General features: G+C 41.2%; 47 protein-coding genes (1 of these 47 running past the window's edge). 18 read left to right on the top strand and 29 right to left on the bottom strand.

The annotated features are described in order from the left end of the window. From BLT94_RS17785 to BLT94_RS17775, 3 genes are all read right to left on the bottom strand, one after another. On the bottom strand, nucleotides 1-1,896 hold the 5' portion of the coding sequence (locus BLT94_RS17785) for a PAS domain S-box protein (RefSeq protein WP_092237057.1). Its footprint begins 681 nt before the window's first position; 1,896 of the gene's 2,577 nt are visible here — the first part of the coding sequence; it begins with the start codon at nucleotides 1,894-1,896; the stop codon falls past the left edge of the window. Then, complete coding sequence (locus BLT94_RS17780; RefSeq protein WP_175530403.1) at nucleotides 1,893-2,633, bottom strand: substrate-binding periplasmic protein; 741 nt, start codon at nucleotides 2,631-2,633, stop codon at nucleotides 1,893-1,895. The genes BLT94_RS17785 and BLT94_RS17780 overlap by 4 nt, the downstream gene beginning before the upstream one ends. A gap of 70 nt (nucleotides 2,634-2,703) precedes the next feature. Beyond that, nucleotides 2,704-3,672 (bottom strand): sulfite exporter TauE/SafE family protein, encoded by a 969-nt coding sequence (locus tag BLT94_RS17775; RefSeq protein WP_245743173.1) that lies wholly within the window; start codon nucleotides 3,670-3,672, stop codon nucleotides 2,704-2,706. Between the two features lie 375 nt (nucleotides 3,673-4,047). Here BLT94_RS17775 and BLT94_RS17770 point away from each other — a divergent pair, with 375 nt between their 5' ends. Both BLT94_RS17770 and BLT94_RS17765 read left to right on the top strand, forming a co-directional pair. After that, complete coding sequence (locus BLT94_RS17770; protein WP_092237048.1) at nucleotides 4,048-4,884, top strand: M15 family metallopeptidase; 837 nt, start codon at nucleotides 4,048-4,050, stop codon at nucleotides 4,882-4,884. A 31-nt stretch (nucleotides 4,885-4,915) separates the two neighbouring features. Then, nucleotides 4,916-6,277, top strand: a complete 1,362-nt coding sequence (locus BLT94_RS17765) for a M14 family metallopeptidase (RefSeq protein WP_217641248.1) — start codon at nucleotides 4,916-4,918, stop codon at nucleotides 6,275-6,277. Nucleotides 6,278-6,335: 58 nt separating this feature from the next. On the opposite strand, the gene BLT94_RS17760 is transcribed toward BLT94_RS17765, so the two are convergent. The 10 genes from BLT94_RS17760 to BLT94_RS17710 all read right to left on the bottom strand — a co-directional run bounded on the left by BLT94_RS17760 (nucleotide 6,336) and on the right by BLT94_RS17710 (nucleotide 21,718). Continuing rightward, complete coding sequence (locus BLT94_RS17760) at nucleotides 6,336-7,232, bottom strand: thiamine pyrophosphate-dependent enzyme (RefSeq protein WP_092237044.1); 897 nt, start codon at nucleotides 7,230-7,232, stop codon at nucleotides 6,336-6,338. Further along, on the bottom strand, nucleotides 7,229-8,383 hold the full coding sequence (gene porA, locus BLT94_RS17755) for a pyruvate ferredoxin oxidoreductase (RefSeq protein ID WP_175530402.1): 1,155 nt from the start codon (nucleotides 8,381-8,383) through the stop codon (nucleotides 7,229-7,231). Before porA ends, BLT94_RS17760 begins: the two co-directional genes overlap by 4 nt. After that, entirely contained in the window at nucleotides 8,380-10,167 is a 1,788-nt protein-coding gene (locus tag BLT94_RS17750) for an FAD-dependent oxidoreductase (protein ID WP_139169062.1), read from the bottom strand. Before BLT94_RS17750 ends, porA begins: the two co-directional genes overlap by 4 nt. A 106-nt stretch (nucleotides 10,168-10,273) precedes the next feature. Continuing rightward, nucleotides 10,274-11,821: a class I adenylate-forming enzyme family protein gene (locus BLT94_RS17745; RefSeq protein WP_092237036.1), complete on the bottom strand. Its 1,548-nt coding sequence runs from the start codon at nucleotides 11,819-11,821 to the stop codon at nucleotides 10,274-10,276. Nucleotides 11,822-12,020: 199 nt separating this feature from the next. Then, entirely contained in the window at nucleotides 12,021-13,250 is a 1,230-nt protein-coding gene (locus tag BLT94_RS17740; protein ID WP_092237034.1) for a M23 family metallopeptidase, read from the bottom strand. A gap of 418 nt (nucleotides 13,251-13,668) precedes the next feature. Then, nucleotides 13,669-17,190, bottom strand: coding sequence for a pyruvate:ferredoxin (flavodoxin) oxidoreductase (gene nifJ, locus BLT94_RS17735; protein WP_092237031.1), 3,522 nt, complete (start codon nucleotides 17,188-17,190; stop codon nucleotides 13,669-13,671). A 206-nt stretch (nucleotides 17,191-17,396) separates the two neighbouring features. Next, a complete protein-coding gene (locus BLT94_RS17730) occupies nucleotides 17,397-19,157 on the bottom strand; it encodes a VTT domain-containing protein (RefSeq protein WP_092237028.1) in 1,761 nt (586 codons plus the stop codon). A gap of 160 nt (nucleotides 19,158-19,317) precedes the next feature. Next, nucleotides 19,318-20,166 carry a sulfurtransferase gene (locus BLT94_RS17725; protein WP_092237025.1) on the bottom strand — a complete coding sequence of 283 codons (849 nt, stop codon included), beginning with the start codon at nucleotides 20,164-20,166 and terminating at the stop codon, nucleotides 19,318-19,320. Beyond that, on the bottom strand, nucleotides 20,160-20,876 hold the full coding sequence (locus tag BLT94_RS17720; RefSeq protein WP_245743172.1) for a TVP38/TMEM64 family protein: 717 nt from the start codon (nucleotides 20,874-20,876) through the stop codon (nucleotides 20,160-20,162). Before BLT94_RS17720 ends, BLT94_RS17725 begins: the two co-directional genes overlap by 7 nt. Nucleotides 20,877-21,517: 641 nt before the next feature. Next, nucleotides 21,518-21,718: a cold-shock protein gene (locus tag BLT94_RS17710; protein ID WP_014959413.1), complete on the bottom strand. Its 201-nt coding sequence runs from the start codon at nucleotides 21,716-21,718 to the stop codon at nucleotides 21,518-21,520. A 250-nt stretch (nucleotides 21,719-21,968) separates the two neighbouring features. On the opposite strand from BLT94_RS17710, the gene BLT94_RS17705 reads away from it, so the two are divergent. Continuing rightward, nucleotides 21,969-22,157, top strand: coding sequence for a hypothetical protein (locus BLT94_RS17705; RefSeq protein WP_092237020.1), 189 nt, complete (start codon nucleotides 21,969-21,971; stop codon nucleotides 22,155-22,157). 8 nt (nucleotides 22,158-22,165) lie between these two features. Here the strand turns inward: BLT94_RS17705 and BLT94_RS17700 are convergent, their stop codons facing one another. The 4 genes from BLT94_RS17700 to BLT94_RS17685 all read right to left on the bottom strand — a co-directional run bounded on the left by BLT94_RS17700 (nucleotide 22,166) and on the right by BLT94_RS17685 (nucleotide 24,987). Beyond that, complete coding sequence (locus tag BLT94_RS17700) at nucleotides 22,166-23,551, bottom strand: sigma-54 interaction domain-containing protein (RefSeq protein WP_092237017.1); 1,386 nt, start codon at nucleotides 23,549-23,551, stop codon at nucleotides 22,166-22,168. A gap of 241 nt (nucleotides 23,552-23,792) precedes the next feature. Next, the gene (locus BLT94_RS17695; RefSeq protein ID WP_092237014.1) at nucleotides 23,793-23,978 is read right to left on the bottom strand and encodes a ferredoxin; all 186 of its coding nucleotides are present in this window, start codon (nucleotides 23,976-23,978) and stop codon (nucleotides 23,793-23,795) included. After that, nucleotides 23,975-24,235, bottom strand: coding sequence for a hypothetical protein (locus tag BLT94_RS17690; RefSeq protein ID WP_092237011.1), 261 nt, complete (start codon nucleotides 24,233-24,235; stop codon nucleotides 23,975-23,977). Before BLT94_RS17690 ends, BLT94_RS17695 begins: the two co-directional genes overlap by 4 nt. A gap of 59 nt (nucleotides 24,236-24,294) precedes the next feature. Continuing rightward, nucleotides 24,295-24,987: a DVU0298 family protein gene (locus tag BLT94_RS17685; protein ID WP_092237009.1), complete on the bottom strand. Its 693-nt coding sequence runs from the start codon at nucleotides 24,985-24,987 to the stop codon at nucleotides 24,295-24,297. Between the two features lie 492 nt (nucleotides 24,988-25,479). Here BLT94_RS17685 and BLT94_RS17680 point away from each other — a divergent pair, with 492 nt between their 5' ends. Beyond that, nucleotides 25,480-25,866 carry a hypothetical protein gene (locus tag BLT94_RS17680; RefSeq protein ID WP_092237006.1) on the top strand — a complete coding sequence of 129 codons (387 nt, stop codon included), beginning with the start codon at nucleotides 25,480-25,482 and terminating at the stop codon, nucleotides 25,864-25,866. A 63-nt stretch (nucleotides 25,867-25,929) separates the two neighbouring features. After that, nucleotides 25,930-26,592, top strand: coding sequence for a transglutaminase-like domain-containing protein (locus BLT94_RS17675; protein ID WP_092237004.1), 663 nt, complete (start codon nucleotides 25,930-25,932; stop codon nucleotides 26,590-26,592). Between the two features lie 11 nt (nucleotides 26,593-26,603). On the opposite strand, the gene BLT94_RS17670 is transcribed toward BLT94_RS17675, so the two are convergent. Next, a complete protein-coding gene (locus BLT94_RS17670; protein WP_092237000.1) occupies nucleotides 26,604-27,671 on the bottom strand; it encodes a uroporphyrinogen decarboxylase/cobalamine-independent methonine synthase family protein in 1,068 nt (355 codons plus the stop codon). 192 nt (nucleotides 27,672-27,863) lie between these two features. Next, nucleotides 27,864-29,678 (bottom strand): acyl-CoA dehydrogenase, encoded by a 1,815-nt coding sequence (locus BLT94_RS17665; RefSeq protein ID WP_092236997.1) that lies wholly within the window; start codon nucleotides 29,676-29,678, stop codon nucleotides 27,864-27,866. Between the two features lie 157 nt (nucleotides 29,679-29,835). On the opposite strand from BLT94_RS17665, the gene BLT94_RS17660 reads away from it, so the two are divergent. The 5 genes from BLT94_RS17660 (at nucleotide 29,836) to BLT94_RS17640 (ending at nucleotide 37,085) form a co-directional block, all read left to right on the top strand. Further along, nucleotides 29,836-30,336: a DUF523 domain-containing protein gene (locus tag BLT94_RS17660; protein WP_092236994.1), complete on the top strand. Its 501-nt coding sequence runs from the start codon at nucleotides 29,836-29,838 to the stop codon at nucleotides 30,334-30,336. 89 nt (nucleotides 30,337-30,425) lie between these two features. Further along, a complete protein-coding gene (locus BLT94_RS17655; RefSeq protein WP_092236992.1) occupies nucleotides 30,426-32,297 on the top strand; it encodes a hypothetical protein in 1,872 nt (623 codons plus the stop codon). 32 nt (nucleotides 32,298-32,329) lie between these two features. Then, nucleotides 32,330-33,832, top strand: a complete 1,503-nt coding sequence (locus tag BLT94_RS17650; RefSeq protein ID WP_092236989.1) for a hypothetical protein — start codon at nucleotides 32,330-32,332, stop codon at nucleotides 33,830-33,832. Next, the gene (locus BLT94_RS17645; RefSeq protein ID WP_092236986.1) at nucleotides 33,822-35,573 is read left to right on the top strand and encodes a hypothetical protein; all 1,752 of its coding nucleotides are present in this window, start codon (nucleotides 33,822-33,824) and stop codon (nucleotides 35,571-35,573) included. The genes BLT94_RS17650 and BLT94_RS17645 overlap by 11 nt, the downstream gene beginning before the upstream one ends. A gap of 225 nt (nucleotides 35,574-35,798) precedes the next feature. Then, a complete protein-coding gene (locus tag BLT94_RS17640) occupies nucleotides 35,799-37,085 on the top strand; it encodes an Hsp70 family protein (RefSeq protein WP_092236981.1) in 1,287 nt (428 codons plus the stop codon). Here the strand turns inward: BLT94_RS17640 and BLT94_RS17635 are convergent. Together BLT94_RS17635 and BLT94_RS17630 are read right to left on the bottom strand one after the other, a co-directional pair. Next, entirely contained in the window at nucleotides 37,074-38,387 is a 1,314-nt protein-coding gene (locus tag BLT94_RS17635; protein ID WP_092236978.1) for a bacteriohemerythrin, read from the bottom strand. The two genes, BLT94_RS17640 and BLT94_RS17635, sit on opposite strands and share 12 nt — an antisense overlap. A gap of 64 nt (nucleotides 38,388-38,451) precedes the next feature. Then, nucleotides 38,452-38,916 (bottom strand): ferritin family protein, encoded by a 465-nt coding sequence (locus tag BLT94_RS17630; protein ID WP_175530401.1) that lies wholly within the window; start codon nucleotides 38,914-38,916, stop codon nucleotides 38,452-38,454. 474 nt (nucleotides 38,917-39,390) lie between these two features. On the opposite strand from BLT94_RS17630, the gene BLT94_RS17625 reads away from it, so the two are divergent. The 3 genes from BLT94_RS17625 to BLT94_RS17615 all read left to right on the top strand — a co-directional run bounded on the left by BLT94_RS17625 (nucleotide 39,391) and on the right by BLT94_RS17615 (nucleotide 40,989). Beyond that, a complete protein-coding gene (locus tag BLT94_RS17625; protein ID WP_092236972.1) occupies nucleotides 39,391-40,089 on the top strand; it encodes an AzlC family ABC transporter permease in 699 nt (232 codons plus the stop codon). Next, nucleotides 40,082-40,390, top strand: a complete 309-nt coding sequence (locus BLT94_RS17620; RefSeq protein ID WP_014959396.1) for an AzlD domain-containing protein — start codon at nucleotides 40,082-40,084, stop codon at nucleotides 40,388-40,390. Before BLT94_RS17625 ends, BLT94_RS17620 begins: the two co-directional genes overlap by 8 nt. 122 nt (nucleotides 40,391-40,512) lie before the next feature. Next, the gene (locus tag BLT94_RS17615) at nucleotides 40,513-40,989 is read left to right on the top strand and encodes a YchJ family protein (protein WP_092236969.1); all 477 of its coding nucleotides are present in this window, start codon (nucleotides 40,513-40,515) and stop codon (nucleotides 40,987-40,989) included. Between the two features lie 4 nt (nucleotides 40,990-40,993). Here BLT94_RS17615 and BLT94_RS17610 read toward each other — a convergent pair whose 3' ends face one another. After that, nucleotides 40,994-41,806 (bottom strand): alpha/beta fold hydrolase, encoded by an 813-nt coding sequence (locus BLT94_RS17610; RefSeq protein ID WP_092236966.1) that lies wholly within the window; start codon nucleotides 41,804-41,806, stop codon nucleotides 40,994-40,996. 254 nt (nucleotides 41,807-42,060) lie between these two features. On the opposite strand from BLT94_RS17610, the gene BLT94_RS17605 reads away from it, so the two are divergent. Continuing rightward, nucleotides 42,061-42,810 (top strand): LysE family translocator, encoded by a 750-nt coding sequence (locus tag BLT94_RS17605; RefSeq protein ID WP_245743171.1) that lies wholly within the window; start codon nucleotides 42,061-42,063, stop codon nucleotides 42,808-42,810. Here the strand turns inward: BLT94_RS17605 and pspC are convergent. From pspC to BLT94_RS17590, 3 genes are read right to left on the bottom strand one after another with little or no spacing between them, the layout of a single operon-like run. Beyond that, nucleotides 42,782-43,222: an envelope stress response membrane protein PspC gene (gene pspC, locus BLT94_RS17600; protein WP_092236963.1), complete on the bottom strand. Its 441-nt coding sequence runs from the start codon at nucleotides 43,220-43,222 to the stop codon at nucleotides 42,782-42,784. The genes BLT94_RS17605 and pspC overlap by 29 nt on opposite strands. Further along, entirely contained in the window at nucleotides 43,219-43,479 is a 261-nt protein-coding gene (locus BLT94_RS17595) for a phage-shock protein (RefSeq protein WP_014959391.1), read from the bottom strand. Before BLT94_RS17595 ends, pspC begins: the two co-directional genes overlap by 4 nt. A gap of 50 nt (nucleotides 43,480-43,529) precedes the next feature. Further along, complete coding sequence (locus tag BLT94_RS17590) at nucleotides 43,530-44,213, bottom strand: PspA/IM30 family protein (RefSeq protein WP_014959390.1); 684 nt, start codon at nucleotides 44,211-44,213, stop codon at nucleotides 43,530-43,532. Between the two features lie 250 nt (nucleotides 44,214-44,463). On the opposite strand from BLT94_RS17590, the gene pspF reads away from it, so the two are divergent. Beyond that, on the top strand, nucleotides 44,464-45,555 hold the full coding sequence (pspF, locus tag BLT94_RS17585; RefSeq protein WP_014959389.1) for a phage shock protein operon transcriptional activator: 1,092 nt from the start codon (nucleotides 44,464-44,466) through the stop codon (nucleotides 45,553-45,555). 32 nt (nucleotides 45,556-45,587) lie between these two features. Here pspF and BLT94_RS22675 read toward each other — a convergent pair whose 3' ends face one another. Together BLT94_RS22675 and BLT94_RS17575 are read right to left on the bottom strand one after the other, a co-directional pair. Then, nucleotides 45,588-45,701: a dual CXXC motif small (seleno)protein gene (locus tag BLT94_RS22675; RefSeq protein ID WP_407641565.1), complete on the bottom strand. Its 114-nt coding sequence runs from the start codon at nucleotides 45,699-45,701 to the stop codon at nucleotides 45,588-45,590. 157 nt (nucleotides 45,702-45,858) lie between these two features. After that, nucleotides 45,859-47,088 (bottom strand): argininosuccinate synthase, encoded by a 1,230-nt coding sequence (locus BLT94_RS17575; RefSeq protein WP_014959388.1) that lies wholly within the window; start codon nucleotides 47,086-47,088, stop codon nucleotides 45,859-45,861. Between the two features lie 397 nt (nucleotides 47,089-47,485). On the opposite strand from BLT94_RS17575, the gene BLT94_RS17570 reads away from it, so the two are divergent. Together BLT94_RS17570 and BLT94_RS17565 are read left to right on the top strand one after the other, a co-directional pair. Continuing rightward, nucleotides 47,486-50,866 (top strand): hybrid sensor histidine kinase/response regulator, encoded by a 3,381-nt coding sequence (locus BLT94_RS17570; protein WP_175530400.1) that lies wholly within the window; start codon nucleotides 47,486-47,488, stop codon nucleotides 50,864-50,866. A gap of 212 nt (nucleotides 50,867-51,078) precedes the next feature. Then, on the top strand, nucleotides 51,079-55,638 hold the full coding sequence (locus BLT94_RS17565) for a VCBS domain-containing protein (RefSeq protein ID WP_092236957.1): 4,560 nt from the start codon (nucleotides 51,079-51,081) through the stop codon (nucleotides 55,636-55,638). A gap of 159 nt (nucleotides 55,639-55,797) precedes the next feature. Here BLT94_RS17565 and BLT94_RS17560 read toward each other — a convergent pair whose 3' ends face one another. Further along, nucleotides 55,798-56,343: a hypothetical protein gene (locus BLT94_RS17560; protein ID WP_092236954.1), complete on the bottom strand. Its 546-nt coding sequence runs from the start codon at nucleotides 56,341-56,343 to the stop codon at nucleotides 55,798-55,800. 323 nt (nucleotides 56,344-56,666) lie between these two features. On the opposite strand from BLT94_RS17560, the gene BLT94_RS17555 reads away from it, so the two are divergent. Next, nucleotides 56,667-57,242: a cytochrome P460 family protein gene (locus BLT94_RS17555; protein WP_092237182.1), complete on the top strand. Its 576-nt coding sequence runs from the start codon at nucleotides 56,667-56,669 to the stop codon at nucleotides 57,240-57,242. Here BLT94_RS17555 and BLT94_RS22075 read toward each other — a convergent pair. After that, the coding region (locus BLT94_RS22075) for a hypothetical protein (protein WP_175530399.1) at nucleotides 57,228-57,671 on the bottom strand (444 nt) is incomplete at its 5' end. The genes BLT94_RS17555 and BLT94_RS22075 overlap by 15 nt on opposite strands.

Here is a 57,671-nt window from a genome sequence, read left to right as displayed (position 1 = left end):
AATTTTCCGGTTTTTCAGAGAGATAAAAATACAGCCGCCTGTCTGTTCCATGGCATGAAAAGCATTGGTAGACAGATTCATTACGATTTGATGAACCTGGGCCGGGCTTGCCATAATCAAATCACAGTTCGGATCAATATCCTCTTGAATGTCTATGGTGGTCGGGATGGAATGACGAATCATTTTAAATGCTTCTTTTACTATGACGGCAGGTTGAAAGGGGATACACTCCAAATCGGATTGACGACTGAACGCAAGAATTTGTTTTACCATATCTTTTGCCCTGTGTCCTGCTGTCAGAATATTTTCCGTATTTTTTTTGATTATTGATCCTTTGGGGGCATCATCCAGGATCATTTCGGCATATCCTAAAACCAGGCTGAGGATATTATTAAAATCATGTGCAATCCCTCCGGCCAAAGTCCCAATGGCTTCCATTTTCTGAGCCTGGCGAAGTTGAGTTTCAATTTTTTTAATTTCAGTGACATCATGGGCCATGCCTTCAATAGAAACGACTTTTCCATGAGTATCAAAAACAGGGGCTTCAGTCACCTGGAGCTGACGGATGGTGCCGTTGTTGTGGAAGAGTTCGATTTCATAGGGCAATTGTTTTAAGCCTTTAACCGCCATTTCAGACAACCGAATAGCTTCTTTGTTTATTGTATTATCCGTTAAATACCGGGTATAATGTGTTAAAAAATTTTCTTCACTATATCCCAGAACATCTTTGATGGATGGACTCAGGTATGTAAAATTACCCTGGGTATCCTGGCTGAAAAAAAAATGGGTTTTCTGCAAACCTTCCATTAACCTAATGAATCTTTCCTCGCTTTTTTTAAGGTCGGTTTTGGCCTTTTCCAGCTCCGTTAAATCAATCAACGCACCAATCAAACCAATGACTTTATTGTCTTCATCCCGAACAGGCGCTTTTATTGACTGGACAATAATTTTATTACCGCCCGGATAAATATATTGATCTTCAAAGGACTCAATCTTTTCTGACTTGATTATGCGTTTATCATCGGACAGATATTTTTTTGCCAGCTCTTTTGAAAAAAAATCAAAATCTGTTTTTCCGGCTATCTGATCCGGTTGAATGTTCAAATCCACGGCATAATTTATATTGCATGCAACATAAACAGATTCTATGTCTTTATGAAAGACCTTGATTGGTATATTTTCAATGAGTATCTTATATTTTTTTTCACTTTTAATTAAATCACCAAAATAATTTTTCAAATTGTCCTGCATCTGGTTTATTGATAGAACAAGTTCATCCAATTCATCGTTTTGGCCTGACTTGTCAGGTTTTCGGTTCAGTTGGAATTTTTCAAAGGATTTACCGATATCAAGATGCCTCATCCACCTGGAAAGAGAATAAAGGTGACGGGTAAGCAAATATTGAAATATCAACAATATGAATCCTGATACAAGAAATGTTTTGACCGCATTACTTATCAAAATGGTAATGGCTTTTTTGATCAGGCGTGCGTAAATATTATCAAGACTTACAACCGCATGCAGGGTTCCGATTTTTACATCTTCACCTTTGTACGAATACAACAAGGGGAACTCATAATTTAAATTATTTTTTGATGCTCTGTGTCCCACACCCCAGCCCGCACCCGTATCCGAAAGGATCTCAAGATGCTCCATATCCGGCAGTTGAAGGATGCCGTTGAGTTGTGTTTGAATCTGCTGGTCATCATACACCCAGACACTTGTGACAATGCTTTTCAGATAACTTTTCCTGATCATGGTTTCGTAGTTGTTGACCCTGTCTATTTCAACACGATAGTCCATGAAAATCTGCAAGCCTGTTGCAATAAGCGTAATCACTGAACTGAACAAGACAATTGATACTACAAGCTTATACCCCATCTTGCTCTTGATCAAAACAATACCTCCTGCAGTACTTTTTTTCTAATTAAATCAATCTGTCCGCTCTTCAGCATATCCCGAAGTGCTGATTCAAACCTGGGAACAAGACCTTTGTTTTTTTTGTGAATAAAATGAAATAATGGCGCTGAGTCAAGCGGGCGACCAATAGTATGAATTTTTGATTCTGGAAAATTTTTCTTTATTTCAATTTGTCCGGAATCAAGATCTGCTATTGCAACCTCAAGGCGGTCCAGGAAAAGCAGGGTCATAAGATGGGTCATATCTTTTGCCTGAATGCGGTCCAATCCCTTTGTGCCGATATCAGAATAGCGAATCCCGGCAATGATGCCGACACTCAACCCTTTCAAGTCATTCCAGGACTGAATGTTTGTCTTTATTTTTTTAGTAAAGACAACGCCTTTAAAGGTTGTGACCGGAGTTAAAATTTTAATCAAATTCGTAAATTTTTTTTCAGTTCCATCAATTCGAGCCAGGTCACCGTCTGTTTTTCCGGCATTGGCCCATTCCAAAGCCCGTCTGGCAGGCAACTCACAAAATATAACCTCAATACCTATTTTTTCATAAACGGCACGAACGGTTTTTCTTGCCATATTATGGATATGTTCGTTTTCAATGACAGATATTTTAACCGTTTTTATATCCCTGAAAAACTGCTGCCCGAAACAAGGTGGATTCAATAAAAATAAAAACAAACCCATGGGCAATAATACTTTTTTAAGATTCTTCATCATGATTTTTTCCATTTTGATACGGCAATGTTTTTCATTAAACAGCAAATCAAACCTGTTATTCGGATCAAATTCAACCTTGATCAGACTTGAATTTTCCTATTTCCGGATTGATTTTTTTATAACTTTGTTTAAATATTTTCACATGTATCACAAGCAAATAAAGAACAAGAATATAAGTAAAAATCAGTTTAAATGTCTGGTTCATTGGTATGGTTTGCTGGGTCCAGAAAGCCATAAAAAAATCCACGCTCAAAAGAAAAGCAAACAATATAAGAATATTTCTCGCACCGATTTTAACGGCAAAATAGGAGGCAAAAAACAATCCTGCGATTGTAACTCCCGGTACGGCCGAATACCACAAAGACAGGGGAACCTGGTTAAAAATAATATTGAGTACCGTGCCTGCAACAGATACGGCGGCCATAATGGAAATACTTGTGACAATGGCTATGGCGGGATTAATTTTAAAAATAAAAGTTAAAAGGAAATAAAACATTGTGTCAATGCCGAATCCGATCCAACCGGAAACAAGTCCGCCCACCAATGAGAAGGTAAACAAAACAATCATATTAAGAAGATTTAAATTAATGGTAAAATTAGGGTAAGTGCGTCTGAAAAGAATTGAAAAAAATATAACCTGGGTCACTATAAAACTGATGGTGTTAAATGTCAGACTCAACAATTCAGGATTTTTCATTGGAATGAAAACAATGCTGATTATGATACCAAGAACACCGCCTGACAGGCATAACGGCATAACATTGGCCATGAACAGTCTTTTATTGACAAGATACCATTTAAAGGTTCCAAGCCCCATGCCGTATGCCTGAATAATCAGGCTGAACTGAACGGCTGTTACAGGACTTATCTGTAAGCGGGTCAACACGGGAAAATAAACGATTCCCGCTGCAGCAGGTGTTGTGTTGGCTATGGTAGCTGCAATAACCCCAAGAAACGGCATATAATAAAATTGTCCTAAAAAATCTTCCCGGAAATGAGAAAACGATATCAGCCAGATACCGCAAACTACCGCGAACATTATATATAGCAGAAGTTTGTTTTTTTTCATCACATGTTTTTATTATTCTTTGAATTGTTCATATATTGCCTTTTGACATAAGGTATAATACTCAAAAAAAATGTTAAAAATTAGTCAATATGATAAACGTGAGAGGGTTATTATGCAAGGAAATTTGACAGGTACAATCTTTAATCTTTATAAATTCTTATGATGTGATAATTATTTACCCATGTATTACTAATCATGAGTCTTGATAACGACATCGGCCATTGTGATTTTGCAGCCCTATTGGATTTCACCTTGAAGCTTATGAGAAATTATATTACTTTATCCAAATGGCATATTTTATAATACAGAAGTATTAATCTTGGATTGCCGTTAAGATATGGACGAATGCATAGAAGAACATTTTTAAAACAGGCTGCTTTTTTTTTGACAATGACAGCCAGACCCATTGTGTTTGCAAGTACATCCGGGGCTGTTGAAGATCATTCCAATCAGTTTGATTCCCATATTAAAGATCAATTGTTAAAGAAACGGCTTTTTAACAAAGTCTATGATGAAGATATTTTTCTTGATAAAAAACTTTTCCCTGTTTTAGATGCTTCTCTGGCCCGCCTGATAAAGATGCAGAAAATAGTTGGTTATGCAAATTTCTGCCTTTTGAATTTTGACGATGCCATACGGATTGGAAAATCTTATTCAGCCATTGGCAGTTTTTCAAAAAAAGAACTGGAGTTTTTTGAAATGATTTTTTATTCCCGGGTAAATGAGTATGGATTTATGGGTGAAAAACCCATCAAAACCATTACTGAAAAAATCATTAAAAAGAAAGTCAAGAAAATCCCGGCAACTGGAAATTATCTTTACCGAGGTAAGCCCATTGAGCTTTACAACCAGATCAAAAAAAAAGTCGGTGATGACGTTATTCTGACATCAGGCGTCCGCAGCGTTATGAAACAGTTTTTGCTGTTTTTAAACAAGGCTTCGGCAAGCTGCGGAAACCTTTCCATGGCTTCCAGATCTCTTGCTCCACCTGGATATTCCTTTCATGGTATCGGGGATTTTGACGTGGGAAAAAAAGGATACGGCATCCATAATTTTACGGAACGGTTTATACAGACCAAGGTGTATAAAAAATTGATAAATCTTGGTTATTTAAAATTCAGATACGAACGCGATAACAACATTGGTGTAAGATTTGAACCCTGGCATATCAAAGTTGTATAAAATTAAAAGATATTGGTGCGTCCTGTTTTTTTTGAGCGTATTCGGCTGTTTGACAGGCAACAGCAGTTTTGCATCATCAATTCCTGACTTGGGGTTTTCCGTTCACAAACTGGAATCCGGGGTTGACGGCCATACCCTTTTGATTATCGGCGGCATCCAGGGAGACGAACCCGGAGGGTTTAATGCAGCCTCCCTTATTGTTACACATTATGATATTTTATCCGGTAATGTCTGGGTAGTACCCAATTTGAATTTTTTGAGTATTATCAAACGCTCCCGAGGGGTTTACGGCGATCTGAACAGAAAATTTGACAAGCTTCATCCCAAAGATCCCGAATATCATACCATTGAGAAAATAAAAAAGTTGATTATTGATCCCAAAGTGGATCTTGTTTTAAACCTTCACGATGGCTCGGGGTTTTATAGGAACACCTATCATGACATTCTTCACAATCAGAACCGGTGGGGCCAGTGCATCATCATTGACCAGGAACGTGTGAACTCCGGTACATTTTCAAATCTCACACTTATTGCAAAAAAAACAGTGGCCCATGTCAACAACCATCTGTTAAATCAAAATGAACACTTTAATTTAAACAATACAAAAACTCAAAAAGGCAATGAAGAAATGGCAAAAACCCTGACTTATTTTGCCATCAAAAACCACAAGTCCGCCTTTGGTGTGGAAGCCAGCAAATCTTTTCCCACAGCCAAACGGGCCTATTACCATCTATTGGCCATTGAATCGTTTTTTAACCAGGCCGGCATTAAATTTAAACGAAATTTTAAGTTGTCTGAACGCCATATTAAAACCGCCATTGATGACAATATTCAAGTGGCTTTGAACAACCGGAAAATTCTCTTGAAAATCGAAAATGTCAGAAACCGCTTAAACTATATTCCTTTGAAAAAAAACAGTGTTCTTGAGTTCCAGGTCAATAATCCGCTCATGACCATTGTGACTTCGGGGAATGAATACCGTGTATTTCACGGAAACCGTCAGCTCACGCATTTATATCCCCAATATTTTGATTATGATTTCAGCCTTGATGCCATTGATATGATTGTTGACGGAGTCCATAAAACCGTGCCCTTTGGAAATAGTGTGACCGTGAAGGATGAATTTATGGTCAAAAGTTTAAAAGGCCATAGGGTCAATGTTATCGGGTTTACAAAACCAGAGATTACCAATGAATCGGGTATGACGATTTTAAAAAGAAATATTCTTAAGCAATTTTCCATTGATAAAAAAGGGACTCTTTTCAGGGTGGAAGTCTATAAATCCCAAAAATTTTCCGGCATGGTCCTGGTTGATTTTGGGGAAAAACCAGTTTCTGACATGAATGTGGCTTATGAAGAAAAAATTCCTGAAATTTTAATGAACATTTTTTGAATGAATACAGATAAAATATAACGCTTGTAACTATTTTTAAACTTAAGTAACAAAATATTCAAAAATTTATTCGAAACGGCTCTATCATGGATCTTTGAAGCAGGATTTTCCACTCGTAATCCACCCTTTCCTGAATGATGTCCAAATCTTCTTCTTTCAGATGTCTGAACCGTCCTTGTTGTTGCAGATAATCTTCCACTAAAACTTCATCCGGTTCCATGGTGATCCTATATTCTTCACCGTTAAAAACTTCATAAAGGGGAAATGCTTTTGAGCAGGTGGCAAGCCGTGATATTTCAACGGCTTTTTCAGGCGGTATTTTCCACCCGGAAGGGCAGGCAGAAAGAACATGGATAAAACATGTGCCTTTTATGTCTGCGGCATTTTTGACTTTCCGGTACAGATCATCCGGGAACGCAATATTAGCAGTGGCGCAATAAGGTATTTTATGACCGGACATTATTCGGATCATATTTTTTTTATTTTTGGATTTTGGTTGAGACAAAGAAGATTTTGTTTCACAAACATTTTGACATGTGGCCAAAGATCTTTGAACAACAGTGTTCATACATGCCCCAGTATCATAGCAGATATAAATAATATCATCATTTCTTTCCGCAGCTCCGGAAAGGGACTGAAGGCCGTTATCAAAGGTTTCGCCATTTCCTGCAAAAACAAGAATTTTTGTATCATGCATGCCTTTTACGTCAAGAGCAGCCCTGATACCGGATGCAGCAGCACCGGATGTTGCAGCCGCTGTGTGCAGAACAGCAACATTCAAGGCGGAAGACGGAAAATTTCCGGGAATAACAGTCCAGCAGCAGGCTGGTATGACAAGAACCATATTGGGACCTATGGCCTCAAGTGCATGCTTCATGACAAGAGTGCCCCCGCATCCTTGGCAGGCCAGATGACCGGGCATCATTAATTCACCATGAACAAATCCTTGTTTCATTGTTTTAAACCTTTCCATACTGAACGGCTTGGAGGAGTATCACGGCTTATGGTTTCATTGATCATCTCCCTGATATCCTCCAATGCAATATTTTTTTCCTTAAGCCCTGCAATATAAGAATACACCAGAGGGGCATCTGGAACGGCTGACATGGCACTTTTTAATTCATCGGCAAAAATACCGCCTTTGCCCAGAGAATAATTTTTATCAATGACAATAACTTTTTTACAGCCTTGAAGTGCCGTCTGAACTGCAGTTACAGGAAAAGGCCGAAAAATTCTTATTTTCAAAACACCAATCTTTTGTCCTTTTTTTCTCATATGCTTTAAAATATGCCTTGCCGGGCAAGTCATAGCTCCGTGAACAACAAGAACAATCTGGGCATCTTTGCACTCAATGTTTTCCACAACTCCGCAGGATCGTCCCAAAATTTTTTTGAACGATTTTCCTGTCTCATCAATGATATCAAGAGCCTTGTCGTGCGCCGTCTGAAGTTGATAAAGCATGTCCATGTAATTATCCGGCAAGAGTTGCGAATAAAACGATTTAGGATTTTTGGGATCCAGAAAAAATTCAGGCTCATAGGATGGCAAAAAGGCATCTGCTTCATCCTGGTCCGGAATATCTACCGGCTCACAGATATGGCCTGAAAACAAGGCGTCATAACAGATCATAACCGGTAGATGCACTTTTTCTGCAATCCTGTAGGCCTGGATCACAGAATCCAGGACTTCCTGGTTATTCTCAACATACATCTGTATCCAACCGGTATCCCGCTGGATCAGGGCGTCTGCCTGGTCTGACCCTATATGCCCTCCCGATTCCAGGGCCTTGTTTACAGTGAGCATGACTATGGGTAGCTTTGCACCTGCAGCCCGGTAAAGCAGATCATGCATGTGTGACAGGCTGTTTAAAGAACAGGCAATAAAGGATCTGATCCCGGTTGTCTGGGAGGCAATCACAGCTGCCAGGGCTGAATGTTCAGACTCCAACTGCAAAAACCGGGCATCAAGGCTGCTGTCTTTGCACATGATTGATAATTCTTTCATAATATGAACCTGAGTGGGAATAGGATAGGCTGCAATCATTTTCACCCTGGAAAGCCGGATACCCCAGCAGGCTGAATTGTTTCCCGTGAGTACCCTTTTCATATCTCTTTCTCCATTGACATTGCAGATCGTGGACATTCATTGACGCAAATACCGCAACCCTTGCAATAATCAAGGTCAATATCATATCCTGATGCTTTTTCCCGTTTGATAACGGACATATCCGGACAAAATTTTACACAATTATCACATTCCATGCATACGCCGCAGTGAAAACATCTTTCTGTTTCAGCCAAAGCTGAACTCAATGACAAAGATTTACAGACTTCATCAAACCCTTTCAATCTTTCCTGAACATTGAGTTTTTCTTCTCCGGATCTTGCTTTCCGGTCAAAATAAGCTGTATTGATATCCTCAAACAAAACCACATTCTTTAAAATATTTTGGGGTTTTGCTACTGATTTTACGGCACAATATCTGATTGCCGATACCCTTTGAGTATTGCCGATACAAATTTGATCCTTAATCTCATTGATATCTTGTCCTGACAAACTTGCATCAATTGCACAGGCAGTTGATTTTCCCGAACCAATGGCTTCGGCTATATTGTATTCATCAATATTGTATTCATTTGAGGCCGCACACCCACCTGCAAAAACTTTTTCAAGAGATGTTCTTCCAAATTCATCAATTTTGATTTTTAATAAATCAGGATTTGATGAATCAGGATTTAATGATTGAGGCAGCAGGTCAAAATCAGCCGTCTTATCCATAGCGGTGATTACCATGTCTGTTTTAAAGGAAAATTCAGAGCCTGGAACAGGTTCAATACTTTTTCTACCGGTACTATCCGGATTACCAAGGGTTGTTTTTTCCAATTTCAGCTCTTTTACCTTTCCCCATTTTACAATAAGATCCACAGGATGAACCAGAAATTGAAATTCAACCCCTTCTTTTTGAGCATCCAAAATATCTTCTTCAAAAGCCGGCATCTTATCTCGGGTACCTTGATAGAAGAGCGTCACACTGCTGCCAAAGCGAAGAGCTGTTCTTGCACAAGCTATGGCGGCATTATCTCCCCCGATCACTGCGGTTATTCTGCCGGATTTTTTAAGCTCTTTTTTAACAGTTTTTCTCAAATAACTTAAAGACGAAAAAAAACCTTTGACGCCTTTTTTTACATCAAATATTTGTTTTTCCTTGTAACAGCCTGTGGCAATAAAAACAGCATCAAATTCATTGAGTTTATTCCACGAAATATCTTTGCCAATGGTTGTCTTACAGTCTATTTCAACCCCGAGACCCACGATATCTGCAATTTCAAGATCCAGAATATCCTTGGGAAGCCGGTATTCTGGTATGCCATATCTGAGGATGCCGCCGGGTTTATCATTTTTTTCAAATACTGTGACGGCATGTCCAAACCGTGCCAGATGATAAGCACATGAAAGACCGGCAGGCCCTGAACCGACAACAGCCACCCGCTTGCCGGACGAAGAAAAAAGTTTTTGAGGCTTAAAATCTTTCATGCCATGATCTGAAACAAATCGCTCAATAGCATGGATGGCAACGGAATGGTCATATTGACCTCTGTTACATGCGTTTTCGCAAGAGTGAAAACAAACCCTGCCGCAAACCCCTGAAAAGGGATTTTCTTCTTTGATTAATTTTAACGCGCCAAAAAAATCTTTTTTCTCTGCAAGCCGAATAAAACCTTCAATATCATTTCCAGCAGGGCAGGCATTATTACAGGGCGGTGTCAACCGGCGGTAAACCGGCCGCATATATCTTTTTACACCTGTCTTGTTCCAGAGCATTGTCCTTTGAGAAACAACCCTGTCAGGAACTTGGGAGGCCTCATAAAAAATTTGCTTACGCTTAGACATATGGCACACGGAACCGCATCTCTATCATAATAGGTTACGCTCCTGTAAAAGAAGTTTGCTGATTTTTCCTTATCATCTTTAATATGACTTAAAAAGTCAAAACTTTTTAATAAGAATAAAAAAACTGTTTCACTTTTTCCTTTAAAACCTTGCCCATGGTGTTTTTAGGAATATGGTCTGAAAACATAATTTTTTTGGGGCACTTTAAGTTGTGCAGCTGTTCTTTGCAGACAGCTTTTATTTTGGATTCGCTCAATTCAACCCCGGGGTATTTTTCAACCAGAGCCACCACTTTTTCACCCCATTTTTCATCGGGTATTCCCACAACAGCGGCTTCCTTAACCCCTTCCAACTGATTTATAACCGTTTCAACTTCTTTGGCGGAAACATTCTCACCGCCGGTTATAATCAAATGCTTTATCCGATCTGTCAGATAATAATATCCGTCCTTATCTTTTTTTCCCAGATCACCGGTCTTAAACCATCCGTCCTGAAACGTATCTGCTGTTTCAACCGGCTTTTCCCAGTATCCTTTTGTGATGGACAAACTTTTCAACCATATTTCACCTACTTCACCGGAAGTTACATCCTCACAGGTTTCAGGATTCACAATTCTCACAGTCACTCCAGGCAAGGGAAGACCAATGCTGCCCGGTTTCTTCCTGCCATTTAACGGATTTGAAAAATTCATCCCGGTTTCCGACATGCCTTCTCTTTCAACCGGATTTTTTCCACATATCCTTGTTATCCTATCAAACTCTTTTTCCAAAAGGGGTGCTGAACCTGAAGTCCATAATCGCATATGGGAAAAATCATTTTTTTTCTTTTCAACTTTTTTCCCCTCAACAAAATCCAATAACCTGGTATACATGGCAGGCACAGCCATAAATATACTGCATGTGTCTTCAGGATCTTTTGACGATAATCTTTGCTGGACCGTTTCCGGGGTAAAACTGTCCAGCATCATAACATGGGAACCGCTGAGCAAAGCTGTGAAAAGTGCAAAGCACAGCCCGTGTACATGAAACAGGGGAAGAGCATGGCAAACCACATCTTTTTGAGTGATATCCCAGATCGAAATAACATTTCCGGCATCACAAACCAGGTTGCCGTGGCTTAAGACAGCACCTTTCGGGTTTCCGGTTGTGCCTGACGTGTAAATAATCAAACCAGGATCACTTTGTGACAATTTTGGACGTAAAAAAGACTGGGGGCAGGATCTGAAAAATTCAAGGTCTTCATAGGGCAGATGGGTTGGAATTTGCAAAAAAATAGCACAAGGATAAATCTCTTCTATCAATTCTTTTTTATCCAAACCCGCAAGGACCATTGCAGCTTTTGAATCCTTGAGCAGGTAATTGAGTTCATTTTTTTTAAACCCGGAATTCAGGGGAACAACCACAGCGCCAATTTTTAACAAGGCAACACAGGCCACAACATTAATCACTGATTTTTCAAGCAGCAGAATAACCCGGTCTCCTTTTTTAAGACCTTTAGCGGATAAAAAATTTGAAAAATGATTAATATCATTATGCAATTGATCATAGGTCAATTGCGTTTCCATTTCTCCATTCCGAAAAAATGTAACAGCTTTGTTGCAGGCAAAAGCTTTAAAACTATTTTCAAACCATTGATTGATGGATTCCTTTGACATTGTTACCTCTCCATTGCAATTGTATATTTACCATAATAGTTTGATATTATAAGTCAAAAACAAAAACCCCATACCATTAAATTAATGGGTCATGGTGAAATATATTATGCTATCCTGCACCGTAAAAACAGTAAAATCAAGCAAAGGTTTTTCTTTTGACTTATCCGCTTATGGATAAAATCAAGATCACATAAATTTTTTATGTCGGGGTTTTAGCTGATGCACCAGGCTTGAACACCATTAAGATTTTTGCTGATAATTTTTGTATTTTTGCCAGAAATCGATCCATTTCATCCGGATTGACAGGTTTTTCAGATGGTGGTCTGTGCTTGAGCGGGTCAATCAGTTTTCCATTTTTCTTCATGCGAAAATCCAGGTGTGGACCTGTAGCATACCCGGTCATCCCAACATATCCGATCACATCCCCCTGGAGTACCTGTTTGTTTTGCTTCATGCCTTTGGCAAATTTGCTCATATGATTATAACTGGTGATATATCCATTGTAATGACGAATGTTGATATAATTTCCCATTCCCTTGTTATAACCGATTTGAGTTATAACACCATCTCCAACTGTTTTAATGGGTGTCCCCTTTGGAGCGGCATAATCCACTCCAGGATGGGAGCGATACTCTTTTAAAATGGGATGCATTCTTTTTTTGGTAAATTTGGATGAAATACGTGAAAATGCAAGAGGAGCCTTTAAAAATGCTTTTTGAAGACTATTTCCATTCTCGTCATAATATCCGGGTATTCCTTTCGAATCCTTGTGCAAAAAAGCTTTAAACAGAGTGCCGTTATTGGTAAAAAAGGCGGCATGAATTTGCCCGTAACCGGCTGATTTACCATTTCTATAACGTTTTTCCACAAGAATTTTAAACTGGTCTCCGGGTTGGATATCTCTTATAAAATCAATGTCCCAGGCAAAAATATCCGACAGGCTCAATGCCAGTTGGATTCCTTCTCCTGATTTTTTAACGGCTTCAAACAAACTGGAGGTAATGGTGGAAGAGACCATCTCAAGAATCACATCATATTCTATAGGCACCTGATCAATTGAAAATATATCTTTGTTTTTTTGAATGACCAGCCGGTCGTTTTTATCTATCTCATATTCAAATCCGACCAGATTGTTTTCCTTCAAAATAATTTTGTATGGCTGACCTTTCCTGATATGGGCCAATGTAAAACCATCTGAACTGCGCCTGCTGATCTCGTATATTGTTTGTAACGGAAGATATTTATTCAACAGGGATGATGCCGTATCTCCATGCTTCACAATCCCTTTTACAACTTGAATGTCCGGCAGGGTCATGGAAAACCTCTTTTGGGTATTACTGCCTGAATTTGAAGCAAAAACACTATTCACCAACAGGGCCAAAATAATGCCGGTAAAAAACAATATAAAAACAAATTTTTTTGTAACCATATTTTATTTCCATTAATACATTTTTAACTCAACTTTCTGACCCTACCAATGACCCCACCAAAATTTTACCAACTCCGAAAGTTGCATTTTTAAGCCGAAGTTTCGGCATCATATACAAACAAATCTCAGTCGTAAAGGTTAAATCAATTTTCATACCAGAATGGCTGATTGCCGTTAAATAAACTGATATGAATCGTAATGACGGGGTTCGCAGAACAATGACATATACAACCGTATACAATCAATTAATTTTATTTAAACGATATTAATTAAATTTAATTATAATCGAGGATATTCCATAGAAATCAATCAAAATACTATTTTTCCCCTATCATCAGACGGCAAGGGTTTATAAAAATAAAAACAGGCCGGAAATTTTAATTCCGGCCTGTTTTAAGACACTGCTTATCTGATTAAACTACTCTTTTTCGTTTTCTTCGGTAGCTGTCATCATTTTATACATGGTGTATTTATCAGTTACCTCTTCTTCAATTTTAGCTCTCAGGCGTTTTGATTCTTCAGGGAAACTCTTTTCAAGGGCTGCAAACCTGGTTTCGCCGCCAAGAAATTCCTGCAAAGTTCCGTCAGGCGCTTTTGAATCAAGTGTAAAAGGATTTTTTCCTTCTTTGATCAGTTCAGGGTTATACCTGTATAATGGCCAGTAACCGGATTCAACCGCCAGTTTTCCTTCAAGCTGGGATTTGCCCATGCCTTTTCTGATGCCCTGGTTAATACAGGGGGCATAACAGATAACCAGAGAGGGGCCGGGATATTTTTCCGCTTCAAGCAGGGCTTTCATGGTCTGATTCTTGTTGGCCCCCATGGAGATGGACGCAACATAGACATATCCGTAGCTCATGATCATGCGGCCAAGGTCTTTTTTGCCGATTTTCTTACCCGAGGCAGCATATTTGGCAATGGCACCGGTTGGTGTTGCTTTGGAAGACTGACCACCTGTATTGGAATAAACCTCAGTATCCAAAACCAGAATATTGATATCTTCTCCCGAGGCAAGGACATGATCCAAACCGCCGAATCCAATATCATATGCCCAGCCGTCACCGCCAAAAACCCAGTGGGATTTTTTTACAAACACATCTTTTTCATCATAGATATCTTTTAAGACGCCTTCAGCAGAATCCTTTAACATGGTCTTTAAAGCAAACGCATATTTTTTGGATTCTTCTGCATCGTCTTTTCCTGCAAGCCAGCCTTTTAATGCATCTTTCAGGTCTGAAGATATATCGGTTTCAAGAGCCTGTTCCATCTTGGCTGCCAGAACTTTTCTTCTGGTAGACGTTGCCAGCATCATGCCATAGCCAAATTCTGCAGCATCTTCAAACAAAGAGCTTGCATATGCCGGACCTTCACCGTCTGCATTGGTGCAATACGGAGTTGAAGGGGCTGATCCTCCCCAGATGGATGAGCATCCTGTTGCATTGGCAATGGTCATTCTTTCACCGAAAAGCTGGGTCAATAATTTCACATAAGGTGTTTCACCACATCCTGCACATGCACCGGAGAACTCAAGAAGGGGTTGATACATCTGGCTTCCCTTAACGGTTTCTCTTTTAAGAATATCGGTTTTAAACGGAATGGTTTTGGAAAATTTATGATTTTCCACCTGGCCTTCAATCTGGCTGGCAAGAGGTTTCATCTCAAGAGCAGGAGTTTTGGCAGGACAGATATCCGCACAATTTCCACACCCCAGACAATCCAAGGGATTGACCTGGATTCTGAATTTATATGCGTCCATTCCTTTGCCTTTGCCGTCAACCGTAACAAAATTTTCAGGTGCATTGGCAAGTTCTTCATCTGTAACAACAATTGGAATAATTGCTGCATGTGGACATACAAAAGCACATTGGTTGCACTGAATACAATTTTCAGCAATCCATTCAGGAACACTTATGGCCACGCCTCTTTTTTCATACTGGGCCGTTCCCTGTTCAAAAACGCCGTCCGGGGCAAACGCACTTACAGGAAGATCATCTCCGCCTTGGGCACTGATTTTTTTCATGACGTTATCCACAAAGGGTGTGGTCTTTTCAACAGTTTTTTCTTGGCTTACCCCTTCTTTCCAGGATTCCGGAACAGTGATTTCAACAAGGTTGTCAAGAGTTTTATCAACCGCTTCAATATTCATGTTGACAATTTTTTCACCCTTTTTGCCGAACATGACGTTTATATCTTCCTTGAGAAGACTGATGGCTTCATCCACAGGAAGAACATTGGCAAGCTTGAAAAAACAGGTCTGCATGATCATGTTGATCCTGCCGCCCAGACCCACTTCCCCGGCGATTTTAACCGCATCAATATTAAAAAATTTGATCTTTTTATCATAAATGGTTTTTCGTACATCACCCGGAATATAGTTTTCCATGTCTTCAATAGACCATGGAGAATTAAGAAGAAAGGTTCCCCCTTCTTTTAATCCCTTGAGGACATCATAAATTTCCACATAATTGGATTTATGGCAGGCTACAAAATCAGAATCATCAATCAGATAGGTTGACTGAATTGGCACATCACCGAATCTTAAATGGGAAACCGTCAATCCCCCTGATTTTTTTGAATCATAGGCAAAGTATCCTTGAGCATACTTGTCTGTGTTGTCACCGATAATGGCAATGGCGCTCTGGTTTGCACCAACGGTTCCATCAGCACCCAGGCCCCAGAATTTAGCGGCAATTGTTCCTTTTGGTGCAGGGTTAAAACCGGTTTTTACATCCAGAGAGGTATGGGTGACATCGTCAATAATCCCCACTGTAAAATGATTTTTCGGCTGAACAGATTTCATATTATCAAAAACAGCCTTGATCATGTTCGGGTTAAATTCTTTGGAGGAAAGACCATATCTGCCGCCGACAATCTTGGGACTTTCACCGTATTCCATGAATGCGGTACACACATCAGTATACAAAGGATCGCCAATGGCACCAGGTTCCTTGGTCCTGTCAAGAACCGTTATGGTTTCAACAGTTGACGGAAGGGCTCTTAAAAAGCTTTGTGTGTCAAAGGGCCTGTATAGACGAACCTTGACAAGTCCAAGTCTTTCGCCCTGTGCATTGAGCTGATTAATGGATTCTTCAATGGCTTCGCAACCGGAACCCATGGCCACAATCACCCGGTCGGCTTCGGGATCTCCCACATAATCAAACAGGCTGTATTCGCGACCTGTCAGATCACTGACCTTCTTCATGTAATCTTTTACAATAGCAGGAATTTTAAGATAATATGAATTGGCAGCTTCTCTGCCCTGAAAATAAATGTCAGGATTCTGGGCTGTTCCTCTGGTATCCGGGTGTTCAGGATTTACGGCACGACTTTTAAATGCCTTGTAAGCCTCATAATTAAACAAGGATGCCATGTCTTTATAATCAATCATTTCTATCTTCTGGATTTCATGGGAAGTTCTGAATCCATCATAAAAATGAACAAATGGAACCCGGCCCTCAACAGTTGCCAGATGGGCAACCAACGCCATGTCCTGTGCTTCCTGGACAGAGTTGGAAGCAAGCATGGCAAACCCTGTCTGACGAACAGCCATGACATCCTGGTGATCACCGAAAATGGAAAGTGCATGACCTGAAATAGCACGGGCAGTTACATGAAAAACACAAGGAAGCAGCTCGCCGGCAATTTTATACATATTGGGTATTTTAAGCAAAAGTCCCTGGGATGCGGTAAAGGATGATGTAAGAGCGCCTGCTGCAAGAGAACCATGAACCGCTCCTGCGGCACCTGCTTCAGACTGCATCTGTTTAATGTTCAACACCTGGCCGAATATATTTTTTCTGCCTTTTGATGCCCATGTATCCGCGATTTCACCCAACGGGCTTGATGGTGTAATAGGATATATAGCTGCAACTTCACTCATGGCATAAGCCACATGAGTTGCTGCTGTATTTCCATCAATGGTCTGCATTGTTTTTTTCATAATTTCACCTCGTTTATATTTGTTTCAAACAATTAAAATTCTATAATAATTTTTCACTCATACAACAAACGACCGGACAAGTAAATAATTGAAAAAACTCAATACATAAAATATTTGTGACAAAAATAAAAGAACTATTTTTTTTATTGAAAAAATTTTTCGTTTTGTAAACAATTTTTTTGTTGGAAATTGTATGTTTTATGCGGCTATAGATCTTCAGGTTTGATTTTTTTGAAAAATACAGGAATAAGAGATAGAAGAATAATTATTCCCAAACCTGCAAAAAATTTGATGGAGAGTTTGCCCTGTAAAACTTCCAGCACAGAGCCGGATAAAAGAATATATCCGATGCATCCGGGAAGCATGCATATAAACGAGGTGATAAAATAGGTGGTGAATTTTATTCGAGTAAGACCCAGGGCATAGCTCAAAAGATTAAAGGGAACGAGCGGTACAAGTCTTGTAATGGCAACGATTTTCCATCCATGCTTTTCAGTCTGTCTTTTTAGTTTAAGCCAGGACGGATTTGTAAGTTTTGATTCAATCCATTCTGAGGCAACATATCTTGACACAAGAAAGGCAAGACAAGCACCTGATGTGGCTCCGGTTATTCCGTAGACCACTCCTTGAAACGGGCCGAAAATCAATCCTCCGGCAATTATAAAAGGTGCGCCTGGCAAAAAAAACACAGGAGAAAAAGCAACAATGATCATATACACCAAAGGGGCAAGAGAACCAAAACCGTTTATATAGGTTTGAATGGCTTCCTGATTGAAAATTTCTTCGGCACCTGTCATTTTTATACCTGCCACTCCGGCGGCAAGTATAACCATAATCAATACTTTAAAAATTTTTGTCATTCTTTGATGTTCTACTGGAAAATAAACTTTTTCCATAACATCGTGCTTGGCCTGTTTTTTTAATTTTCTTTTCAGATTTAGCCTGTGAAAATAGGTAAACGGGGCAGATGATGGTTTGACTGATCCTTGCATGGTCTTTTCCGGTTCAAATAAAAGATCCAGAACATGATCGGTTTGAACTGTTTTTCCAAGCAAAGAACAGCATCCTGCACAATAGGTAATGATCCTTTTATCAGCTGCTTCTTTTTTTCGGGTATTGCCCCAATTAGATGCAAAATCAGGAGCAACAAACAGAACCGATCCCCCTTCACCGCAGCAGACGGTTTTTTCCCTGCAATGTTTCATCTCTTTTATTTCAAGCCCATTGTCTGTCAGAAGTTTTCGAACATAGTTGTGCATATCTGTTTCAAATCTTGTCACGCATGGGTCATGAACGGTAACACAGCCAATCAGTTTATTGGTTGCTGTTCTTTGTTGTTTTGCAAGAATTTCATAAATAGATTTAGTTTTCAACTTTTTCGAATAAGTTGAAAAAACAGTGTAACAGTTTGGGCAGGCGGTTATTACGGTTTTAACCTTGTTGTCGTATAAAAAATGTTCCAGGGCCAAAAAATTTTTGTTGAAAAAATCATCCCGGCCAAGATCATGTGACGGTTTTGCACAGCAGTCAAGCACAATTCCAATACCGGGAATTTTGTTTTTCAGCCAGGAATATATCTGTTCTGTGCGTTTGGTCCGTGTGCCGGTAAAGGTGCAGCCAGGAAAAAAAACAGTTGTACAGGCGTCCGGCAGCTTATAAAGAGAGTATCTTTTGGAAAGCCCTTTTTTTTCATAAGCCAGAATTGCCTTATGTTCCGGCATGATTTTTCCGGTCTGAGTCCATACTGCATTTCGCATTTGAAAAAAGACCTTGCACGGATCAATGTGTTTGGGGCACAGGGATGAACAAAGACCACACAAACTGCACTCAAATGATATTAATTCATTTGCACGACCAGCATAAAAATCTGCAGCTATTTTTCCAGGGTTCCCGTAATATTGAAGAAATGCACATTCTTTGACACAAACGTCGCATCCTGTACATTTCATGGCAAGAGTCTTCATCATATTTCAAAAATATCGTTTAATTTTGATTATATTCGCCTGTCTCCATGGGCATATTATCATCTGCAGACCATTCATATATTGATGCTTCATAATTTTTTACCTTTTCAAAGCCAACTGCTTTGAGGATCATGGATGAAAATCCAGATCTTATACCCATAGTTCAGTAAAGAACAAATTCATCCCCCGGCTTGATACCTATTCCAGCCATCAACTCTATAATTTTTCCGGGTGATTTAACACTTGCGTCCTTGTTCATAAGCCAGGTCCAATCCAACCATTGAGAACCTTTAATATGACCACCCCTGGCCTCTCCCCTGGAAGTGTCATCTCCTGTAAATTCCTTAAGGCTTCTGACATCAACAATTTTTATTGTGTCCAAATTTTTAAAAATATACTCCTGGTTTGCCCTGAAAGATTCATCATAATCTTTTAAAACAATATTCTCAGCACAAACCGGGATGACAGGTTCCCTGGAAAGCTCATATCCACATCTTTTCCAGAGTTCAAGACCGCCATATAACAATCTTACATTGTCCAGTCCTGCCATTTTCATTTGCCAGACAGCTCTGCCGCCGCCGCCAGGGCCTTTAAAAATATCAGAATACGCAACCACAAGTTTATTGTTATCAATCCCCAGAGATTCAAGTTTTTTTGTCAGTCTATCTTTGGGAAGAATGGTTCCCCACTCCTTATCCCCTGGTTTTCCCATACAATTTGACAAGCCTTTAAACCCAATACTTACAGCACCTGGAATATGTCCTTTTCCGTAAACTTTGGGATGGCTTGCATCCAGAATAACTATATTGTCATGACCAAGTTTTTGTTGCAGTTCATGAGGAGTAATAAAAATGTCACTGCCGTTTTTAAACTGACAAATATCAATATTTAAATATTTTTTCGTATCAACAACAGGTTGTTTTGTTCTGTTGTTTGCCACCAATACAGCTAGCACAGCAACAATTGCTATAATTACCGAGGCTATTACAAACAGCGTTTTTTTGCTCAACATACCTCCTTTATCTGTTTTTCAGTTTGCATATGAAGCTTTTGAGCTTTCTTGTTCTGCCATATTTTTTTAAGCATTATTGTGAGAATAGTTAAGGCAAACAAAAGCAACAGGCCCAAAACAAACTTTTGAGCGCCTCCTGCAAGCATTTCTCCCGCATATGAATAAATAATGGTTGCAGGAAGCTGACCTATGCCTGTTGCCCATAAAAAAGGCCAGAATCCCATTGAGGTCAAGCCAGCCGCATAACTGACAATATCAAAAGATATAAAGGGAAGAAGCCGTGCAATGAGAATGGTATATGATCCATATTTTTTAAAAAAATCATCCATATTGTTAAGAGCTGGTTTAGATGTGAGCTTTTCAACCACACCTCTTCCAAACCACTTTGCGATAAAAAAACATAATGCAGCTCCTGCCATTGCACTTGACCATGAAAGTGTCGCTCCTTTTATCCAACCAAAAAGAGCTGCATTGGAAAATGTAATTAAAAATGCGGGAAGCGGTGCCACAACTGATTGAAACAGCATTAACCAAAAAGAAACAACCGGTGCCCATATACCAAAAGACAGTATATACCCTTTGATATATTCCACATCATACATTCCAAAAAGGAAAAAAAGCTGCTCTATCATATCCCGTAAGGGTTTTACAAATACACACATAAGTATGATAATCAATGCTATCAGCAGAACCCACTTTTTATTTTTCAAAATCCACCTTTTTGTTTATTGTTCAAAAAATAAAAAAATCCATTGAATTTCAATTACTGCCACAAGCAGACCTGTCTTTTGCTCAGATTTGCCAACAACAAAGACGAAAATCACTTGTTTGGATTTTTAAATACCTTCATGTAAAATCAAACTCCTATAGCTTCATGGATTGATGATTGTCAATTTGATAATACTTATGTGAATCACTATCTGTATTAGAAATATCTATATGACTCGGAGAGAACAGAAGAATTCTGTTCGTTTTCATTAAGCTATAATAAAAAATTAGAAAATTATTTTGAACAAAATAATTTAGATGATCTTAATGAATATATGTCCTGGTGGGCCTGTTTTCAAGAAAAGGCTTAACAGTCAAAGGATTCATATGTTTCAGAAAAAATAACGTTTCCATCGTCTCCGATTCAAAAGCCTTCTAAGCCTGGAATGAAAAAAAAGGCAAAAAAGAAAAAAAAGCAGGCCAAGGCATCAAAAAAAAGAACCGCCGTTAACAAAATGCCGGACCACCAATTTGTTTTTGCTTTGTATAAAAACGCAAAGACCCTGAACAGAATACTGTCCAGGGTCTTTTATTTTTCAAGTCATTGAACTGACTTTTTTCTCAAGCAAATAAAACGGTTAACTTATAATACGCTTACATTTGCTGCTGCAGGACCTTTTTGTCCTTGTTCAATATCAAATGAAACGCGATCCCCCTCATTCAGGGATTTAAAACCTGTAGAATTGATAGCTGAGTGATGTACGAAAACATCGTTTCCGCTTTCTTGTTCGATAAATCCAAAACCTTTTGAGTCGTTAAACCATTTTACGATACCGTTCGCCATATTGGCAATCTCCTGTAATAAAAATAAAAAAAAATTCTAACTTTGGGGGGTAATACCAATTTTATTGTCTGGAATGTACACCTTTGAAAGAAAATTTATACGCTTAACATAAAGCAATATAATCTTCATATAATAAAAGAGCGTGGGTTGAAAGTCAAGCGCTAAATTATTTTTTATTATAAATCATTGATTTTAATTTCTTTGCCGGGTATCGTCGGATAATGCCTTGATTGTAAACGGAGGAGATGAAATGGACAATAAGATCAATTCAATCGTATTTGACGCCGAATTCAGGTTTTGCCCGATTTGCGGTTACAGTGATGGATTTCATACCATGTTAAAACAGGACAAGGATAGACTCAGGTGGCTGTTTATCTGTCCTTCCTGCCATGAAATATTTGATATCGGATATACTTTGGAAAATTTAAAGAAAAAATAATTTGCTCATCAAAACTGATCCGCATAGGTTTTAAGCTCTTCATTACGGGCAAGAAACCTGTAAAGGGTTGCCCGTCCAACACCCAATACCTTGGCTGCCTTGGATTTATTACCGCCTGTTTTTTTTATTGCCGTTTTAACAGATTCAATGTCAAGCTTGCCTTTGGCAGTAAGGATCTCCGGGGCTGGCGGCGTGTTTGCTGTTTTAACGCTGAAAATTTTATTTTCAGTGATCTCCATGGGAAGATCCGATGGCAAAATCTTATTGCCCCTTGAGCGCACTACGGAAAACTGGATAACATTTTTTAATTCTCTGACATTTCCCGGCCAATGATAATCAAGCATGACATCAAGGGTCTCTTCGGCAAGCTGTGGAACACCATTTTTGCTTTCTTTTTCCGCTTCCTTTAAAAAATGGGCAGCTAAAAGCGGGATGTCGTTTTTTCGCTGTCGTAAAGGCGGCAGGTGGATGGGAATCACATTCAGCCGGTAGTAAAGGTCTTCCCTGAAATTACCGGCCAGAACTTCCGCCTTGAGGTTTTTATTGGTGGCACTGATAATCCTGACATCCACAGATACTTTTTTTTCACCGCCGACTTTTTCAAAAGAGCCTTCCTGTAAGAATCTTAGAAGTTTTACCTGGGTTTTTAAAGGCAGATCCGCCACTTCATCCAGAAACAGCGTTCCCTTATGGGCCAGTTCAAACCGTCCTTTTCTTTCTTTTATGGCACCGGAAAAAGCGCCTTTGACATGTCCGAACAATTCACTTTCCACAATTCCTTCGGGAAGTGCCCCGCAATTTACAGGTACAAAAGCACCGTTACCGTATGAACTGATATCATGAATGGCATATGCCACCCTTTCTTTTCCGGTTCCCGTATCCCCTGAAACATGGACGGGATAATTGTACATGGCAACATCCCGGATCTGCCTGAAAATATCCTGCATGGTTTTGTCTTTGCCGATGATGCCGGCAAAGCTTGAAAGGGTTTCAGCTTTTAATGACAGGTTAAAGGATTCGGTCACGTCTTTGAAGGATGCAAGAACTCCCTTGAATACATTGTCATGGCTGATGATGGCTGAAACGGTCATTTCAAGCTGACGGGCAGAACCGTCTTTGGTAATAATGTTCAAAGGATATTCTTTTGTGTCAAATGGAAAGTCCGGCGGGCCGTCACAAAAAGAACATTTTCCTCCGCAAAACGGCTCCTGAAAAACCATATGGCAGTCTTTTCCGATCACCTCTTCTTTTAAATAACCGGTGATTCTTTCCGCTTCCTTATTAAAAACCGTAATGATCCTGTTTGTGGTATGGGCAATGATACCGAGTTTCAGGTTGTCGAGAACAAGCTTGAGATTGTCGTGATCCAGCAGAGTGTGTGTCAAATCAGCCATTTTCCATTTTCCAGACATAAAAAAAACAATGTGTTTATATGAAAGTTCTGGTAATCCCAATCGAGACTTTCACGCTTTGTCGCGGGCAAACTCTGTGAAAGACCAAGTCTGCCTGTGGCAGTTATTATGGATACTGATTAGGTAAATGACACATTTGTGTATCAGACGCAATGTTTTTTTTGGGGGTTAATTCGGAAAATAAAACCTGAAGTTTCGATTAAAAAACCGTATAGCATAAAAATTATTCCCAGCAGATACAATCTTTTGGACAATTTTTTACGGCTTCATGAATATCCTCATCTGAATAGTCATCCAGTTCAAGCAGTTCGATAAAGCCCGCATCATTTATTTTAAAGGCATGAGGGGCCACATCAACACACACTTCACAAAGGATGCAACAGGATATGTCTAAAATCGGGATTTTCATGATATTGAACTACCATATGTTTTCATTAAATGTTTTCCTTTTTTAACGCGGCACTCCAACAGCCTTTTTTGCTTGTGTGACTGCTTTTCTTTTTGTGCAAGATCAAGCAGTCGGTAACCGGAATCCAGAAGAATACCGTAAAGGATGCCGCAGTCAGGGTCTTCCCGCTGTTCATATCCCGTCTGGGCCAGTCTGATCATCTCCCTGGCAAGGTCAATTGTTCGATCGATATTGATATCACATTTTTTTTCAAGCATGACCTTGTCCTTCATTTTTATTTTGTTTATACATGTCCGGCTGATGCTGTTTTTTAAGGTTAAGCAAATACTTTGTGGCTTTCACAGGACAGGGCCATATCTGAAATACGGGTTGCAACAAAATTCCAGCCTGTAAAAATGTTGATCTGCTGCATGTCGGTGATAATATTTTCAGGCACAAGACTACAGTCAAAGTCCCCGGCATTGATCAGGGCTCTTATGGCATATCCCCGTTTAACAGGATCTGTGGAGTGTAAATATCCATACAGTAGTCCTTTTGTTTTTTCATTCAAATCATGGGGTGAGGATTCAAGATATGTCCCGATTCCCCATAAAATACCTCTTTGAAGCATTTCATGCTCAAGATAATTGCCTTCCGGATCAAGGTATGAAAAAAGAATGGATTTGAATTCCAGTGCAAGTTCCGGGCTTTGACAGAGAATTTCTCCCATGGCTTCGGGTGATCCCCACCCGATTCCGCCGGATTCGTCATTCAGGTTCCACATAATCCGCCGAAGAAGGATTCTTGATTTTTCAATGTCACGGCGTCCCATTCGAGATCCAAGGGTTCCCATTGCGGCAATGCTGCGAAATTTAATCCGCTCGTCTTTATGGTAAAAATGAGAAAAAAGATGTCCCACCAATTGTTCGTCAGGTATTTGTTCCAACAATTTCATGGCGGTTTCTCTGTGGGGTTCCAGAAGGATTTTTCCAACTTTTTCTTTTGTTTGTCTTCCATAGGGTTTTCTCATGGTGCAACCCCCTTTTTGTTTGTACGAAAGTCTTCAAAAATCCAAACAGCGACTTTCAATCTTTGTTATGGGCAAACCAAGGTGAAAGACCAGGTCTGCCCGTGGCAGTTATTTAAAATATGAGCATTAATAATAAATTAAGCAAAAAGCGTGCCTGTCTTTGGAGTGCTGCTTTTTGGGGCTGTATGGACGAATTGGTCTGATAAATTGTCAGGGATAAGTGTCTCATAATGTGGGACAGTGTTGTTTCCGGTCGCGGTTTTTTGTGCAAGATGGGACAGTGTGAGTCAATTGATGGAGATCTTTTATTGTGTGAAATTCAAAAAAAGGGCATCTGTTTTACAGCCGGGTGCTGATTTTTTCCGGAATTGCCTCAATCAATAAAGAGTAACAATATCAGTCATCAGCCTTGAAATAATAAAATGAAAGATTTACTTTTAGATGTTTTTTTATCATGATCATAAAATTTAAACTATTAAAAGGAAGAACAAAATGGGATTGTTTGATAAAATAAAAAAAGGATTTAAAAGCGCACTTGCATACGCAAAGATGGATGATTTTTTGATCGATTACATTGATGGTGTCTTGTGTGAACGATGGCAGAAAGTATCAGAAAGAAAGCCTGCCAATGTAGCAGGAATAAGCCTTGAAGAAGAAGCCGAGTATAACTTCATATATCAGCACCAGGGAAACACCATGCGGGTGGAGCTTGAACATGAATATCCAATGCTTGAGATTGAAGTTCAAAGCGGTTTCAATAAATATGAAACCAGGATACAGGTGAGCGACTTTGTTGAAAAGGCAGGAACAGACTTTTTCATTAAAAACGAAACAGAACTCAGACATATCATCACTGAAATGGCCGAAATGGTGGAATAAACTGGCATTTTATGCTGACATAAAGAAAATTTGTTGCAATGAAAAGGAAATAAGGTTTGAATTATGGAAAAATATCTTACCCCCACATATTATATTGACAGTGATCATCCAAAAGTGCTTGAGTTTGCAGGGCGCAATTGCAACCCTGTTGAAACCGATATGCAAAAGGCGGTTAGTCTTTATTATGCAGTCAGGGACGGCATCCGGTATAACCCCTACAGCATTGTACCGCCAAAAAAATCCATGAAGGCAAGTTCTGTCCTGAATAAAGGATATGGATTTTGTGTGGCCAAGGCTGTTTTGCTGGCCGCCTGCGCCAGGAGCATGAAGATTCCGGCAAGACTTGGATTCGCAGATGTTAAAAATCATCTGAATACAGAGCGTTTAAAAAAATTGATGGGAACCGATGTGTTTATGTATCATGGTTATACCGAATTGTTTTTAAACAACATCTGGGTAAAGGCAACCCCTGCATTCAACCTGGAGCTTTGCAATAATTTTAGTGTAAAGCCTTTGGAGTTTGACGGAACAAAAGATTCCATATTTCACGTTTTTGATAAAAAAGGTAACCGGCATATGGAATATGTAAAAGAATACGGCTCTTTTGCCGACCTTCCCTGGGATACCATTATTGCCACATTAATGCAGAATTATCCGCGGTATTTTAAAGAGCTGGAAATACGGTCCACAGATTTTTCAGCAGAAGCCTTAACGGAAAATCAATAGCTGTTTAAGCATTATACGCTTCTGAATTCTGCTGATACCTCTTGGGTAAGTTTTAATACTTTTTTGGCCGAACCAAGATCCAGTGAGCCTGTGCCGCAGCTGGGAGTAATAAATGCCTGGGACAAGATGGTCTCTTTATCAATACCTGTTTTATCCGATAATTCGTCCATCTGTTCATGAAGCATCCGGGTAAGTTTTTGGGTGGTTTGCGCCGAAATGACTTCGGGTTTGTCTGTGGGTACAATGCCCCAGGCCAGAAGTTTTCCCTGGTCCAGGTAGGTTTTAATCATTTCCGGGTAAAGTATGAATTTGTCAAAAAAAGAATAGGCATCAAAGCTGATGATATCCAGTTTTGATTCCAAAAGCATATCCCATTCCGTGTTGGCACAGACATGGACACCTGCCAGGCCGTTTTCAGCATGGATTTCCTGGATGATCTCATCAATGCTCTGGGTTACGTCTTCTTTGGTAATGGTAATATAGGCGGATGTTCCAAATCCTGCCAGGGCAGGTTCGTCAATGAAGATAATTGGAACCGCCCCTCTTTTTGAAAATTCTGCGGCCTGCCACCTGGCATTCATGGCCAGTTTTTTTATGGCGATGTCTTTTAACTGGTCGTTGTAAAAAATATCTTTGTCCTGTTCATCCTTTACTGCGGTTCCAAAGGTGATAGGGCCGGTTACCTGGCCTTTAAGGGCAATAAACGGAGCCTTTTTTTCATCCACCTGTTTTAAGAATTCAAAAAATCCTTTGCCTCTTTTGCCGGAAAGGGCAAACCGTGAGGCACCAAGATCAGTTGCGGATTCGCAGACAGCCAGATACTCTTCAAAATAGGCAATCAACTCTTCATCAAACCCCGGCAGTGAGGTGTCCAGGATGCTTTTTCCGGTTTCACCGGTGAAGCCGGGCAGCCCGGGAAGAAATTGATCTATCATGCCTTCTTCCTTGTAAAGCGGCAGTTGTACCCAAAGCGGGATATCAGGTGTGTGGTCAAGAACCAGTTTTGTTGCTTTTTCATGGTTGTCCATGGGGAGGCTTCCGATTAACAGGGGCAGTCCGTTGGCTTTAAAATTTTTCATCTTTTTCCCATCCAAAGTTGATTTGATCCCGGTATTTGCTTGCTCTATAAAGAGCTAATATAGCATCTTTAGCACTGAATGAGAATAGTGGGCCGGAACAAAAATCAGGCTTGATCACAACACCAGTCTGACCTCATTGGTTTGACCTCATTGGTTTGACCTCATTGGTCTAACACCATTGGCCCATGGCAGTTAACCGGGGAACATAGCATCGTCAATGTCTACGGCAGCACTGCTGGTGTTCATTAAGGCGTTGCATCTGCCAAGGGTGACGGGAAGCTGCGTCTCTATATAAAATTGAAGGGACTTGAGAATTCCTTCATAAAAAGATTTGTCTTTGTTTTTTGCTGTTTTAAGTTTTTTGGCTGCAATGCCGGCTCTCCAGAGCAGCATCCATGCCATGGCGACATCTCCGGTTGCATCCTGAAAAGGATGGGCATTGGCAAAGGCATTTAATATTTTTTCGGACATGGCTGTCTGGCCCATGTGAATGGCGACTTCTGCAAGCTTGTTCATGGCTTCTTCCACTTTGATTGCCTGTTTTTCAAGTTCGGGCAGGGCTTTGGCTGCAAAAACGGCTTTGTGCATTTCACCGAACAGATCCATGATGGGTTTGCCTTTATTCAAGCCCAGCTTTCTTCCCAAAAGATCCATGGCCTGGATACCGTTGGTGCCTTCATAAATCAGTGTGATCCTGCAATCCCTCAAAAGCTGGGCCATGGGATATTCTTCGATAAAGCCGTATCCGCCATACACCTGCATGCCCTGGCTGCAGACCTCAAAAGCCCGGTCGGTTACATAGCCTTTGATAATGGGTGTCAACACATCGACAAATCCCTTGTATTTATCCTGTTCTTCCGGGGTGGGGGCATAAAGTGCCATGTCAGAGCAATACTGGGTAAAATAAAGAAGTGATCTCATGCCTTCCACATTTGTCTTCATCATCATCAGCTGCCGTCTGACATCCGGATGTTGCATGATACAAACGGATTTGGCTTTCGGGTTCATAAGCTCAAGAAGGTTTTTGCCCTGGATTCGGTTCCTTGCATAATCAAGGGCATACATATAGGCTGCCGTAGCGCATCCAAACCCCTGGAATCCCACAAGGCATCTTGCTTCGTTCATCATCAGGAACATGGCTTTCATTCCCTTGTTTTTTTCGCCAAGTAGTGTGCCCACGCAATTGCCTTTGGAGCCAAGGGAAAGGGAGCAGGTGCTGTTGCCGTGGATGCCCAGTTTATGTTCAATTCCAGTGCAGATCACATCGTTGAATTCACCTGGCGTACCGTCTTTGTTTACACGGTATTTGGGCACAAGGAACAATGAAACCCCCTTTGTTCCGTCTGGTGAGCCTTCTATTCTTGCAAGAACCGGATGGATGATGTTTTCCGCAAGGTCATGGTCTCCACCGGAAATGAATATTTTTTCACCTGTGATGGAAAATGTGCCGTCATCATTTTTAACAGCTTTGGTGGTTAAGGCACCAACATCAGACCCTGCACCTGATTCGGTCAGAAGCATGGTGCCGGTCCATTTGCCGGTGAACAGGTTCTTAAGATAGGTGTCCTTTTGTTCCTGTGTGCCGAATTTTTCCACCAGGTGGCCGGCTCCCTGGGTCAGTCCGGGATACATCATAAAAGGAAAATTTGCGCCGTTGAAATATTCGGCTGCAACAGAAGCAATTGTTCTGGGCATTCCCTGGCCGCCCCACTCGGGATCTTCGGTCAAGGCAAGCCATTCTCCTTCATTAAATATTTTATACAGCCGTTTAAAGCATTCCGGTGTGGTCACCTTGCCCTTTTCAAGTTTGCACCCCTGCTCGTCTCCCTCTTTGTTTGCCGGCAACAACTCTTTGACTGCAAAATTTTTTGCTTCTGAAATAACAAGATCTATGGTTTTTTTATTAAAAGCAGCAAAATTTTCATGAAGCCGGGAAAGATTTTCTGCTTCAAGCTGTTCATAAATAACAAATTCAATATCCCTTCGATCGGAAATAACCTGTGTCATTTTAGATATCCTCCTGATATTTATATTTCAAAATTTGAGTGAGTGTAAATGCCTGTTGCCGGATAATGAATGTATGCTCATTGATATGATGAGTATAATATTTTTAACCTGTCAATGATTATTTTACAATTTCACAAGAATTATATATGGTTTTGACATGAAAAAAATATTAATCAGTGCCTGTCTTGCAGGAGAACGGGCCAGATATGATGGTAAACAGGTGCCGGTAACAGATTCCGTGTTGATCAAATGGAGTCAACAAGGAGTGCTGGTTAGGGTCTGTCCTGAAGTTTCAGGGGGATTGAAAATCCCGAGGCTTCCGGCTCAGATCGTTAATGGAAACGGTATGGATGTGCTGAACAAAAGGGCGAAGGTGGTTGATATTGAAGGGCATGATGTAACTCTTCCCTTTGTCAGGGGGGCGCAATATGCACTCGCTCTTGTGAAAAAATATAAAATTGAAATTGCCGTATTAAAGGAAAAAAGTCCTTCTTGTGGCTCGCATCATATTTATGACGGCAGGTTTGTTGCCAATCTTATCCCCGGCTTTGGGGTTACGGCCGCTATTTTGAAACAAAACGGAATCCAGGTTTTTTCAGAAAATGAACTGGACCGGGTAAAATTCCTGATAGAAGGAAAAAACAAAATAAACCATTGAAAATACAGACTGTTCTATGATATATTTCTCCTTTTATTTATGCTCACCAGAATCCCCTGACAAAGGGGGGATAAGAGGAGAATAATTGTATGGGGCGTTTTGATGAGTTTGAACTCACCATTAAAAAAATTCGTGATTTTCCATTAACCTACGAGACATTCATACCAAGGGAATGCAGTTTTTTTCAAGACGTTAGGCGTTATCAAAGTGTCACTTCCAATCTTGGTATCCGGGTTATTAATGTCGACGGCATCATAACCCTGGAACCCGATATGTACTATGTTCCAATGGCAAAGCTGACATCAGCCGAAAAAAAAGAGTTTATCGACTACCTCAAGATCAGGGTGACCCGTGGTGATAATATCGGTTCTTCCTGGGCTTTTTTTCGGTCCAAGGATAAAAAAAAAGGTGTTATGGCCTATGGTGCCAACATTGTATACAGAGATTCTGAAATTGGCCAGGACAGGGCCAGAAAACTGTTGACCGCTCTTCAGGGAAGTAAAGTCAGGAACAACAGCCTGAAACGGCTGGTATCTGCCCTGGCTGTGCTGTGTCTCGTATCGGCATTCTTTTTTGGCATCTATCGATATATGTACATGGGAAAAGGGTTCCCGTTTAAAAATTTAACATCTCCATTGAACTCATCTGAAATGTCTTTTTATAAATCTGTTTTTCCTCAGGTATACAAATGGAAGACGGATGAGAGGCCTTTTACCAAAAAAATAGCCGACGACTTGCTGCGGCCCGAATATGTCACGGACCTTTTGGCATCAATGGACAAGGATTTTTACCAAGAGGAGGATGACAAAAACAACAGCCGGGGTTACAGGTTTGCCCTGTTTGTATATTTTAATTACAACACTGATGTTGCAAAGGCTATGGAACGTTATCGAACTAAACTGGAAGACACCGAGTTCTTGCGCCTTGCCGGTATCTATTCGTGTAAACAGTCGGGATATTCCAGTAATATTTTTTACTTTAAGGTCGGGGATCTTGATATAAAGCATACTGAGATTTCAAATTTTTTGACAAAAAACATGATCAACTACCGGGATTACACCAAGTTGCGTGATGCCAATGAATTTTCCGAACTGTTGCAGACGGACGGCATTAATTACAAGATGAAAGGCTTTCTTGAGGATGTGTACACGTTTACTCCTCTGAGAATCCAGCAGCCCCTTAACAAGATTGATTGGTATCTTCTGACCCGGGAGGACAGTGCAGGCGACCTTGATTTTGCAGCATTTTTTAAACGGGACAAAGCCACTCTTGTGCCGAGGCGCATAGGGGATCTTTTGTTGAAAAACCAAAAACCCAAACGGGTTTCCTGGTTCGGCATTAATCAATCCCAGGCCGAAAATCTCAGGCTGTCGAACAGCTCCCTGATATATTTCACAAAGACAATGGGCCAGACCCTGAAACTGGAAGTACTCAAAGACAGGATCGCCAAGCTTGGCCTTAAACAGACAAAGGGTCTTTTGCCCGTTACCGTACACAGGGAACTGCTCATGGGAGATTCCAAGGGCAAATACGGCATCCAGTGCTATGATCCCGTCACAAGCCTGGTGCTGTCCAATTTGATCACCAAATCTTCATTTGAACGTGATAGCAAGGTTTTGTTAAAACGCGACCCCATCCAGGTGAACACCACCCTGGTACAACTTTCCAAGGATGATAGTTTTTCCACCCAGTCCATCAACATTACTCCGGGCAAAACCGGTATTATAAAGCTGTTTGAACCGTTGGAAAGTTTTAAGGGCAAGTTCAAAGACGGTCGGTCTGCAACATTTGAAAAAACCACGGCCAATCTTTTTAATCCGTTTTCATTTATGGTGTTCAAAGACAGTATTACTTTCAGCTTTAAGCACGACATCACGAACATGGAACTTGATCTGGGGGGCAACCGTTTGAAAATTATCAAATCCGATGACGGAAACCACCAGATCCTTCAGATCAATTAAGGGACAAAGAACCAAGGAGTATAAACCCTGACATGAATGCCAATCAAGATCGTCTGATGCAATTGCATCGGAATATTGAATCCATAGCAGACAAACTCGCCACAGTACCTAAAATTCATCAAGACCGTGCCGGAGAGGTGATTGACCTTTGCCGGAACTGCCTTAAAAACGTGCCTTCGGTTGATACACCGGTCTATATCCACATCACGGGCACTGATAAATCGTTTAAGACAAGCTATTTGCTGGACCTTTTCGACAATGATGAACTCAGGAAACTTTTTTCCGTTAAAATGCGTACCACTTCGGAAAATACAGCCGTGCCATGCCTGGTGGAACCTTCTTCAGGTGTGGACACGGTCTTGATCAGCCAGGTGTCCATCTCCACGGGCCGGATCATGCGAAACGATTTGACTCAAAACCAGTTTAACCGGCTCTATGACCTGTCATCCGGCGCTGTGCCGGATGACTACTTGCTCCGGGTGCAGGTTCCTGATCATGCAACGCCCATGACGCTTCCGGTTATTGAGTATCCCGGCATCAAAGAGGGAGCCGATGCCATGGAGAGACAAAAAGAGCTTCATCGGCTGTTTCAGGAAAACATGATGGCCACTCTGGTAAAATATCCGGGTATTTTAGTGGCTTGTTTTCAGCATAAAATAGCCATTCCGCCGGGCCACCCCCTGGATGCCATCCTGAAAAAATACGGAAAGGTTCTCAAGACCAATGTTTCTTATCACAAACTTCCCCTGGTACTCTCCTTGCAAGGCGAAAGCGCCATTGCAAGCTATTGCGGCAACACCAATGTGGTGCAGGATATCCAAAGTGATTTCCAGAGTTACAATGCGTTTGATACGCTGATTCAGCTGATCAACCCTTGTAATAAGGATTATCCTGTCAATTTTGTCCCTCCCGGTCCTCATGTGGATGAGTGGGTGACAAATATGTCCAGATACCGGAACATAGAAGAGATAAAAGAGCAGGTGCTGTTTGACGGCGGCGTTTCCTGGTCCAGGCAGATACTCAAAGAGTTGTGTGCCACATCCTATGTCAGGGAAGCGTTGGACAATTTGTTTTTAAAACCCTGGATAATGGAAGCTGATGTCCTTTATTCCAAAGCCATGGACTGCTACCATGACATCATGAATTATGATGAAGTTGCTCAAATTAAGGAAAGGATACGCCAGGCCATTCTCAATGAATCCTACCAGCCTCTTAGGCAGTTTTTTGAAGCTGAGCTGGGCTATGCCCATGAGGGTATTATTGCCAACCATCAGGAGTTCTGGGTTACCATTTTTTCCCAGTACCTGGAACAATTTTTAAGGGAAGCGGATCGCAGTAAAACCATTGCAAAGGTCATGTGGAATACCCTGTTTAAACGTCTGGACCCTGAAAAAAAGGGGTTTCTTGGAACCAGGGAAGAAGATCTTCCCTATATTATAATGAACATGGCCGAACTTTATGTCCCCAATGCATTGCTCAGGGGGGATTATACCACTATGGAAAGAGATCCGGAGGACACAACCCATGCTGTTTGATTTTTTTAAACGAAAAAAACCATCTGTTGACGAGTTTAATCTCGAGCTGAAAGATGATGACAAATTATATTACGAAACCATTGCAGGCAGGACCCCCAGAGATCCCCATAACCAGGAGGATTATATTCTGTTTGTGGACTTTGGCTCCTACCGGACATCGGTACTGTGCTGGCCGTGCAGCTTTGGCCGGGACAAAATCACAGATTCATGGCAATATGTGATTAATTGCAAAGACGGTGACCAGGGAGGTTTCCCGTCGGCATTCATCAATCCGCCGTCCGGTGATGAGCGGGATTTTGCCTTTGTCTCCAATATGGAGGGAGAGCGTGTCAGTTCAAGCCAGATCGTGAAAAGTGCCAAATATGTGTTTGCCAGCAAGTTTGCCGCCTATAAGGGGAATGTCCCTCAATTTAAGCTCTATATAAAGAAGGTCTTGGAAGAGAGCTTTAAATACATCACCGAACCCAAAGAAGGAAGACCCTGGAACGGACCTGCCATCCCCATTATAACGGAGATAAGGGTCACGGTGCCTGATTTGTTCATTGAAAATCTCAGGACCGGATACCGGGAAAATATTTTTTCCGTGTGCATGGACCTTGCCAATCACAACAAATGGGGCCAGTTGTTTCCTTCCAACCTGAGGCATCTTAGAAAAACTTTTGTTAATATATCAGCAGATGAAAACGGTGCCTGTGAGTTGTATTTTCTTAATTTGCTTAAACTGATGCCTTTTTGGGAGCTTTCAAACCACAAAGACAGGATACCGGATCTCAAGGAGGTTGGTTTTCTTTTTTCCCACAACCGGCTCGGTAACCAGGAGAAAAAACTTTTGAATTTTGTGGTTTGCCACATTGATATCGGGGGTTTGACCACAGATGCCAGTGTTCTTCTGATAAACTCCTATCAGGATTCTGATCTTGGCATCACCACGGCCCTGAAGCGAAAAGAGTCATTTTCGGAAAAAAAGGCGGGCGAATATTTTGCCGAGGCCTATGCACAAACCAGGCTTCCTGATGAGGAATTGCATTGGTGGGAATCCGAAAGGTTTATAAACAAAGAGTTTTCACGCTTCCTGGAACTTTTGTTCGGCAAGCAGGCAGGCCTGCTCGCGGAGTGGCGAAAAGAAAAAGATCTGGACGGCATCTATTTTCTTATCTCCGGCAGGCCTACCAAGGCAAAGCTTTTGAGAAAAGCCATCCAGCGGCACATCCTCAAGGAGTTCAACAAACACGAACTGATTTTGCTTCCTGAACACTGCATGTTCATGGCTGATTATTATCATGTGGGTAAAAATCAGGAAGGCGAGCGGTATGCCAAGAAAATCGATCATTTTGAAAAGCTGATAACGCTTTTGGGCAATGTTTACACCCTGTATGACGGATATGAAATTGATTTTGAAGATCATAAATACTATATTTCCCTGGATGTTGACACCAGGTGTACCAAACAGATGGAAGTGCTTCCGGGCAAACACTATAACATGGAAGAGTTTGAAAACTACCAGAAAGCAGCCCTGCGGAACAATGTCAATCACCTTGCCTTTACCCGGATTCCTGCTGGGGAAAACAGTACCCGGTTTCTCACGGTAAAAAAGATTGCCAGGCAAACCGCCTATCCCATCATAAAGGTGGCGGAGACCAATGACGGCGATGATCAGGCATGGATCATGCCCTCCCTTGTCATTACCAACCTTGATCAAAACGAGCAGGCCTTTGATCTTGCCTGGGCCTCCAACGGTTAAATATCATATCCGTTATTGACCGGCATTAATGTGAATGTTTAAAGCGGGCTTTTTATGGAAAAGAAAAGCCCGTTTTTATATGACTTGTCCAAAGCCTGACGCCTTAATTTTAAAATATGGAATGGTGCTTTACAATCACTTGATTCTCGTGTATGTTACGTCGCTTTGAATCAGGGGTTATGCCTTGACAACATACATTAATATTTACCGGGGGTAAGATTTATTATGTCAGCCGTATTTGGAATTGATTTTGGAACATCCAATTCAGCATTGTCCGTTCATATGGACGGTCAGGTAAGGTTGTTGGATGTGGACAGGGAGAATCCCATCTCCAATTCTCTCAAATCCATTCTGTATTTTTTAAAAGAGGATGGTCTGACAGAGTCATATGTCGGGTATGAAGGGGTTAAAAAATATATTGAAAATGAGGCTGACGGCAGGTATATGCAGTCGATCAAAACCTTTCTTCCTGATACGGGATTTGAAAAAACATCCATTTACGGAAAACGCTATACTCTTGAAGAATTGATTTGTATCTTTTTCAAGGTCATGAAGCAGCGGGGACAGGAACTCATCAACCAGGAGGTGTCTGAACTGGTGTTGGGGCGTCCGGTTATTTTTTCCGAGGACAAAGTCCGGGACAAGGTTGCCCAGGAGCGACTGGTCACGGCAGCTGAACTTGCCGGGTTCAAGAATATTTGTTTTCAGCTGGAACCCATTGCCGCAGCCCTGGCATATGAAAATAGCCTTGAAGCCGGAAAAGAACAGATCGTGTTGGTGGGAGACTTTGGGGCAGGCAGTTCTGATTTTACCATTCATAAGGCCGGAAAAAAGGCGGGTACAAAAATTCAGCGAGAGCAGGATATTCTTTCCGTGGGAGGTGTTTATATCGGAGGGGATGTGTTTGACTCCCAGATCATGAGAGAAAAGGTTGCAGATTATTACGGAAAGAACGTACAGGTCAAATCCATCTGGAGTGATAATTTTTTTGGGCTTTCTCCAATTGTGATCCGAAAGCTGATGCAATGGCATCTTATTCCACAGCTTCGTTTGCCCAAAACATTGGATAATATTAAAGAACTTAAAGTCAGTGCAAAATTTGCAGACAAAAAACTGCTGGGAAATCTGGAAAACCTGATTCACGCCAACTACGGATATCTGCTGTTCCAATCCATTGAAAAGGCAAAGTGCGAATTGTCCGATAAGGAAGGCTCCCGTGTCTATTTTAACGATTATGATATCTGTATTGACGAACTTTTGTCCCGGGATGAATTTGAGAGCATGATCATCGAAAAAGTTTCAGCCGTCAATGCCTGTATTGATTCAACCCTTAAAGAGGCAAATTTATCTTCCTCCGATATTGACGTGGTTTTTTTAACCGGCGGATCTTCTTATATTCCCATGATCCGGGGATTGTTTGAAAAACGGGTGGGAAAAGATAAAATCAGAAGCGCGGATGCCTTTACCAGCGTTGCTTACGGCCTGGGCCTGCATGGGGGCTTAATGGGGTGATGCTTTTTTTCTCTTGATGTATCGCCCGAGGTGTTTGTCTGTTTTCAGAATGTGATTTGCAAGCCAGTCAACCAATAGAACCTGGAGGCGGAAAAGAATAAAATTGCGATTGCTGTTATCCAGAATACGAATTTCTTGTTTGAACCTGATAAATTGTTGTATGAATTTTTGGTGCTGCTCTCTTTGAAAATGAATAAAAGGGTATTCATAGTTTCTCATCAGGTTTTCTTCATAACGGAAATGGGTGATAATGTATTCATCCAGAAAAGATATGACCTTATCAATTTTATGGTTTTTTTCCCCTTTAAATATGCTCATCATCAGTTCATTTGATAATTGAAACAAGTCCTGGTGATGCTCATCTATTTTGGGCACACCGAACTGAAAATCATTTGTCCATTCTACAAAAGAACTCAGTTCGCCCGTGCTTTCATGGGCACCTGTTCGTTGGAAAGCATCACACCTTTCCAGATACAGTCGGGCAGGTTTATCATCCGGATTTAGCTTGAGACATTTACACAAAAGAGATTTGGCATCGGTAATATTTTTATAATGATAATGGGCCAAAGCCTCTTCAAAAATTTTGAGCGTTGCCTTTTTTCCTTCTCGCACAGAATCGGAATCCATATCAAACACTTCATATACAGTCTGTGGCCGGATTTTTCCTTTGACCATAACGCGATCTAAAAAACGGATGGAAAATTTTTTTGGATTCTTAAGGCTGTAAAAGGTCTGTTCACTGATCAATAAGCTTACGCCATACGTTTTGGTCATGGATTCCATGCGGGCGGCAAGGTTTACAGAGTCTCCGATGACCGTGCCTTCCATACGCTGTTTGCCGCCAATGGTTCCTAAAATAAGCAATCCGGTATTCAGGCCGATGCCGATGTTAATCGACTGATCCCCTGCTTTTTGGCGGGTTTTGTTATACTCATTCAGAGTCGCCAGCATGGCATTGGAGCAAGCGATTGCTTCATCCGCACTTGTTGGAAAGAGAGCCATAATGGCATCACCTATGTATTTGTCGATAATTCCATGGTGTTCAGATATGACAGGCTCCATACAGCTGAGATAGGAGTTGATGAAACTAAAGTTTTGACTGGGGGTTAATTCTTCTGAAAGGGATGTAAAATCACGGATATCAGTGAACAAAACAGTCATGTTTTTTTCAATTTGGTCACCAAGATATATGTTTGTGATGTCTTTTTTCCCTAAGAAATTCAAAAATTCATGTGGCACAAAACGCTCATAGGCCTGTATCAGGTTTTGCAATTTGCTGTTTTCATCGTTCCGCAGGGTCATCTGGTCATCCTGAATTTGTTTTTTGTTGCGGCCGCTTTATCTGCCATGGGCGTTAGTGAGTTTATTACGACATCACTTGTTTGTAATAGGCTTCAATTTTGGCAAGGTGTTTTTTGGTTTCTCTTTCCAGTAATTTCATGGTGGCTTTTGCTTTTTCAGTGAGTCCGTTAAATTGGGAGAAGACTTTTTTTTCGATGAGCGATCGTTCAATATCAGCTGTTTTAATCAAAGCTGTCTTGTCGTCTATTTCGCCTGATTTAGCTGTTTGAATCATGTCTTGGATACCCTTGGTAACCATGTTTATTGAAACGAGCGTGATTTTTCCTTCATCAAAATGTACAAGATTTTTTTCCCCGGCACCATAAAGTTGTTCAAGCCATTTTGCATGGAGCTGTTCTTCTTTGGCAAGGGTCTCCCAGAAATTTTTGTGTGCCGGCAATTTGTTGTAAAATATTGTGTATAGACGGGATAAAAGTTTTTCTTGTTTGATTAAGAGCGTGATTATATCTTTTTGATTTAGTTCTATCATAATATCCTCATTATTAAGTAAGACCAAAGAAGGAACAGGGTATTTTCCTGATTTCTTTTTAGCCATTATGATTTTTGCAAGAGGCTCCGGTTGCTTGCCGTTGCAACTCCATCCGACTTATTACTTTGAGGCAATTTCTGATGCCTGAAAAATAATATTTTTTTCTGCTTGTTATCTATATCGGGAGATATGGGAAAAATCAATTATGGAAACCAATTGGTATTGAAAATTGTTGGAAACAGGGCGATGAATAATTGTCAAAGACATATAAAGACTTGATATCTTGATTGAATTTTAGTAGTTGCCACAATAGTTTTTGATAAAAATTTGAGGTGGATGGTCGGGATGTGATGAGCTATTCCCAAATGTTGAGGGAAGTTCTGGTCTTTCACACGAATTTGTTTACAACAAAGGGTTTAAACTCCTCTTTGGCTTGCAGAAAGTTTTTCATATGAAACAAGGATGATAAAGGTCATGACAAAAGACGTACGGAATGCATTCAAATCCGGAATTCCTATTTTTATCGGCTATGTTCCGGCTGCCATTGCATTTGGAATATTGGCAAAGGGCTGCGATATTACGCTTCTGGAGTGTTTTTTGTTTTCCGCTGTCGTGTTTGCGGGTGCCAGTCAGTTTATTGCGCTGAATTTGTTGATGACGGGGATGGGGCCTGGCGGCATTATTTTAACGACCTTGCTGGTCAATTTCAGGCATTTTCTGATGAGTGCCTATTTGTCCACGAGAATCGGCAGGATTGCCAAAAGATATCTGTTTTTGATGGCCTTTGGCGTGACAGATGAGGTGTTTTCGGTTTTGTCGTTTACAACGGGCCATCTTTCCAAAACCTATGTTTTTGTCTTGCAATTGTCAGCTTATTCCGGCTGGGTCAGCGGTACTGTGGCCGGTTATATCCTGGGTGGATTTTTGCCGCAAATTTTAACCAGAAGCATGGGGGTCGCGCTTTATGCACTGCTGCTGGCCATCTTGCTGCCTGAAATGAAAAGATCGGTTAAAGCCGTTATACTGACCATTGCATCAGGGCTTCTCAATACTCTTCTCATTAAACTGGATCTCCTGCCAAACGGCTGGAGTATCATTGTATGCATTCTGGTCATTGCCTGGGCAGGATCATTTTTTATCACAAAACAGACCGGGGAAAAAGTCTATGAATAATCTGATTCCGCTTATCTTTGGGATGGCAGCCGTCACATATGGTCCGAGACTGATGCCGTTTTTGCTGTTAACCAATAAAAAGATTCCCAAAAGGGTGGATGCTTTTTTAAAATGCATTCCAGTTGCAGCCATTGGTGCTTTGATTATTCCGGGCGTATTCAGTGCCACACCGGATGTTCCCATGGCTGCGATTTCAGGTATCGCCTTTACCCTGATTTTCGGGCTGTGGAAAGGGGGGATCATTATACCTGTTCTGGGATCGGTGATTGTAACATATGTTGTTTTGCTTTGTGCAGGGTAGGGCAGGCGTTATGGAACAAGGAGTTATGGAACTGAACCATCTGGCTTGGAGTAAAAAAAGTTTGGAACAAAAAAAGTTTTGTAACAGGTGCATTGCCCGGATTGTTTAAAAGGACAGGATAAATGATTGAAAATACCACACTTTGTTGTTGCGGAAGCCGAAAAACCCATGAACTGTGCTGTCATCCTTTTTTGTCCGGCAGATTAAAACCAAACACTCCGGAACAATTGATGCGGTCCAGGTATTCGGCTTTTTGCCTGAACGATATGGATTATCTGATGTCCACTCATCATTTTTCAACACAAGATTCCAATGACAGGGAGATGTTGCTGAAAATGTTCCAAAAAACCCAATGGCTGGGTTTAAAGATTTTGAAAACAGATATGGACCCGGGCTGTCGGGAAATCGGATATGTCGAGTTTGCAGCGTTTTATAAAACCAATGAACCAGGGCAAATACATGAGAAATCCAGATTTGTCCGTGAAAACGGCCAATGGTATTATATTGACGGTATCCTGCTTGAGCCGTTGAAATTCAAGCGCAATGAACCCTGCTGGTGCAAAAGCGGCAAAAAATATAAAAAATGCCATGGAAAATAATATCTTATCCAAACACAGGGGAAAGCTCCGGCAGTGTTAAAAATTGTTCTATGATACTGTTGACGGTTTTAAAATCTGTAACAGGGGACATATGCCCGCCCGGAACAGAATAAAGAAAAGGCTCCGGAAGGGTTTTTGCCAGTATTCGAAAGAGTCGGACGGCTGATAATGGGCTTTTCTCCCCTTTGATCAGGCAGACCGGAATATTAATATTTGAGTAGTCCTCAAGGGTTAATGATTCATTAATCAGGGCTTGAAAATCAAGCACTACCTTGTCAATATAGTTGATTAATGCGTCTTTGTTCACGGGTTTCAGCTTTTCAAAGGTTCCTTTTCCAGACCAGTAATCAATAAACAATTGGGTGGCTGATTTTTTGTTTTTCTCTTTCAGGGCACGGGCCAATTGATCAATAATGCTTGTTATTTCAATGCAGGCTGGTTCATCAGTGCGCAGCAGGTGGAATGGAACGGGTTCAAAAAGGGTAAGAGAGGCGACTCTGTGAGGCAGTTCTGCCGCCATCTTTAATGCGATAGCTCCCCCGTAAGAGTGGGCAACAAGCTGAAATGGCTCGGTATTGCCGATCTCTTTTTCTATGATCCCGGATACAAGACAAATTTCATCATCCGTTGAAAACGTCTGGTGATTCAAAGGAAGATCATTATCGCCATAACCTGAAAGATCAATGGAAATGAGTTGAAATTTTGGTGCCATCAATGAGATTAACGGTTTCCACTGGTTTTTTGAACTCATTGAGCTGTGAAGCAGTACAATGACAGGCCCGTTGCCACAAACCGTGTATCCGCGTGTTGAATTCAATCGTTTTTCTCCTGAAGATTTATTTTTCTAAATATCTAAATATTATCCTTATCATATGAAAGTCTTCAAAAATTCAAACATTGACTTTCATCTTTTGTTGTGGACAAATTTGAGCGAAAGAGCAAATCTGCCAGTGGCAGTTGTATCAGAATTCATGTGATTGTTACAATGAATTCATTGAGAGTGGTTTGGAATTTATATCAAGGATGGCCTTGATATTGATATTTGTGATGTCAGGAGGGCTTAAATGTTGTATGTTGACATCTGATGTGTTGCTGGTGTGCAATGTTCGATTTTTATTGCAGGCAAGTCTGGGTGAAAGACCAGGTCTGCCGATGGTAGTTTGCAAGGCTGTTGGGAAGGGAAATTATATGATTCATTATTTGACCATTGGTATGATTTTAGGATTGTCTGCCGGGCTGACGCCGGGACCTTTATTAACGGTTGTGATTTCCGAAACCATTTTGCATGATATCGGGGCCGGGATTAAAGTTGCCCTGGCCCCCTTGATAACCGATGCCCCCATTATTGTGCTGACTGTATTTGTTTTGTCCCGGCTGTCGGGGTTTCAGGGAATTTTGGGTGTTATTTCCCTTATCGGCGGTGCGCTGGTGATGACAATGGGTATTCGGGGCATAAAGGCCGGGGGTGTGGCGATTGATATCCGTAATACCCGGCCAAGATCGTTAATAAAAGGCATACTGGTTAATGTCTTGAGTCCCCATCCCTATCTGTTCTGGCTGAGTGTGGGCGCACCCACAATGATTCGGGCAACAGCGGATCACAATGTTTTTGCAGGTGCGACATTTGTGTTAAGTTTTTTTGGTTTGCTGGTCGGTTCAAAAATCGCCCTGGCGGTTCTGGTTGGAAAATCCAAAGCTGTTTTAACCGGCAAAGGTTATGTGTATGCCATGAAATTTTTCGGTTGCCTCATGTGCGGTCTTTCCATTTTTCTTTTCAAGGATGGATTTGCCCTTATTTCCAGTCAAATTCTTTTGAAGTAACAGTATGTTCCATTCTTTGAATCCTGCGCTCAATGTTGTCAAATTTTCTTTTGATTCTCTGGATGGCCGATTGCCTTGAATTGGCATAATTGTCATAAAATTCCCGGTCTTTTTCATTGTGCAGCGGAGAAACAGGTTCCACCTTCAGCAGCAGTCCTGCAATGATATACATGACACCAACGGGCCAGAACCCGGTAAACAAGAATAAAACAAGGACAATTATTCTCAGCCAGAAAACATTGAAACTAAAATAATCGGCAAGCCCTTGGCAGACGCCCATGAAAATGCCTTGTCTGGACCGGTATATCACACGGCTGGATATCAGCCTTTCAAATCTGTTTTTTATTGTGTTGTACTGTCGCCTGGATTTTTTAAACTGAAAGTTGTGTCTGCGTCCATAATGCCGTTTCATTTGTCAAAATCCTTTTTTTTGCGCTCAATTAGTATGGTTTCAAGCGCTTCAACCCGTTCTTCCATTTTTGACAGGCCATGATATATGTCTTGTATCATCCCGGCCTCTTCTGCCCTGGTTTGTTTGTCTTTTGAGGACAGCCCTCCGGTTTTGGCAACCCTGATGATGCCGATGATAATAAGTCCTATGGTAATGATGAAGAGGATTGCCCCACCGATGCAGATGCCTGCGATAAGTGCGCCCGTCATATGATGCATAATACAATTACTCCCGTTTGGTTGGGTGTTGATGGCTGTCGGTTGATGATTTATACATCGGTTGTATCACTGTTTTTTGAAGATTGGGAGGACTTTAACCTGTCCAGTTCAACTTCAATCTCATCATCAGCCTCCAGAGCATCAAATTGTTCTTCAAGCGTGGAGGGTTTGCCATAGTCTACCAGATCAGCTTCAGCTTCCATTCTTTCAATATGGTTTTCAAGTTCTTCAAATTTTTGAATAACCTCTGCGCTGTCTGCGCGCCGAATTTCCTGCCTGGCTCTTTTTTTGCGTGTTGCCCGGATATGTCTTTGAAGCAGCAGCCGCTGTTTTTCCCGGGCGGATTTGAGTTTGTTTTCAAGTTCCTGGATATCTTCTTGATATTGTTCCACAATGATGCTCAGTTCTGTTAATTCGATTTCAACGGTTTCAACTTTAAGGGTATACCGTCTTTTTTCCTGGAGTGCCTGACGGGCAAGGTTGTCTTTGCCTTTTTTTACGGCAAGCTCTGCTTTTTGAACCCAGAACGCTTCTTTTTCCAGAAGGTCATCCATAAGTCTTTGAACTTTTTTCTGGCTGGCAATTGTAATTGCACAAGAGGATTTGATTTCAATCAAAGTGTCTTCCATTTCCCTGATCATCAGTTTGATTAGTTTTTCAGGATCTTCTGCTTTGTCCAGCATGGAACTGATGTTTGATGCGACAATGTCTTTAAATCGTGTGAAAATTCCCATTTTGTTTCTCCTTATGGTTTAAAGTTGCTCTTTTAAAATTAATTTTTCGGGTGTTAATGATTCTATATAGAATTTGTTATAGCATTTAGTGTGCCAGGCAGGTTTGTGTGTTCAATGTGCTTTTATTTTAATTGGTTATGATTATTGACCATTGTGTTGTTGCGTGGTATCTTACACCATTTATTGGTTATTTATGCTAAAAATATAGAATTTTTACCAAGTTATAAGGTTGTTTCAGAAGAAGGAGTGGATGGTTTTGTCAAGCCGTAACCAAAGAAGAGACAAGGATCTTTCAATGCCGGAAGCATTGGGTCAGTCAGAGTCGTTTATTGAATTTCAAGAACAAATATCCAGAGTGGCACCTGTCGAGCGCCCGGTTCTGATTTTAGGAGAACGCGGAACAGGCAAGGAGCTTGCTGCTTTGCGCCTTCATTTTTTATCCAAGCGGTGGCAAAAACCTTTTGTAACATTGAATTGTGCAGCGCTAACCCGTACCTTGATAGAGTCTGAATTGTTCGGGTATGAAAAAGGCTCGTTTACCGGTGCTGCTTCCCGCAGGACAGGCAGGTTTGAGAACGCATCCGAGGGCACTTTGTTTCTGGATGAAATCGGTACGGTTCCCATGGAAGTTCAGGAGAAAATTTTAAGGGTGGTTGAATACGGCAGTTTTGAGCGGGTAGGTTCCTCACAGTCCATCCATGTGGATGTCAGGATTGTGGCTGCTACCAATGCAAACCTGCCTTTGATGGCACAATCCAATGAATTCAAACAAGACCTTTTGGACCGGCTCTCTTTTGAAGTGATATATGTGCCGCCCTTGAGGCACAGGCAAGAGGATATCCTGCTTTTATCAAACCATTTTGCGGCAAGGATGGCCTTTGAGCTTGGCCGGGATGAAATCCCCAAAATTTGTTCAACAGCCTTGAAACAGCTTGAAGCCTATCCCTGGCCGGGAAATATCAGGGAATTGAAAAATGTGATTGAGCGGGCTGTTTATAGATCCTCAGGTTTTGAAATTAAAGATATTTGCTTTAATCCGTTTCATTCTCCTTATAAGGATGCCCTGGAAAACACGGGTGTACAAAAAGACATGGGTAAAAAGTCAGGGATTTTGTCGACCAAAGATAAGGCTTCCAAGGATGAAGTTTTTTTGGAAGAGGCATCTGTTCTGGATAAGATTTTAAAAAAACCATTCAAGGCGGCTATTGGTGAATTGGAGTGTTACCTGGTGTCCCGGGCGTTGGAAGCCTGCCGGTTTAACCAGAAAAAAGCGGCAAAAATGCTTGGACTGTCCTATGATCAGTTCCGGGGTATCCTGAAAAAGCATACCGGCAGAATTTAATTGAATAATGGTCAAATACACCCCTCCGAGTGTCATAGCCTGTTTATGGGAACATTGGCCAGTCTCTCCTCAAGGTATTCATCCATGATATCTTTATATTTGTCTTCCGGATAGTTTGTTGTGCAGGACCTGCAGCAAAAATAGATTTTTGTTCAGGTTTGTTTGATATACAGTTTTCCGCCGCAGTTCAGGCATTTTTCCTTTATATCGGTCAAGATCGTTTCCTTGTCTCTTTTTTTTATATTAAGGCAGATAATATCTTCCCGGAAAGGTAACTCCTCCTTCCGGGAAGATTGTTTTGATTTAGTTGTTTTTATCGATGATATTTCTATGGGCCATAAGCCGGATGGCATTGATTTTAATAAATCCTTCAGCATCTTCCTGATTATAACCGCCTTCAATATCCATGGAGGACAGATCCTGATTATACAGAGAAGACGGGCTTGTCCGGGCAATCGGGTATGCCGTGCCCTTATAGAGTTTGAGGGTGACTTCACCGTCAATGACCTCCTGGCTCTTATCAATGGCCACCATGAGAAATTCCATTTCAGGGCTGAACCAGAATCCGTTGTAAACCAGTTCCGCAAATTTGGCAGACAGCATGTCCCTCAAGCGCATAACCTCACGGTCCATTGCAATGCCTTCAATATCTTTGTGAGCTTCATGGAGGATGGTGCCGCCCGGGGTTTCATACACGCCCCTTGATTTGATGCCCACAAAGCGGTTTTCAACCATGTCAAGCCGTCCGATCCCGTTTTCTCTTCCCAATTCATTGAGGTATTCAAACAGTTCAAGAGCATCGGTTTTAACGGTGTTGTCATTAAGATTGGAGACCTTGACCGGGATGCCGTCCTTGAATTCAATTTTGATTTTTGTGGGTTTGTCCGGTGCGTTTTCAGGGGACACTGTATGGGAATAAATGCTGTCCTCGCACTCATGGCCGGGATCTTCAAGAATACCGGCTTCATGGGAAATATGCAGCAGGTTGTCATCTTCGCTATAGGGTTTGGATGCGGATTGCTTGGTGGGAATCCCATGTTTTTCAGCATATGCAAGAAGATCTGTTCTTCCTTTGAAAGCGTTTAAAAATGCAGTGTCTTTCCAGGGTGCAATCACTTTTATTTTCGGATTTAATGCATAATAGGACAATTCAAACCGGACCTGGTCGTTGCCTTTGCCGGTAGCGCCATGGGATACATATTCGGCACCGACCTGTTTTGCAATTTCTATTTGTTTTTTTGCAATAATGGGGCGGGCAATGGCAGTGCCTAAAAGATATCGCCCTTCATATATTGTGTTGGCTTTGTATACGGGAAAAATATAATCAGTGACAAATTCTTTTCTCATGTCTTCGATAAATACTTTGGATGCACCGATTTTTAATGCCTTTTGTTCTGCAACTTCAAAATCTTCCTTCTGGCCGATGTTAGCCATATAGGCGAAGACTTCATACCCTTGTTCCAACAACCATTTTAAAATAACCGAGGTATCAAGCCCTCCTGAATAAGCAAGAACAACTTTTCCTTTTGACATTGGGTCTCCTTTGTTTTCTTAAATTCCAATTGGTTTAAATGTTATGGTCTATTAATGAAGAAAAATTGTGAAATAGTCAAGATATTGTAGAGGTAACCGCAGACAGGTTGCTTAAAAAATCCCATGGTTATGACAGGATGTCTATCGCTGTTAGGTTGATTTCGGCAGCTTTTTCCTGATTTTTTCCAACATAAGACCCCTAAATCAGTTAAATCAAAAAAATATAACGTTATGTTTCCTTTCTTTTTGTTGTGCTGATAAAAAGTTTGATATAGTGAACACTTTAATGACTTGGTATATCAAATTGACTGCGCTAAAATTTTTTATCATTACAAAAACGGACAATCAAACTTATTTGCAGAGTCAAAAAATCAATAATGTTTGTTTGGTTCTTGCGGTGATACTAACCTTTTTTATCAGTGGCTGTATTCAAAGCCAGGCGGTTCCCCGAGTTGAAAATGGGTATTTGGATCTTTCAAACTGGGATTTTAACCAGAATGGTCCCGTGCGACTGGATGGAGACTGGGAATTTTATTGGGAAAAATTGCTTGAACCAAAAGATTTTCAGAATATCGTGATCCCCCCAAAAAAAGATTATATTAAAATCCCTGGACTTTGGAAAGAAAATTATATTAATGAAAAGCCCCTTCCACCCAAGGGATATGCTACTTATCGGATTATCATAAAAGGCTTGCCCAAGGCAAATCTAAATGCTCTTTTAATCAACGATGTTCTTTCGGTCTGCAATGTATGGACAAATGGGCAACTGTTGACATACAGCGGGCAGGTGGGAACAGACAAAATAAGTGAGCGGCCTCAAAAACATTCATTAATTGCACGCTTTAGCAACCTTGATGATTATGTTGAAATTGTGTTTCAAGTTTCAAATTTTCACAATATGCAAGGTGGTGTGAATACGCATATTTGGCTGGGACCAGATCAACAAATTCAACAAATGACACATCAATCATTGATTACCACCGCAGTTTTGGGAGGTGCTTTACTGATCATGGGGTTGTTCCATATGGCACTTTACGGGATGCACAGAAAAGAAATTGCCAACCTGTATTTTGGGCTTTATTGTGCGATGTGGGCTTCTCAAACCTTATTCGGCGTTAATGGAGGATGTTTGATGGCAACGTTATTCCCCTCCCTGCCATGGCGGCTGTCCATTGATATGACCCTTTTCCCCTATGGGTTTACCACCCCGCTGCTGGTAATGTTCTATCATGCTCTATTTCCCAATAAACATGCCAAGCTGATTAATCGAGTATACAAGATTTTAGGGGGTCTTTTTGTCGTTTATCTCCTTTTTACCCCTCCCAATGCATTTGATATCGTGGTTTCCTATTTTGTGCTGGTATCATTAAGTGCTGTTTTGTATCTATTTTACATGTTTATACTTGATCTTATCAAAAACAGAAAAAACATCCTCTTTTTGATACCAGGATATTTGGTTCTGGCCCTTACCGGAGGAAATGACGTATTGTATGATCGGCATATTATAAATACAGCTGTTTTAGTCCCATACGGCACATTTTTTTTTATTCTTTCCTATTCTTTTTTCATCTCTGTGCGATCTTCCCTTGCCTTTTCTGCTGTTGAAAATTTGACCATGGAATTACAATTAAAAAATATCGAGCTTTCAAAATTAAATCTTCTCAAAGATGAATTCATTGCCAATACTTCTCATGAACTTAAAACTCCTTTGAATGGAATTATGGGTCTTGCCCAATCCCTTGTGGACAGTGCTTCTAATACCAAAGTCAAAACAAGTCTGTCCCTGATTATATCCAGTAGCATTCGCCTTTTAAGTCTGATCAATGATTTGCTTGATTCTTCACGACTTAAAAACAGGGAGTTGGAACTTGATTTAAAACCTTTGGATATCAAAAACATAGCTGAATCCGTTATCATGGTTTCCAATCCATTGATAAGATCAAAGCCGCTGATTATTGAAAATAAAATTCCAAAACACTTTGGGTTGATTTTAAGCGATGAGGACCGGCTATCCCAGATCCTTTTCAATTTAATCGGTAATGCCATAAAATTTACGGACAAAGGAAACATAACACTTATGGCCTCGAAACAAGGGGAAATGGCGAAAATTGAGATCAAGGATACCGGCATTGGTATCCCTGAAAACAAGCTTGAACAAATTTTCCAGGCCTTTGATCGAGTTGACCAAGGCGCATCAAGAAACTATGGCGGCACGGGTCTTGGACTTGCCATTGCCAAGGAGCTGGTTCAATTGCATGGTGGTAATATCGGCGTGAGTTCTAAAATGGGTATGGGATCTATTTTCTGGTTTACGATTCCCTTTTATTCAGGTTCAAGTGAATTGGAATTCATATTCAAGACAGAACCGTCAGAAAGAATTTCAACTATTTTTTCCGCCACTGACGAGTTTTTCACACCTTTGATAATAGAGAACAAACAATCCCAAGACAATAGACAAAATGGTCTTATTATGGTTGTAGATGATGATCCTGTAAATCTCCAGGTTGTGATCAATCATCTTGAATCCGGTCATTTTAAAGCCCAGCCATTTGCTGGTGGCTGTCAAGCGCTTGATTGTCTTGAAAAAGGCCCATTACCTGATTTAATCTTGCTGGATATAATGATGCCTGAAATATCAGGGTATGATGTATGCCGGAAAATTCGGGAAAAATATTCAGCTTCGGAATTGCCGGTTATTCTGCTGACAGCCAAAAACAGGTTACAGGATCTTGTGGAAGGATTTACGGTTGGAAGCAATGATTATCTCACCAAACCATTTTTTAAAGATGAACTCATGGCGCGAATCAAAACCCAACTTCAACTAAAACAAGCTTTTAAAACGGTCAAGGAAAACTTAAAATTAAAAAAAGAACTGGGTATCCGTGAAAAAAGAGAACTGGAACTCAAACTGATGCAGCGCAGGCTGTCCGGCATGCTCAACAGGATGGATGATGCTGTTCTGGCTGTCAATCCGGTTCACCAAGTCGGATTTTGCAACCATGCATTTGAAATCCTTACTAATCATTCGGCAAAAGATCTTCTGGGCTGTTCTGTTCTGTCTCTTTTTGAAGACAGTTCTGACAATAGTTTTAAAGCGCTTATAGGTTGCCTGGGTCACAATGAACTGTGTAACGGGGAATCTTATTTTCAGGCTATAACTATTCAATGCCCTGAGAATAAATTGCTTCAGGTGGATATTTCCCTTTCTTTTCTTGATCTGGAAGAGGATGCACTTTTGTTCCTGATTTTGAAAAAACACATGCCAGGACAGAATCAAATATTATCCATGGCAAGCTCAGCCGGATTGATTAATGATCTGAACCGTAACAACGAAAGGCTTGGAAGGTTTGAAGCCTCATTGAACAGCCTTACCCTCAATAGAGATGATCCGCAGGGGAACAGGGAAAGCTTAAAAAATATCGACACACTGCTGGATCAATTGAGTGAGAATAAAAAAGATGAGGACATAACCCGGGTCAAACGCAGCCTGGCTGTCAAGGTTATGAATGCTGCCTGTGATTTGTGGATAGTTTCTACAAAGACATCAAAAATTGAATTGGCTGACAGATCAGGATTATGGACGGTTTACATTGAAAAAGACGGGTGGGCAAGAACCCAGACCCTGGACAAATATCTGAACAGTTCAACCCTGCCTGCCAGGCCCCGCTGGAAAACCATTATTAATACGGCTGATTTTGTTCTGGCCGTGTGTGAGAAACCATTTCCTTTAAGAAAAGTGCTTGAAGAAGCTCTTATCAGGCTTAGAAAATTCATATAAGCCACTTCTGTCTAAGGTTTTATCTGTTCTATAAATCATAGTATCGATCCATGCTACTCATGAATAATATTGTTTTATTTTAGCATGTTATGCAACTTTCACTGGAATTCACTGGAATTTGTTTTGTGTTTTTTAAAACAAATCAATAAGTTTCAAATCATATGATAAGGCAATGGTTTCTTTAGTTCAACAAATAACAGTGAGGCTCAAGCATGGCAAATGCAATAATCTTAGGGCAAACACAAAAAATTTTAAAAAAATCAGATGGAATTGGAGGAGAAGGCACTTTTCTCATCAAACCATTCTTTAATGAAACAGATATGAATGGAGAGGATAAAATTGATTCAAGCCTGTTTGAATTCGACAAAGGAGACGCAAAAAACAACGTCTTTTCTTTATTGAAATCCATATTTAAAAATCAACAGGATGTCGTTGTTAGCGCATTATCCCCGGATGACGAAAATGGCGTTCCACTGATTAATCCAGCCAACACTGAAATGCTCTTCAATGCTGATGGTACCTTTTCTTTATACAATGCTGATTTTGAAAAATTGGCGCAAAGCCAATTGGCTGAAGTCGTATTTACCTATACTGTGAACAATGGAAAAGGCGCAAACCAGGTGGTACGCGAAGTTGCGATGCAGGTTACGGGAAGCAATGAGGCGCCGGTAATTGTTGATCAGGAAGATAAAACTGTTGAAGAAGACACAATTTTCAAAGGTCAGGTTGCAGCAATAGATATAGACAGTGATGATGACAAAGCATCCTTGACATATGTGTTGGTGGATACGGATTTACCCGCAGGATTTGTACTCAATCCCGATGGCAGCTATGTCATTGACACCAATATGGATGCCTACCAGAGCCTTGCAGCTGGTGAATCTGTTGATTACCGTTTTTCCTGGCAAGCCAGGGATGCCCATGGCGCATTGAGCAGTGTTGATCAGGTGACCATAACCGTCACCGGCATTAATGATGCACCTGTTATTATTGCTCATGAAGACAGAGCGCTTGAAGAAGACACAATTTTCAAAGGTCAGGTTGCAGCAATAGATATAGACAGTGATGATGAAACAGCATCCTTGACATATGTGTTGGTGGATACGGATTTACCCGCAGGATTTGTACTCAATCCCGATGGCAGCTATGTCATCGACACCAATATGGATGCCTACCAGAGCCTTGCAGCTGGTGAATTTGTTGATTACCGTTTTTCCTGGCAAGCCAGGGATGCCCATGGCGCATTGAGCAGTGTTGATCAGGTAACCATCACGATGACCGGCACCAATGATGCACCCACTGTTGCTGCTGCGCTGATAAGTGATACAGATGAAAATGTAGATCCTTATACCATCAATTTGCTTGAAGGTGTGTCTGACATCGATAATGGCGCGATACTGCACGCAAGAAATGTAACAGAAGCAAACGGGAAAGACGGCTGGGCTATAAATGGTGATATATTAACCATCAATCCGGATTTTTATGATGACCTGAATAACGGCGATTTTGAGACGCTGCAACTGAGCTGGCAGGTATTTGATGAAGCAGGCGCAAGCGTGGATCAATCATTGACAGTCAATATTGAAGGCATTACCGATGCCCCCTCACTTGAAGTCATCACCGCAGCCGGCGACCATCCCAATGAAATTCGTCTGGAGATTACAAGTGAACCCGGCAATAATGAAAGAGTCCAGCTGACATTTAACGGTCTAACTGCCGGTGCCATTGTTATGGATTCCCTTTCCAATAATGTGACATCAGGCATTGAAGATTATATCGGCACACAGATATTTACGGTCCTGCTTCCGGAAAACCAGGATGCAACAGGGGAGTTGTCTATAACCGTGACAGGATTCAGCAAAGATACGGGTGAAGCCATTGGTTCCACAATACAGCCTGTTGAACTTTTTTATGACGTATCTTCTTCAACAGAGCAGCTTTCTTTTGTTTCCTTAAACCAGAATATGTGGGGAGATTTTAATGGGCATATCGGATGGCATGACTATGTTCCATTGATTGGTGAGGCACCAATAGTTTGGGATGATACGGACCAGGTCTGGCATGATACCGGGGCAGACTATTGGCGAAGTGGAGAGTTTGATCTCATTGATGTTCATTTGAATTCTGATGAAATATCCGGCACAATAAGGCAATTCGCACAAGATGCAATGGATGCGGCATGGCAGGTGTTTACTGTCAGTTCTCAGGCGGTTGATCAAGTTGCCGAGGGTGTTTTTAATTCAGCAGTAATTGCATATAATATAGCAAAAGAAACTTTTTATAATACTGCAACAGCTGTTGACCAAACTGCCCTTGCTGTTTTTAAGGCAGCAGAAGCAATATACAATGAAGGAAAAGATGTTTTTTACAACTCTGTAGATGCTGTTGATCAAGTGGCACTTGATGCTTTTAACCTGGCAGCGGATGCTTATGAGTTCGCCCAAGATGTTTATGAGGCTGCCGGCTATGCCTTTAATACAGTTGCCCAAGGTGCTTTTGATATAGCCACTGATGTTATTGAGACGGCTCGTGATGTGTATGATTCAATGTCGGATGCTTGGTGGAATGCAATACCAAAAGCAGCAGGATGGTTGGTTCTTCAAGCGGCTGAAGGAGCGTATGACCTCGCAGAGGCGGCTTATGAAGGCGCTGCAAATCTTTGGGCGGATGCTGAGTATGCTTTCAATGTTGTGGCCCAAGGTATTTATGACGCTGCAAAAGATACATATGAGTTGGCAAAGGACGCTTTTGATTCATCAGCAGCGGCTACTTTTCAAGCAATTGAGGCAACTTACCTTAAAGCAGAAGCTGTTTATGACTCAGTTAAACAAGATATTTATGACGCAGCAGAAGCTGTTTTTCAAACTGCTGAAACTGCATACCTTGAGGCGGAAGCAATTTATGATACGGTTAAACAAGGAATTTATGACACAGCAGAGGCAGCCTTGCATTTGGCTGAAGAGGCTGCGAATGACGTTATGGAAGCGGCAAGTGTTGTGGACTTTAATGCTGAACTGCAATTGCAGTCAGAGCTGTATGCCCAGGTGGGTTTAAAGGTTGATTTTGAGCTTGATATGGGTTCGGTCGATACTGATATTGATTACCAGCTGACTTCACAAATCCAATATAACCAGACTACGGATATGCTGGCCATCACACCCATGATGACCAATATGACCGATGGTGACAGTGTCGCCTTTAGTACTATCAGTCCAAATGCCACATTCTATGCTGCCCTGCTGTATGATGTCGGAGCTGATCTTGAACTGTTCATGGATGGGGATTTGATCGTTGCCGGAACGACAATTTTTGACATTTCACCTGGAAGCGATGGAATTAATATCAATACAACTGTTTCCACAAACTCCTGGAATGATCTTCTTGCAACCATTCCTGAAGCTTATAAGCCTCAATTCACCGAAGACATCGGGGTGGGAGAGCTGGTGCTGATTGATTTTGATTCCACAGAAGGCGGTCCTTGGGAAGTGCCGTTTATCGAGACGCTTACCGAAGATATTTTATCAATTGAACTGGATTTTCCCACAGTGGAAACCGAAGGTGTGGCAGTGGCACTTGATGATCCGAGCGCCGCATCGGTCATGGATTATTACGATGAAGGCGCATTTGTAAACCTGGATATCTCGGAAATCACGGATGCGTTCTTGAATCTGGTCAATTCCAAACTTGACTTCAGCCCGGAATTAAAAGAACTTTACAACTTGCCTTCCCTTGCAGACGGCGCCACACTGGACGCAGCACTTTCAACCATGGCACAGGGCCTTTTCGAGACCATACTGGATACTCTGGACGGCCAGTCTGAAGCAGTGCCCATATTTTTGCTGGATGCAACTGATGAAACCAGCACCTCCCTGTTACATGTCAATCTTTTTGATTTTAATTCTGCTCACCTGTTTGATCCTGATTATTCATACACATCAGAAATTGATGAGGATACCGGGTCTTTTGGTTTTTATGCCTCTTACGGCGAAAGTGATCCTGTGATCAATGTAAACATTGATATTGATGCGGCTGTAGCCGTTATCGTAAATAAAGTGGTGGAAGCGGTTGCTGCTGCAGTGAGTGGCGGTGCCAGCGCAGGTGCAACTACTGCTATTCCGGATTTTAATCCATTGAACATAGAGTTCGGTATTGAACAGATTCTTGAAATGGCAGAAGTGCCCGAAGAAACACGAGAAGAGATCACCAAATATATCAACCTTGGAGTTACCTTTGAGGCTGCCGACCTTGATGCCTCTGCCTCTGTAGATTTTTCCCAGGAATTTACACTTTCCATAGATGATATGTCCTATGCCCTTACCCTGGAAAATGGAGAAACCAAATATTTTACAGCCAATGGGGATGGTGATCTGACTATCAATAATGCCAGTGAATATGACGCAGATGGAAACGGTGTAATTGATTATAATCTTTCCATTGTACCCGAGGCAATGTTTTCCAATGATACAGAGATCGGTTTGAGCCTTGGATATGTGCTGGACTTCTTGAAAGGTGAGTTCGCTGCAGGTGTTAAGCTCCCTCTTGGCGATCTTCTCGGACTTGAGGGCGATAATTGGCCTGATATTGACCTGCCCATGATTGATATTGGTATTGGCCCCCTGTTACGCATTGAAGGAGATCTGGACATACTGGATGTGGATGTGTTTGAATCACTCTTTGCCATTAATGTGGGTACCAATAATGTTCAAGACAGTTTCAATATTGAGCTTACTGGTATTGATACCACGACAAATGATGGCGTACTCATGTCTTAAAAAAGGGCACGGAGTCACGTTTTGATCAGTTGCAAATTATCAGAGGAGGGCTTTGAGTCCTCCTCTGATAATTAATTTGTCCATCATCTGTGCCTCAATGTTATTCAATGATTGAGTTGTCACAACAAAGATTGATCAAAAAGTAATAAAGGATTCAATTCAGACCCCTGAATCCGTTATTGCCATCAATTTTACAGCCAGGTCTTCCGTGCCTGACGCGGATATGCTTTTGTGTAATGATCGCAAGACTTCACGAATGACAGCAGTCTTGGGTCGGGGAGAAAGCATTTGGATTTCAATGGTTTTTATATCCATCACAATTTCTTCCAGTTTTTCATAGGTCGGGCTGGTTTGAACTAAACTTGCCTTTATATCTTGAAGTATCTTTTCCACGGCTTTTTGCCCTTTATTTTCCAGAACCGTGCTTTTGCCTAAAACCAGGGAGTCATCATTGCAGATCACCGGATCGGGCTGTACATCCAACTCTTCCAATCCCTGAACAGTGATGCCGATACCGCCGGAAAGAGTCTTGAGTTCTGCAAAACCCCGGATAAAAAGGTCTTCCGCCATTGCCCCGGCGTCTGTCTTTTCCAGGCCAAGTGTTGCCCCCACATCATACATGGATACCTGTGCTTTTGGATCACCCTGGGTCACTGTATACAGTTCAAATAAATAGGCTCTTGCTTCGGGGTTGTCAAAATTCATTGTGTTATTCCTTATGGTTGATGGGATTGCAATACCTGCATACTATACCATGGAAGGGTGGTCAAAGAAACTGCAAAAAAGCAGACAAGCGGATTGACAACCTTTGGGTCAGTCGGTATTGTGAATAATCTTACACATTCATATGGTAATTTGTAAAATATCGCTGTTTTTTTATTCTGATTCTGATTGATTTTTTTTTATCTGTTTCTATCCGTTTTTTGTTTGGGAAAACCGGCTTGGTGAAATTTGGAAATATTTTTACCGGCAAATCACATAATACCCAATGTTACAGCATTGGATTAAACATCATGGGAGAAAAAAGTATGAAAAAAGCACTGTTTATTTTATCTTTGGTTATTATTGCCGCCTTGGGGTTCACGGCCTGTATGCACAAGAACATGACAATGCAGCAGGATATCCCGCCGTTTGGCTCTGAATCAGATGTGGCCTATTCACAGGCATTATGGAAAGTGCTTGAAAAAGAAAAACTTGTGGGGCCGGACCAAATACGGGCGCTTCCCTACGAAGGCATGGAACCTCACGGGGTGATTCTCGAACAATTGTCAACAATGGTTACGGTAAAAGGTCATACAGGGATCGTCTATGTAAAAGCCAATTACATGGGCGATGGAATGACACGCTCAAAGGTCGTCAATTATCCGGATCAATATCTTGTTGCTGTCACGGTTATGTTTAAAAGAGAGAATGGGTATGACCCGGATAACCAGGACTGGTTCTGGGTTAAATATAAATCCGATGGCAGCCTTTTTGCCAATCCCAAGGGAGTTATGCTTGCCGGACGTGTTGCCAAAGGCATGAGTGTCGGATGTATTGCATGCCATACGGATGCGGATGGCGGCGATTACCTGTTTAACAATACAGCATCACATCTTGATTAGAGGCCTTTTTTCATCTGTCCTGGCTGATTGGATATTTTTTCGCCGGACGAATTTTAACCATATTTTATTTGTTTGTTCAAGAACATGAAGTTTTAAAAAATCGATTTCAGCGGATCTGGTCCCGGGCAGGGCTTTTGCTCCTGAGATTTTCAAGCTGATACCTGGGGGGGTATGAAGTTTTAAGAAAAGTGTTTGTCCTGCAAGTCTGCCCGGGATTTTTTTCATCCAGCTCACATCAATTGAGAACTCTTCACCGGTTTTTTCAATCCGTGACAGGGTGTGGTGAAGATACTGAGTAAAGCACTCTCGTGTATCTCTGGCAAGTAATATACCTTTTTTTTTACTGTTTATTTTGATGTATTGTATCCAGTTTTTTATCACCCCTGGATTTTTTCCAGGATCGGAATGGAGAATGTTTGCCCAGTGAAG

The sequence above is a fragment of the Desulfobacula phenolica genome (assembly GCF_900105645.1).
GTDB lineage: Bacteria > Desulfobacterota > Desulfobacteria > Desulfobacterales > Desulfobacteraceae > Desulfobacula > Desulfobacula toluolica.
This window is presented reverse-complemented; position numbering and strand designations above follow the sequence as displayed.

What these genes read in the sequence shown, in the direction of transcription:
- BLT94_RS17770 (WP_092237048.1), top strand. Translation starts at nt 4,048, where the DNA reads ATGCATAGAAGAACATTTTTAAAACAGGCTGCTTTTTTTTTGACAATG.
- BLT94_RS17645 (WP_092236986.1), top strand. Translation starts at nt 33,822, where the DNA reads ATGCTGTTTGATTTTTTTAAACGAAAAAAACCATCTGTTGACGAGTTT.
- BLT94_RS17650 (WP_092236989.1), top strand. Translation starts at nt 32,330, where the DNA reads ATGAATGCCAATCAAGATCGTCTGATGCAATTGCATCGGAATATTGAA.
- BLT94_RS17750 (WP_139169062.1), bottom strand. Translation starts at nt 10,167, where the DNA reads ATGTCTAAGCGTAAGCAAATTTTTTATGAGGCCTCCCAAGTTCCTGAC.
- BLT94_RS17680 (WP_092237006.1), top strand. Translation starts at nt 25,480, where the DNA reads ATGGGATTGTTTGATAAAATAAAAAAAGGATTTAAAAGCGCACTTGCA.
- BLT94_RS17710 (WP_014959413.1), bottom strand. Translation starts at nt 21,718, where the DNA reads ATGGCGAACGGTATCGTAAAATGGTTTAACGACTCAAAAGGTTTTGGA.
- BLT94_RS17560 (WP_092236954.1), bottom strand. Translation starts at nt 56,343, where the DNA reads ATGAATTTTGACAACCCCGAAGCAAGAGCCTATTTATTTGAACTGTAT.
- pspF (WP_014959389.1), top strand. Translation starts at nt 44,464, where the DNA reads ATGGTTTTGTCAAGCCGTAACCAAAGAAGAGACAAGGATCTTTCAATG.
- BLT94_RS17775 (WP_245743173.1), bottom strand. Translation starts at nt 3,672, where the DNA reads ATGTTCGCGGTAGTTTGCGGTATCTGGCTGATATCGTTTTCTCATTTC.
- BLT94_RS17565 (WP_092236957.1), top strand. Translation starts at nt 51,079, where the DNA reads ATGGCAAATGCAATAATCTTAGGGCAAACACAAAAAATTTTAAAAAAA.
- BLT94_RS17745 (WP_092237036.1), bottom strand. Translation starts at nt 11,821, where the DNA reads ATGTCAAAGGAATCCATCAATCAATGGTTTGAAAATAGTTTTAAAGCT.
- BLT94_RS17660 (WP_092236994.1), top strand. Translation starts at nt 29,836, where the DNA reads ATGAAAAAAATATTAATCAGTGCCTGTCTTGCAGGAGAACGGGCCAGA.
- BLT94_RS17685 (WP_092237009.1), bottom strand. Translation starts at nt 24,987, where the DNA reads ATGAGAAAACCCTATGGAAGACAAACAAAAGAAAAAGTTGGAAAAATC.
- BLT94_RS17675 (WP_092237004.1), top strand. Translation starts at nt 25,930, where the DNA reads ATGGAAAAATATCTTACCCCCACATATTATATTGACAGTGATCATCCA.
- BLT94_RS17590 (WP_014959390.1), bottom strand. Translation starts at nt 44,213, where the DNA reads ATGGGAATTTTCACACGATTTAAAGACATTGTCGCATCAAACATCAGT.
- pspC (WP_092236963.1), bottom strand. Translation starts at nt 43,222, where the DNA reads ATGAAACGGCATTATGGACGCAGACACAACTTTCAGTTTAAAAAATCC.
- BLT94_RS17595 (WP_014959391.1), bottom strand. Translation starts at nt 43,479, where the DNA reads ATGCATCATATGACGGGCGCACTTATCGCAGGCATCTGCATCGGTGGG.
- BLT94_RS17575 (WP_014959388.1), bottom strand. Translation starts at nt 47,088, where the DNA reads ATGTCAAAAGGAAAAGTTGTTCTTGCTTATTCAGGAGGGCTTGATACC.
- BLT94_RS17705 (WP_092237020.1), top strand. Translation starts at nt 21,969, where the DNA reads ATGGACAATAAGATCAATTCAATCGTATTTGACGCCGAATTCAGGTTT.
- BLT94_RS17620 (WP_014959396.1), top strand. Translation starts at nt 40,082, where the DNA reads ATGAATAATCTGATTCCGCTTATCTTTGGGATGGCAGCCGTCACATAT.
- BLT94_RS17655 (WP_092236992.1), top strand. Translation starts at nt 30,426, where the DNA reads ATGGGGCGTTTTGATGAGTTTGAACTCACCATTAAAAAAATTCGTGAT.
- BLT94_RS17640 (WP_092236981.1), top strand. Translation starts at nt 35,799, where the DNA reads ATGTCAGCCGTATTTGGAATTGATTTTGGAACATCCAATTCAGCATTG.
- BLT94_RS17625 (WP_092236972.1), top strand. Translation starts at nt 39,391, where the DNA reads ATGACAAAAGACGTACGGAATGCATTCAAATCCGGAATTCCTATTTTT.
- BLT94_RS17605 (WP_245743171.1), top strand. Translation starts at nt 42,061, where the DNA reads ATGTTGACATCTGATGTGTTGCTGGTGTGCAATGTTCGATTTTTATTG.
- BLT94_RS17780 (WP_175530403.1), bottom strand. Translation starts at nt 2,633, where the DNA reads ATGATGAAGAATCTTAAAAAAGTATTATTGCCCATGGGTTTGTTTTTA.
- BLT94_RS17700 (WP_092237017.1), bottom strand. Translation starts at nt 23,551, where the DNA reads ATGGCTGATTTGACACACACTCTGCTGGATCACGACAATCTCAAGCTT.
- BLT94_RS17690 (WP_092237011.1), bottom strand. Translation starts at nt 24,235, where the DNA reads ATGCTTGAAAAAAAATGTGATATCAATATCGATCGAACAATTGACCTT.
- porA (WP_175530402.1), bottom strand. Translation starts at nt 8,383, where the DNA reads ATGAAAAGGGTACTCACGGGAAACAATTCAGCCTGCTGGGGTATCCGG.
- BLT94_RS17695 (WP_092237014.1), bottom strand. Translation starts at nt 23,978, where the DNA reads ATGAAAATCCCGATTTTAGACATATCCTGTTGCATCCTTTGTGAAGTG.
- BLT94_RS17615 (WP_092236969.1), top strand. Translation starts at nt 40,513, where the DNA reads ATGATTGAAAATACCACACTTTGTTGTTGCGGAAGCCGAAAAACCCAT.
- BLT94_RS17740 (WP_092237034.1), bottom strand. Translation starts at nt 13,250, where the DNA reads ATGGTTACAAAAAAATTTGTTTTTATATTGTTTTTTACCGGCATTATT.
- BLT94_RS17725 (WP_092237025.1), bottom strand. Translation starts at nt 20,166, where the DNA reads ATGTTGAGCAAAAAAACGCTGTTTGTAATAGCCTCGGTAATTATAGCA.
- BLT94_RS17730 (WP_092237028.1), bottom strand. Translation starts at nt 19,157, where the DNA reads ATGATGAAGACTCTTGCCATGAAATGTACAGGATGCGACGTTTGTGTC.
- BLT94_RS17630 (WP_175530401.1), bottom strand. Translation starts at nt 38,916, where the DNA reads ATGATAGAACTAAATCAAAAAGATATAATCACGCTCTTAATCAAACAA.
- BLT94_RS17760 (WP_092237044.1), bottom strand. Translation starts at nt 7,232, where the DNA reads ATGAAACAAGGATTTGTTCATGGTGAATTAATGATGCCCGGTCATCTG.
- BLT94_RS17670 (WP_092237000.1), bottom strand. Translation starts at nt 27,671, where the DNA reads ATGAAAAATTTTAAAGCCAACGGACTGCCCCTGTTAATCGGAAGCCTC.
- BLT94_RS17635 (WP_092236978.1), bottom strand. Translation starts at nt 38,387, where the DNA reads ATGACCCTGCGGAACGATGAAAACAGCAAATTGCAAAACCTGATACAG.
- BLT94_RS17665 (WP_092236997.1), bottom strand. Translation starts at nt 29,678, where the DNA reads ATGACACAGGTTATTTCCGATCGAAGGGATATTGAATTTGTTATTTAT.
- nifJ (WP_092237031.1), bottom strand. Translation starts at nt 17,190, where the DNA reads ATGAAAAAAACAATGCAGACCATTGATGGAAATACAGCAGCAACTCAT.
- BLT94_RS17555 (WP_092237182.1), top strand. Translation starts at nt 56,667, where the DNA reads ATGAAAAAAGCACTGTTTATTTTATCTTTGGTTATTATTGCCGCCTTG.